General features: G+C 69.4%; 53 protein-coding genes (1 of these 53 cut by a window edge). 27 read left to right on the top strand and 26 right to left on the bottom strand.

All coding sequences use genetic code 11. From position 1 onward, the window contains the following. The 4 genes in view from folP to ABEA67_RS16675 are tightly spaced (at most 38 nt apart) and all read left to right on the top strand, a layout consistent with a single transcriptional unit that may run on beyond the window. Positions 1–25, top strand: the 3' end of a protein-coding gene (folP, locus tag ABEA67_RS16690; RefSeq protein ID WP_345467421.1) for a dihydropteroate synthase. 860 nt of this gene lie to the left of the window's left edge; 25 of the gene's 885 nt are visible here — the last part of the coding sequence; the start codon falls outside the window, past its left edge; it ends in the stop codon at positions 23–25. A gap of 10 nt (positions 26–35) precedes the next feature. Continuing rightward, positions 36–407 (top strand): dihydroneopterin aldolase, encoded by a 372-nt coding sequence (gene folB / locus ABEA67_RS16685; RefSeq protein ID WP_345467419.1) that lies wholly within the window; start codon positions 36–38, stop codon positions 405–407. Beyond that, positions 404–895 (top strand): 2-amino-4-hydroxy-6-hydroxymethyldihydropteridine diphosphokinase, encoded by a 492-nt coding sequence (gene folK / locus ABEA67_RS16680; protein ID WP_345467417.1) that lies wholly within the window; start codon positions 404–406, stop codon positions 893–895. The genes folB and folK overlap by 4 nt, the downstream gene beginning before the upstream one ends. A gap of 38 nt (positions 896–933) precedes the next feature. Beyond that, positions 934–1,401 (top strand): hypothetical protein, encoded by a 468-nt coding sequence (locus ABEA67_RS16675; protein WP_345467415.1) that lies wholly within the window; start codon positions 934–936, stop codon positions 1,399–1,401. 104 nt (positions 1,402–1,505) lie between these two features. Here ABEA67_RS16675 and ABEA67_RS16670 read toward each other — a convergent pair whose 3' ends face one another. Further along, positions 1,506–1,820 (bottom strand): hypothetical protein, encoded by a 315-nt coding sequence (locus ABEA67_RS16670; RefSeq protein WP_345467413.1) that lies wholly within the window; start codon positions 1,818–1,820, stop codon positions 1,506–1,508. Between the two features lie 53 nt (positions 1,821–1,873). On the opposite strand from ABEA67_RS16670, the gene ABEA67_RS16665 reads away from it, so the two are divergent. Next, complete coding sequence (locus tag ABEA67_RS16665) at positions 1,874–2,116, top strand: hypothetical protein (RefSeq protein ID WP_345467411.1); 243 nt, start codon at positions 1,874–1,876, stop codon at positions 2,114–2,116. Positions 2,117–2,124: 8 nt separating this feature from the next. Here ABEA67_RS16665 and ABEA67_RS16660 read toward each other — a convergent pair whose 3' ends face one another. Then, a complete protein-coding gene (locus ABEA67_RS16660) occupies positions 2,125–2,658 on the bottom strand; it encodes a hypothetical protein (protein ID WP_345467408.1) in 534 nt (177 codons plus the stop codon). Positions 2,659–2,742: 84 nt separating this feature from the next. Further along, positions 2,743–4,908 (bottom strand): polyribonucleotide nucleotidyltransferase, encoded by a 2,166-nt coding sequence (gene pnp / locus ABEA67_RS16655; protein WP_345467405.1) that lies wholly within the window; start codon positions 4,906–4,908, stop codon positions 2,743–2,745. A gap of 66 nt (positions 4,909–4,974) precedes the next feature. Between pnp and ABEA67_RS16650 the strand changes: the two genes are divergently transcribed. The 3 genes from ABEA67_RS16650 to ABEA67_RS16640 all read left to right on the top strand — a co-directional run bounded on the left by ABEA67_RS16650 (position 4,975) and on the right by ABEA67_RS16640 (position 9,263). Then, positions 4,975–6,045: a M36 family metallopeptidase gene (locus ABEA67_RS16650; RefSeq protein WP_345467402.1), complete on the top strand. Its 1,071-nt coding sequence runs from the start codon at positions 4,975–4,977 to the stop codon at positions 6,043–6,045. Positions 6,046–6,112: 67 nt separating this feature from the next. Then, positions 6,113–7,126 carry a phosphotransferase enzyme family protein gene (locus tag ABEA67_RS16645; RefSeq protein ID WP_345467399.1) on the top strand — a complete coding sequence of 338 codons (1,014 nt, stop codon included), beginning with the start codon at positions 6,113–6,115 and terminating at the stop codon, positions 7,124–7,126. A 100-nt stretch (positions 7,127–7,226) separates the two neighbouring features. Next, positions 7,227–9,263 carry a molybdopterin oxidoreductase family protein gene (locus ABEA67_RS16640; protein WP_345467396.1) on the top strand — a complete coding sequence of 679 codons (2,037 nt, stop codon included), beginning with the start codon at positions 7,227–7,229 and terminating at the stop codon, positions 9,261–9,263. Here ABEA67_RS16640 and ABEA67_RS16635 read toward each other — a convergent pair. The 3 genes from ABEA67_RS16635 to ruvB all read right to left on the bottom strand — a co-directional run bounded on the left by ABEA67_RS16635 (position 9,260) and on the right by ruvB (position 11,222). Next, entirely contained in the window at positions 9,260–9,766 is a 507-nt protein-coding gene (locus tag ABEA67_RS16635) for a hypothetical protein (protein WP_345467393.1), read from the bottom strand. The genes ABEA67_RS16640 and ABEA67_RS16635 overlap by 4 nt on opposite strands. Positions 9,767–9,770: 4 nt before the next feature. Next, a complete protein-coding gene (locus ABEA67_RS16630) occupies positions 9,771–10,127 on the bottom strand; it encodes an ArsC/Spx/MgsR family protein (RefSeq protein WP_345467389.1) in 357 nt (118 codons plus the stop codon). A 99-nt stretch (positions 10,128–10,226) separates the two neighbouring features. After that, positions 10,227–11,222 (bottom strand): Holliday junction branch migration DNA helicase RuvB, encoded by a 996-nt coding sequence (gene ruvB, locus ABEA67_RS16625; RefSeq protein ID WP_345467386.1) that lies wholly within the window; start codon positions 11,220–11,222, stop codon positions 10,227–10,229. Positions 11,223–11,384: 162 nt separating this feature from the next. Here ruvB and ABEA67_RS16620 point away from each other — a divergent pair, with 162 nt between their 5' ends. From ABEA67_RS16620 to ABEA67_RS16610, 3 genes are all read left to right on the top strand, one after another. Further along, positions 11,385–12,161, top strand: a complete 777-nt coding sequence (locus tag ABEA67_RS16620; protein ID WP_345467384.1) for a VOC family protein — start codon at positions 11,385–11,387, stop codon at positions 12,159–12,161. Positions 12,162–12,248: 87 nt separating this feature from the next. Next, positions 12,249–13,004 carry a VOC family protein gene (locus ABEA67_RS16615; protein WP_345467381.1) on the top strand — a complete coding sequence of 252 codons (756 nt, stop codon included), beginning with the start codon at positions 12,249–12,251 and terminating at the stop codon, positions 13,002–13,004. A 14-nt stretch (positions 13,005–13,018) separates the two neighbouring features. Then, positions 13,019–13,690, top strand: a complete 672-nt coding sequence (locus ABEA67_RS16610; RefSeq protein WP_345467378.1) for a Type 1 glutamine amidotransferase-like domain-containing protein — start codon at positions 13,019–13,021, stop codon at positions 13,688–13,690. A 120-nt stretch (positions 13,691–13,810) separates the two neighbouring features. On the opposite strand, the gene ABEA67_RS16605 is transcribed toward ABEA67_RS16610, so the two are convergent. The 5 genes from ABEA67_RS16605 to ABEA67_RS16585 form a co-directional block, all read right to left on the bottom strand. Beyond that, positions 13,811–14,509, bottom strand: coding sequence for an SCO family protein (locus ABEA67_RS16605; protein WP_345467375.1), 699 nt, complete (start codon positions 14,507–14,509; stop codon positions 13,811–13,813). 141 nt (positions 14,510–14,650) lie between these two features. Then, a complete protein-coding gene (locus ABEA67_RS16600) occupies positions 14,651–17,107 on the bottom strand; it encodes a cbb3-type cytochrome c oxidase subunit I (RefSeq protein ID WP_345467372.1) in 2,457 nt (818 codons plus the stop codon). Beyond that, positions 17,104–18,330, bottom strand: a complete 1,227-nt coding sequence (gene coxB / locus ABEA67_RS16595) for a cytochrome c oxidase subunit II (RefSeq protein ID WP_345467369.1) — start codon at positions 18,328–18,330, stop codon at positions 17,104–17,106. The genes ABEA67_RS16600 and coxB overlap by 4 nt, the downstream gene beginning before the upstream one ends. Positions 18,331–18,701: 371 nt before the next feature. Continuing rightward, a complete protein-coding gene (locus ABEA67_RS16590) occupies positions 18,702–19,640 on the bottom strand; it encodes a heme o synthase (RefSeq protein WP_345467366.1) in 939 nt (312 codons plus the stop codon). Further along, positions 19,637–20,620: a COX15/CtaA family protein gene (locus tag ABEA67_RS16585; protein WP_345467363.1), complete on the bottom strand. Its 984-nt coding sequence runs from the start codon at positions 20,618–20,620 to the stop codon at positions 19,637–19,639. The genes ABEA67_RS16590 and ABEA67_RS16585 overlap by 4 nt, the downstream gene beginning before the upstream one ends. A gap of 169 nt (positions 20,621–20,789) precedes the next feature. Between ABEA67_RS16585 and ABEA67_RS16580 the strand changes: the two genes are divergently transcribed. The 3 genes from ABEA67_RS16580 to ABEA67_RS16570 all read left to right on the top strand — a co-directional run bounded on the left by ABEA67_RS16580 (position 20,790) and on the right by ABEA67_RS16570 (position 23,394). After that, on the top strand, positions 20,790–21,269 hold the full coding sequence (locus tag ABEA67_RS16580) for a DUF420 domain-containing protein (RefSeq protein WP_345467360.1): 480 nt from the start codon (positions 20,790–20,792) through the stop codon (positions 21,267–21,269). A gap of 74 nt (positions 21,270–21,343) precedes the next feature. After that, the gene (gene panB / locus ABEA67_RS16575) at positions 21,344–22,165 is read left to right on the top strand and encodes a 3-methyl-2-oxobutanoate hydroxymethyltransferase (protein ID WP_345467357.1); all 822 of its coding nucleotides are present in this window, start codon (positions 21,344–21,346) and stop codon (positions 22,163–22,165) included. Positions 22,166–22,467: 302 nt separating this feature from the next. Further along, the gene (locus ABEA67_RS16570; RefSeq protein ID WP_345467354.1) at positions 22,468–23,394 is read left to right on the top strand and encodes a GGDEF domain-containing protein; all 927 of its coding nucleotides are present in this window, start codon (positions 22,468–22,470) and stop codon (positions 23,392–23,394) included. 109 nt (positions 23,395–23,503) lie between these two features. Here ABEA67_RS16570 and ABEA67_RS16565 read toward each other — a convergent pair whose 3' ends face one another. Beyond that, positions 23,504–24,964 (bottom strand): sigma 54-interacting transcriptional regulator, encoded by a 1,461-nt coding sequence (locus ABEA67_RS16565; protein WP_345467352.1) that lies wholly within the window; start codon positions 24,962–24,964, stop codon positions 23,504–23,506. A 215-nt stretch (positions 24,965–25,179) separates the two neighbouring features. Beyond that, complete coding sequence (locus tag ABEA67_RS16560; protein ID WP_345467350.1) at positions 25,180–25,677, bottom strand: hypothetical protein; 498 nt, start codon at positions 25,675–25,677, stop codon at positions 25,180–25,182. A gap of 39 nt (positions 25,678–25,716) precedes the next feature. Here ABEA67_RS16560 and ABEA67_RS16555 point away from each other — a divergent pair, with 39 nt between their 5' ends. After that, positions 25,717–26,157, top strand: coding sequence for a GNAT family N-acetyltransferase (locus tag ABEA67_RS16555; protein ID WP_345467426.1), 441 nt, complete (start codon positions 25,717–25,719; stop codon positions 26,155–26,157). 9 nt (positions 26,158–26,166) lie between these two features. Here ABEA67_RS16555 and ABEA67_RS16550 read toward each other — a convergent pair whose 3' ends face one another. Continuing rightward, the gene (locus ABEA67_RS16550) at positions 26,167–27,723 is read right to left on the bottom strand and encodes a hypothetical protein (RefSeq protein ID WP_345467347.1); all 1,557 of its coding nucleotides are present in this window, start codon (positions 27,721–27,723) and stop codon (positions 26,167–26,169) included. A gap of 173 nt (positions 27,724–27,896) precedes the next feature. Here ABEA67_RS16550 and ABEA67_RS16545 point away from each other — a divergent pair, with 173 nt between their 5' ends. From ABEA67_RS16545 to ABEA67_RS16515, 7 genes are all read left to right on the top strand, one after another. Then, positions 27,897–28,394, top strand: coding sequence for a hypothetical protein (locus ABEA67_RS16545; RefSeq protein ID WP_345467344.1), 498 nt, complete (start codon positions 27,897–27,899; stop codon positions 28,392–28,394). 113 nt (positions 28,395–28,507) lie between these two features. Next, entirely contained in the window at positions 28,508–29,938 is a 1,431-nt protein-coding gene (gatB, locus tag ABEA67_RS16540) for an Asp-tRNA(Asn)/Glu-tRNA(Gln) amidotransferase subunit GatB (protein ID WP_345467341.1), read from the top strand. An 85-nt stretch (positions 29,939–30,023) separates the two neighbouring features. Continuing rightward, positions 30,024–30,665, top strand: a complete 642-nt coding sequence (locus ABEA67_RS16535; RefSeq protein WP_345467338.1) for a hypothetical protein — start codon at positions 30,024–30,026, stop codon at positions 30,663–30,665. A gap of 70 nt (positions 30,666–30,735) precedes the next feature. Further along, positions 30,736–31,698, top strand: coding sequence for a carbohydrate kinase family protein (locus ABEA67_RS16530; RefSeq protein ID WP_345467335.1), 963 nt, complete (start codon positions 30,736–30,738; stop codon positions 31,696–31,698). After that, the gene (gene mltG / locus ABEA67_RS16525; protein ID WP_345467332.1) at positions 31,695–32,726 is read left to right on the top strand and encodes an endolytic transglycosylase MltG; all 1,032 of its coding nucleotides are present in this window, start codon (positions 31,695–31,697) and stop codon (positions 32,724–32,726) included. Before ABEA67_RS16530 ends, mltG begins: the two co-directional genes overlap by 4 nt. Before the next feature lie 113 nt (positions 32,727–32,839). Next, positions 32,840–33,046, top strand: coding sequence for a hypothetical protein (locus ABEA67_RS16520; RefSeq protein ID WP_345467329.1), 207 nt, complete (start codon positions 32,840–32,842; stop codon positions 33,044–33,046). Beyond that, positions 33,043–33,759 carry a YetF domain-containing protein gene (locus ABEA67_RS16515; protein WP_345467326.1) on the top strand — a complete coding sequence of 239 codons (717 nt, stop codon included), beginning with the start codon at positions 33,043–33,045 and terminating at the stop codon, positions 33,757–33,759. The genes ABEA67_RS16520 and ABEA67_RS16515 overlap by 4 nt, the downstream gene beginning before the upstream one ends. An 18-nt stretch (positions 33,760–33,777) precedes the next feature. On the opposite strand, the gene ABEA67_RS16510 is transcribed toward ABEA67_RS16515, so the two are convergent. The 9 genes from ABEA67_RS16510 to ruvX all read right to left on the bottom strand — a co-directional run bounded on the left by ABEA67_RS16510 (position 33,778) and on the right by ruvX (position 45,266). After that, positions 33,778–34,152, bottom strand: a complete 375-nt coding sequence (locus ABEA67_RS16510) for a 2Fe-2S iron-sulfur cluster-binding protein (protein WP_345467323.1) — start codon at positions 34,150–34,152, stop codon at positions 33,778–33,780. Continuing rightward, positions 34,133–35,008 (bottom strand): alpha/beta fold hydrolase, encoded by an 876-nt coding sequence (locus ABEA67_RS16505; protein ID WP_345467321.1) that lies wholly within the window; start codon positions 35,006–35,008, stop codon positions 34,133–34,135. The genes ABEA67_RS16510 and ABEA67_RS16505 overlap by 20 nt, the downstream gene beginning before the upstream one ends. A gap of 55 nt (positions 35,009–35,063) precedes the next feature. Continuing rightward, positions 35,064–36,764, bottom strand: coding sequence for an adenine deaminase (locus ABEA67_RS16500; protein ID WP_345467318.1), 1,701 nt, complete (start codon positions 36,762–36,764; stop codon positions 35,064–35,066). Positions 36,765–36,912: 148 nt separating this feature from the next. Then, the gene (locus ABEA67_RS16495) at positions 36,913–37,740 is read right to left on the bottom strand and encodes a TFIIB-type zinc ribbon-containing protein (RefSeq protein ID WP_345467316.1); all 828 of its coding nucleotides are present in this window, start codon (positions 37,738–37,740) and stop codon (positions 36,913–36,915) included. Between the two features lie 104 nt (positions 37,741–37,844). Continuing rightward, complete coding sequence (locus ABEA67_RS16490) at positions 37,845–38,921, bottom strand: peptidase C39 family protein (RefSeq protein ID WP_345467314.1); 1,077 nt, start codon at positions 38,919–38,921, stop codon at positions 37,845–37,847. Between the two features lie 106 nt (positions 38,922–39,027). Next, positions 39,028–40,038, bottom strand: coding sequence for an alpha/beta hydrolase (locus ABEA67_RS16485; protein ID WP_345467312.1), 1,011 nt, complete (start codon positions 40,036–40,038; stop codon positions 39,028–39,030). Positions 40,039–40,091: 53 nt separating this feature from the next. Further along, on the bottom strand, positions 40,092–41,768 hold the full coding sequence (locus ABEA67_RS16480; protein ID WP_345467310.1) for a long-chain fatty acid--CoA ligase: 1,677 nt from the start codon (positions 41,766–41,768) through the stop codon (positions 40,092–40,094). Positions 41,769–41,926: 158 nt separating this feature from the next. Beyond that, positions 41,927–44,362: a hypothetical protein gene (locus ABEA67_RS16475; RefSeq protein WP_345467308.1), complete on the bottom strand. Its 2,436-nt coding sequence runs from the start codon at positions 44,360–44,362 to the stop codon at positions 41,927–41,929. Positions 44,363–44,870: 508 nt separating this feature from the next. Continuing rightward, positions 44,871–45,266: a Holliday junction resolvase RuvX gene (gene ruvX, locus ABEA67_RS16470; protein ID WP_345467305.1), complete on the bottom strand. Its 396-nt coding sequence runs from the start codon at positions 45,264–45,266 to the stop codon at positions 44,871–44,873. A gap of 94 nt (positions 45,267–45,360) precedes the next feature. Between ruvX and ABEA67_RS16465 the strand changes: the two genes are divergently transcribed. Then, a complete protein-coding gene (locus tag ABEA67_RS16465; protein WP_345467303.1) occupies positions 45,361–46,146 on the top strand; it encodes an enoyl-CoA hydratase-related protein in 786 nt (261 codons plus the stop codon). A gap of 26 nt (positions 46,147–46,172) precedes the next feature. Here the strand turns inward: ABEA67_RS16465 and ilvA are convergent, their stop codons facing one another. Both ilvA and ABEA67_RS16455 read right to left on the bottom strand, forming a co-directional pair. Further along, entirely contained in the window at positions 46,173–47,723 is a 1,551-nt protein-coding gene (gene ilvA, locus ABEA67_RS16460) for a threonine ammonia-lyase, biosynthetic (RefSeq protein ID WP_345467300.1), read from the bottom strand. Positions 47,724–47,999: 276 nt separating this feature from the next. After that, on the bottom strand, positions 48,000–49,166 hold the full coding sequence (locus ABEA67_RS16455) for an FAD-dependent oxidoreductase (RefSeq protein WP_345467297.1): 1,167 nt from the start codon (positions 49,164–49,166) through the stop codon (positions 48,000–48,002). A 94-nt stretch (positions 49,167–49,260) separates the two neighbouring features. On the opposite strand from ABEA67_RS16455, the gene ABEA67_RS16450 reads away from it, so the two are divergent. From ABEA67_RS16450 to ABEA67_RS16440, 3 genes are read left to right on the top strand one after another with little or no spacing between them, the layout of a single operon-like run. Then, complete coding sequence (locus ABEA67_RS16450; protein WP_345467294.1) at positions 49,261–50,487, top strand: SpoIID/LytB domain-containing protein; 1,227 nt, start codon at positions 49,261–49,263, stop codon at positions 50,485–50,487. Continuing rightward, entirely contained in the window at positions 50,477–53,305 is a 2,829-nt protein-coding gene (locus ABEA67_RS16445) for an LPS-assembly protein LptD (RefSeq protein ID WP_345467292.1), read from the top strand. Before ABEA67_RS16450 ends, ABEA67_RS16445 begins: the two co-directional genes overlap by 11 nt. Before the next feature lie 33 nt (positions 53,306–53,338). After that, the gene (locus ABEA67_RS16440) at positions 53,339–54,481 is read left to right on the top strand and encodes a hypothetical protein (protein WP_345467290.1); all 1,143 of its coding nucleotides are present in this window, start codon (positions 53,339–53,341) and stop codon (positions 54,479–54,481) included. Positions 54,482–54,545: 64 nt separating this feature from the next. Here the strand turns inward: ABEA67_RS16440 and ABEA67_RS16435 are convergent, their stop codons facing one another. Continuing rightward, entirely contained in the window at positions 54,546–55,568 is a 1,023-nt protein-coding gene (locus ABEA67_RS16435) for a serine hydrolase domain-containing protein (RefSeq protein WP_345467288.1), read from the bottom strand. Positions 55,569–55,723: 155 nt separating this feature from the next. Here ABEA67_RS16435 and ABEA67_RS19485 point away from each other — a divergent pair. Beyond that, a partial coding sequence (locus tag ABEA67_RS19485; RefSeq protein ID WP_425557217.1) for an IS1/IS1595 family N-terminal zinc-binding domain-containing protein occupies positions 55,724–55,810 on the top strand: 87 nt, incomplete at its 3' end.

Here is a 55,810-nt window from a genome sequence, read left to right as displayed (position 1 = left end):
CCCGGCCTTCCGCCCCGCCCGCTAGAATCCCCGTCATGAGTCGTGTCGTTCTGAATGGGCTGGAGTTTCACGCGCGGCACGGCGTGTATGAGACGGAGGCGGCCCTGGGTGCGCGCTTTGTGATCGATGCCGAGCTGCACTGGGCCTTTGCGGGAATCCCCGACGAGCTGGGGGCCGCCGTGAACTACGCTGCCGCCTATGAAGCCATCCACGAGGAGGTGACGGGCGAACGTCACCAGCTGATCGAGGTGCTGGCCGACCGCATCGCCCGCCGCCTGCTGCGCGACCACCCGCGCCTGGAGGCCGTGACCGTGCGGGTTCACAAGCCTTTTGCGCCCCTGCCGGGCGTGTTCCGGGACGTGTTCGCGGAGCTGACCCTGGAGCAGGCGGGAAGGCAGGAGCGGTGAGCGGGACGGCCCTGATCGCGCTGGGGGCGAATCTGGGGGAGCCGCTGGCGGCGCTGCGCCAGGCCCGCGAGGAACTCGCCGCGCTGGGCACGTTGACCGGAGTGAGCGCCCTGTACCGCACCTCCCCCGTGGGCGGCCCCCCCGGCCAGCCCGACTACCTGAATGCCGCCGTGCGCTTGCAAACGGCCTTGGCCCCCGCCGACCTGCTGGCCGCCCTGCACGGCATCGAGGCTCGCGCCGGACGCTTGCGCCGCGAACGCTGGGAGGCCCGCACGCTGGACCTCGACCTGCTGCTGTACGGGGAGCTGGTGCAGGACTTACCTGGCCTGACCCTCCCGCACCCCCGCGCCTGGGAGCGGGCCTTTGTGCTGGCCCCCCTCGCGGACCTCGAACCGGAGCGGGCGCACCCGGTGACGGGGGAAACGGTGCGGGAGGCGCTGGCCCGCGTGGGCCTGGGCGGGGTCAAGCAGGCCGCGCCGGCCTGGTAGAACACCCGCCGCCCCCCGTCCGCTATGCTGGGGCCGACATGAGCGAGTTGACCTCTCCCCGACGTCACGGCAACCTGGGCCGCACCCTGCTGTGGGTCGCCATCCTGCTCAGCCTGCTGCTGCTGGGCTTCGTGACGGCCCTGACCGTGCGCCACAACCCCTACTACAGCGACCGGAACGCCAACGGCATCAGCAAGTTCCGCTTTCTGGAAGAGTGCAAGGAAGGCCTGCACCGCTCGCCTGAACTGGACCAGCTCAGGGGCGTCCTCCAGCAGGGCGGGCAGCTTCAGCAGGGCCAGAACCTGCACGCCGAACTCGCCCCCGCGCCCCGCGACCTGGTGAACAGCATCCAGACCATCCCCGGCGGCGGCTGGGCGCTCACCGCCCCGGCCAACATCAGCGTCCAGGGCCAGACGGCCGTGCTGGGCCAGCTCGGTGCCCAGTGTGCCTACGACAAGGCGCAGGGCCGCACCGTCGCCCAGCTTCAGTTGCCCGGCGGGCAGTAAGCAGCGACCAGCTTTCAGCGACCAGCCGCCAGCCCAACAAAGCCCCTGCCTGACGCGGGGGCTTTTCTCTTGCTGGTCGCTGGAAGCTGGCTGCTGGCCGCTCCCTACAACACCGCGTCCAGCCCGCTGAGACATTCCTCGGCAATCGCGCGGGCCAGGGGGTCGCGGGTCGAGCGGGCGTAGCTGACGCCCAGGTGCAGATGCTCCTGCCCCTCGGCGGCCTCCATCAAGGCGAGCGTCTGGTAAAAGGCGAGGTGGGTGTGGGCCAGCAGCACGTCGCGGGTCCGCTCGGGCGGCAGGGCGCGCAGGATGGACAGCGCCTCCTCGTAGGCATCGAGCGCCCGTTCCTGGTCGCCCTCCACGGCCCACTCGCGGCCCAGTTGCAGGTTGCGGGCAGCGGTCAGGTAGGCGGGACGCATGGGCGGATTCTAGCGTCAGGGGAAGTTCGGGCGTCAGCCGGTATGCTGCACGTATGGGCTGGCTAGGAGCGGGGCTGCTGATCGCGTCGGGCTATGGCTGGGGCCTGCGCGTCTCCAGCCGGGCGGCCTCCGCCGTGCCGCTTCCGGCCATGCTGTTGCTGACCCTGGGCGCGAGCGTGCTGGGCCTGGGCCTGGTCATTCGCGCCTTTCTGGCGGGGCAGGACGGACCACTCGTGACGGGTACGGTGGGGGCGCTGGGGGCGGCGGCGCTCGCCGTGTTCACGACGGGGGAGTAGGCGTCTGCTCAACCGACGGTCGTTCCGGGAACCTCGCTTAGGATGATGCCTTCCGGGGCCAACTGCCCGGCGATAGCCTGGCGCACGCCGAACAGGTCGTCGATGGTGCGCTCGGGTGCCGGTGCTGCCGTCGCACCCGCCGCCACGGCGGCTTGCCAGCAGGGTTCACCCATTCGGGAGGCGTGGACGCGCCACAACGGCCCCACGAAGGGCAATGCGCGCTGAAACCACCACTGTTCCCGACCCTCGATCAAGCCGATCTGTGCCAGGCCCACGACTTCCTTGTCCGGAGCAGCCAACATTTTTTCGACAAAGACGAAGCTCTTATGCAGGGCCGCGTCCCGCAAGGGACTTTCCGGCAGGGCGAGCAGGACCTCGATGTAGACCGCGAACAACTGCTCTATCAGAGCGTACTGGCTGGGTTGTCCGTCGTGGCTGAAGACGGCATCCGCCGCCAGAAGCCCGTACGCTGCCCGCAATTCAGGAAAGGCGCTGCGGAACTGCTCCTGAATGTTATTGAAGGTCGGCTCGGTGGGATTCAATGGACTCCAGGAACTGTCTAGTGAGGGGAAGGGCAGAGCGAAAAAGGACCGCCCCCTAGAGAAGCGGCCCCTTTCAGTTACACCTCAGTCCCGACGCGGCGGGCGCGGTCCCCGGTCGCCACCCGTGCGGGCGGGGCGGGGTTCGCGGGGGGCAATCTTGCCTTCCAGCTCGGGGCGGATCAGGTCGATCTTGCCGCGGTCGTCGATGTTGGCGATCTTGACCCGCAGCTTGTCACCCACGTTCAGCACGTCCTCAACGGCATTCACGCGCTCCTCGCTCATCTGTGAGATGTGCAGCATGCCGTCCTGGCCGGGGAACAGGTTGACAAAGGCCCCGAAGGGCGCGGTCTTGACCACGGTGCCCTCGTACTCCTCGCCCACCTTGGCCGTCTTGGTCAGGCCCTCGATCTTCTGGCGCACCGCCTCGGCAGCCTGGCCGTCTGCGCTGAAGATGCGGATGGTGCCGTCCTCCTCGATGGTGACCTGCGCGCCCATCGCCTCCAGCTCGCGCACCTGCTTGCCGCCGGGACCGATCACCTTGCCGATCAGCTCGGGGTTGATTTTCAGGCTGACGATCCGCGGCGCGGTGGGGGAGAGTTCGGCGCGTGGGGCGGGCAGCACCTCGGCCATCTTGCCCAGGATGTGCAGCCGCGCCTCGCGAGCCTGGGTCAGCGCCTCGCGCATGATCGCGGGCGTGATGCCACCTACCTTGATGTCCATTTGCAGAGCCGTGACGCCCTCGGCGGTGCCGCAGACCTTGAAGTCCATGTCGCCCAGCGCGTCCTCCAGACCCAGGATGTCGGTCAGGATGCGGTAGCGCCCGCCCTCCATCACCAGGCCCATCGCCACGCCCGCGACCGGAGCCTGGAGGGGCACGCCCGCGTCCATCAGCGAGAGGGTGCCCGCGCAGACCGTCGCCATGCTCGACGACCCGTTCGATTCCAGCACCTCGCCTACCACGCGAATCACGTAGGGGAAGTCCTCGAAGGAAGGCAGCACCGCGCGGATGGCCCGCTTGGCGAGGTGGCCGTGCCCGACCTCGCGGCGCGACTGGCCGCCCATGCGCTTGACCTCGCCCGTCGAGTAGGGCGGGAAGTTGTAGTGCAGCAGGAAGCGGTCGTTCGTCTCGCTGGTCAGGTTGTCCACCAGCAGCTCGTCGCGCTCGGTGCCCAGCGTGGTGATGCCCAGCACCTGCGTCTCGCCGCGCGTGAAGATGGCGCTGCCGTGCGCGCGGGGCAGAGGCCGCGCCTCGATCCAGATGGGGCGCACCGTCTTGGAGTTGCGGCCGTCGGCGCGCAGGTCGTCCTCGATGATCAGGCGGCGCAGCTCCTGCTTCTCGACCTTGGCGAAGGCGGCCTTGAGCGCGGCGATGCGTTCCGGGGCGTCCTCGCCCTCGCCTTCCGGCACGCGCTCCTCGATCAGGCGGTCGCGCAGGGCCTTGAGGTTCGCGCTGCGTTCCTTTTTCTTGATGGTCAGCAGGGCGTCACGCAGGCCCGCCGTCCGCGCCGCCTCGGCCAGTTCGGGCACCAGGTCGGTGCTGAGGTCGCCCTCGGCCAGGAAGTTGAACTTCTCGCGGCCCACCTCGGCGCGCATCTGCTCGATCAGGTCCAGCACGCCCTGCATCTCGCGGTGCGCGAACTCGATGGCCCCCACGAGCGCCTCCTCGCTTGCCCCCTGCGCGCCCGCCTCGACCATCATCACGGCGTCGCGCGTGCCGGCGACCACCAGGTCCATGCCCGAGCGCGTGAGCTGGTCGGCGGTGGGGTTAATGACGTACTCGCCGTCAAGCTGCCCGACGCGCACGCAGGCGGTCGGCCCGTTCCAGGGAATGTCGCTGACGCTCAGGGCCGCCGACGCACCGATGGCCCCCAGCACGTCTGGCGCGTTCTGCTGGTCCGCCGACAGCACGGTGATGATCACCTGCGTCTCCTGGCGGTAGCCCTTGGGGAAGAGGGGGCGAATCTGGCGGTCGGTGATGCGGGCGCTGAGAATGGCCTGCTCGCCGGGCCGCCCCTCGCGGCGGTGGAAGGAGCCGGGAATGCGGCCCACCGCGTAGTGCCGTTCCTCGAATTCGACGGTCAGCGGGAGAAAGTCCAGCGTGCTGCGTTCCTCGCGTGCCTGTGCGGTCACGAGCAGCACCGTGTCGCCGTAGCGCAGCGTGACGCTGCCGCTGACGAGTTTCGCCAGCTTGCCGGTCTCGATGCTCAGTTCACGGCCGCCGAGCATCGTGGTGTAGGTCTTTCCAATCATCGAAAGATTCTATCCCGCCGCACCACCAAGAATAGGGAGTATGCTGCGGCCCACGAGGTGCAATCCATGAAGACGCGCTCAGGCCTGATCCTCCTGCTGTCCGCCACCTTGCTCGCCGCCTGCGGCACCCAGAACAGCGCCGCGCCCGACGCCAGCGCGCCGCCGCTCCTCACGGCGCAGGGCGGCAGCGGCAAGCCGCCGACCGGGCAGCGCCAGGTGGCCGCCCGCGTGTTCCTGCCCAACCCGGTGCAGACGACCGGCGACCAGAAGGACAGCGCCGCCGCCGTGCCCCCCAGTGCGTATTTCCCCGTGGTCCTCACGAATCTGGACGGCAGCGGATACCTGAGTGGCGACTACGCGAAGGTGATCAGCGAGACAGGAACGCCCGTGTACGGCAGCGGTCCCTTCAACTTCACCCGCGATCAGGACGGGTTCGAGCAGGTGATGGCCTACTTCTGGGTGACGGAGGCGCAGAAGTACCTGCAAAGCCTGGGCTTCGGCAGCGACCTGCCCCCCGTCAACCGGCGGCAGCAGGCCATCCGGGTGAGCCAGTGGGGGCAGGACAATTCCTTCCAGACCGACAAGCAGGACCTGCTGCGCTTCGGCAAGGGCGGCGTGGACGACGCGGAAGACGGCGAGGTGATCGTCCACGAGTACGGCCACGCGGTTCATGCCGCGCAGGTGCCCGGCTTCGGGGGCAGCCTGGAAGCGGGCAGCATCGGGGAGGCCTTCGGGGACTACCTGGCCCTGAGCGTGGGTGAGGCGGTGGCCCGTGCCCACAACGCGCCCATCCGCACGCCGCTCCCCTGCATTGCCGACTGGGACAGCACGAGCTACACGTCGGCCACGCCCCACTGCCTGCGCCGCACCGACACGGACAAGCACTACCCGGAGGACGTGGTGGGCGAGGTCCACGCCGACGGCGAGATCTGGTCCCGCGCCCTGTGGGACATCCGGCAGGCGCTGGGCGCGCGGACCGCCGACCGCATCATCGTCGATGCTCAGTTCCGCTTTGCGCCCGACACCAGCTTTGCCGCCGCCGCCCAGGCCACAGTGGACACGGCCAGGCAGATGTCTGGCTCTGCCGCCGCCGCGGCCGTCCGTCAGGCGTTCGTGGCGCGGGGCATCCTGAAGTGACCTGACGCCGGGAGGCTGAGCCATTCGCGCTATGGGCACTGTCCCGTCCCCGCGTCACGCTGGAGCGGTGTCCTCCCTCCCGTTCCCCTTTCCGGCGGTCCATTCTGTGCCCTGTGCCGGGGCACTGGCCGAACTGCTGCGCCGCGAGTATGCAGATTCGCCCACACTGAGCGTCCGGTTGCTCCGCCGCAACATCAACGATACCTCCCTGGTGCGGGGCCTGCCGGGCCACCAGAACGCCGTGCTGCGCGTGTACCGCTCGGGCTGGCGTTCGGAGGCGGAGGTAGCGTGGGAACTGGAGTTCATCGAGGGGGTCGCAGCGGCGGGTGTCCCTGTGTCTCGTCCGCTCGCCCGCCAGCATGGGGAGCTGTTCGGCGTCCTGCCTGCCGTGGAGGGGCCGCGTGTCTATGCGGTGTTCGAGCATGTGAGCGGCCGACTGCTGGAACCCTCCGAAGCGGACGCGGCAGCCTACGGAACGGCAGCGGCGCGGCTGCATACTGCGGCGGACGGCCTGGACCTGAACAGCAGGGGCGGGCAGAACCGCTTTCCCCTCGACCTCGACCACCTCATCACCGGGCCTCTGGAAGCCCTGCGCCCGCTGCTGGAAGGCAGCCCCGACCTTCTGCGCGAGCTGGAGGCCATCGCGGCCAGGACGCATACCAGGCTCGCGGCCCTCGCTCCCGCCCTGGAGTGGGGCCTGTGCCACGGCGACCTGCATGAGGGCAACGCCCGGCTGGGGGAGGACGGGGCCGTCCGGCTGTTCGATTTCGATTGCGGCGGCCCCGGCTGGCGCGCCTACGACCTGGCCGTGTACGGGTGGAGCCTGGCGTCCAACAGCGGCAATGACCCGGAGGTGGCCGAGCGGGCATGGCAGGCCTTTCTGGCGGCTTACCAGCAGGGCCGTTCCCTGGGCCAGGCCGACCTAGAGGCCATCCCACTGTTCGTGACCGCCCGTTCGCTGTGGTTCATGGGGTTAATGGCGGGCCGCGTCCACGAGTTCGGGACCGAGACGCTGGACGGCGGGTTTTTCGAGTACGTGCTGAACTTCCTGCGCGAGTGGGACGCGCGGCGGGACGGCTGACGCGCTGGCCCTGCCCGGTGGTGTGGCCCGGTCGTGTGGCTCGGCCTCTTATGTGCAAGTGGCCCTCCCCACCCTCCCCGGTGGCGCGTAGACTCCCCCCATGACCGCGCCCGCCCTCCGCCGTGATGTCCTCCTCACTTGCCCGCTCGACTGCCCGGACGCCTGCCGCCTCCGCATCACGCTCGCGCGCGGCGAGGACGGCGCAGAGCGCGCGGTGAAGCTGACGGGAGACGCGAACCACCCCTACACCAAGGGGTTCGCCTGTGCCAAGACGGTGCATTACCCCGCGCGGCAGAACCACCCTGGCCGCCCGCTGTACCCGCTGCGGCGCGTGGGCAAGAAAACGGACCCCGAACCCCGCTTCGAGCGCGTGACCTGGGACGAGGCGCTGGACGACATCGCCGGGCAGCTGCGGACGCTGCTGGACACCCGCGGTCCCCAGAGCATCCTGCGCTACAACTACGCGGGCACGATGGGCCTGATGGAAGGCGCGCACGTCCATGCCCTGTGGCGCGCGCTGGGCACGCCGGAACTCGACGAGACCATCTGCGCCACGGCAGGCACGGCGGCCTGGAGCATGGGCTACGGCGCGCGCTACGGCGTGGACCCGCTCGACGTGCCGCACGCCCGGCTGATCATCCTGTGGGGCATCAACTCCCTCAGCACCAACGTCCACCTCACCCCGCAGATGACGGCGGCGCGCAAGGCCGGCGCGCGCGTTATCCACATCGACCCCTACCGCAACCGCACGGGCCAGTACGCCGACACGCACCTCAAGCTCAGGCCCGGCACCGACGCGGCCCTCGCCCTGGGCGTGATGCACGAACTCTTCGCGCACGGCTGGACCGACGAGGCGTATATCGCGGAGGCGACGCAGGGCGTGGAGGAATTGCGGGAAGCTGCTGCTCCCTGGACCCCCGAACGCACCGCCTCAGTGACCGGCCTGACCGTGGAGGAAGTCCGCGACCTCGCCCACGCCATCGGCACCACGCGGCCTACCTACATCCGTGTCGGGTACGGCATGACCCGGCACGAGAACGGCGGGACGAACCTGCGCGCCGTCACGCTGCTTCCCGCCCTGACCGGCGACTGGCGGCACCGGGGTGGGGGGGTGGTCCTGAGCACCAGCGGGGCCTTCCAGCTCAACCGCTCCCGGCTGGGTGGGGCACACCTGATTCGGCCCGGCGTGCCCCACATCAACATGAACGAACTGGCGAACGCCCTCGCGCCCGAAGCTGGGTTAGGCGCACTCGTCGTCTACAACACCAACCCCGCCGTCGTCGCGCCCGATTCGGCCCGCGTGCGTGCCGGGATGGAGCGGGACGACCTGATGATGGTCGTGCTGGAACAGGCGATGACCGAAACCGCGCGGCTGGCGGACTACGTGCTGCCCGCGACCACCTTCATGGAGCACCCGGACCTCTACACCAGCTACGGTCACCACTGGCTCGGGTACAACCCCGCCGCCCTGGAGGCCCCCGGCGAGGCCCGCCCGAACACCTGGGTCTTCCAGCAGCTCGCCCGCCGCCTGGGCGTGACCGAGCCGTCGGTGTACTGGAGCATGGACGACCTGCTGGCCGAACTGCTGAACACGGAACACCCGCACCTGGCCGGAATCACGCCCGAGCGCCTGAAGGCCGAGGGCAGCGTCCACCTGAACCTTCCCGAGGCCTTTTTGCCCTACGCCCACGGGGCCGACACGCCCAGCGGCCGGGTGCAGCTCTCGCCCGCGCCGCAGCACCGGGAGGTTCAGGCCGCGCTCAACGCCGACTATCCCCTGCGCCTGCTCACGCCGCCCGCCCACCACTTCCTGAACAGCACCTACGGCAACCTGCCCCAGCTCACCCGCGCCGAGGGCAGCGAGCCGCACGTGATGATTCACCCCGCCGATGCGGAAGCCTATGCCCTGGCGGACGGCGAATACGCGGTGATTGCCAGCGAGGTCGGGCAGGCCACCCGCCGCGTGAAGGTGACGGAGGCGGTCCAGCCCGGCGTCGCCGTGTTGGAGGGGACGTGGTGGGGCCTTTCTGCTCCGGACGGCACCAGCATCAACGCCGTCACCGCGCAGACGCTCACCGACCTGGGCGGGGGGAGTACCTTCCACAACACGCGGGTGAGGGTGATGCCCCAGGGCTAGAAATCGAAGTAGACCCGGATGCCCTGGAACTTCTGCCCCCCCACCGCCTTGACGAAACACTCCACCCCATAGTGGTCGTCGGTCAGCAGTTTGAAGGCTGTTTTATGGGCGGGGATGCGCCGGTAGCACCCCTCAAGTTCCGCCGCCGTGTACTGCTTGCCGAAAGAGCGCCTGATCAGACGGACCAGAAAGGCAGTCGCGTCCGCGTTGTCTGCTGGGGTCACGGCCTGAATGCCCAGGATGGAACGGGACGGCGAGAGCGAGAGGCCCAGCTTCGCGTCCAGCCTGAGAAGCTGCAAGGACTGGAAGGCTCCTTCCCCTGCCTGGGTCGTGGCGAGGGCTTTGCAACCGTACATCCGGCAGAGTTCAAAGGTCCGGAGGTCAAACTTCGCGCCCAGGTAATCGCCTGAGGAGTACATCTGCGCCGGGGCAAGGCCACCTGACAGGATGGCGCTAGCAATGGTGGCCCTGAGCCAGGAATTCAGCTTGGAGCTGCGGCTCATCCCCTCACCCCTCCAGCATCCGCGCCCAGCCCTCCGGGTCCTCGCCCACCGTCAGCACCTTGCCGCCGCGCACCAGCGGCAGCCGCAGCAGCTCCGGCGTCTCCATGACGCGGGCGATGATGCCTTCCTCAGTGGTCCGCAGGTAGGCGAGGTTGCTGCGCTCGTAGGCCTTGCCTTCCAGGTCCAGCAGGGCGTTCAGGCCGAACTTCTGCACGAAGCGGGCCAGTTCGCCTTTGGCTATCGGGCGTTCCTTCAGGTCCACGAAATGAATCTTGACCTTGCGCTCCTTGAAAAACCGCTCGGCGGCACGGGTGGCGGCACTTTTTTTCAGGCCGAACATCTGGACTTGGGGGGCGGTCATGGGGGAAGTGTAGCGGCCAGCGACCAGCAACCAGCTTCCAGCAAAAAGCCCCGGCGTTGGCCGAGGCAAAAGCTGCTCTGGCGGCTGGAAGCTGGCCGCTTAGTTCGTATACAGCCCCAGCCCCTCGTCCACCCCGCCCACCGGCAGCCCCAGGTGGTCGTAGGCGTGGGCGGTGGCGACGCGCCCTCGGGGGGTGCGCTTGATGAAGCCGAGCTGGATCAGGTACGGCTCGTACACGTCCTCCAGCGTCAGGGCGTCCTCGCTGATGGCGGTGGCGAGGGTGTCCACGCCGACGGGGCCGCCCGCGAAGCGGTGAATCAGGGTTTCGAGGTACTTCTTGTCGCGGTCGTCGAGTCCGGCGGCGTCCAGCCCCTGCTTGTCCAGCGCGTCGTGCGCCCGCTCCAGCCCGATGACGCTCTCGCCCGCCACGTCGGCGTAGTCGCGCACGCGCCGTAGGAGCCGCTTAGCGATTCGCATGGTGCCGCGCGAACGTGCGCCGATTTCCAGGGCCGCGTCGTCCTCCAGCCCGAAGCCCAGCAGGCGGGCGTCACGCAGCAGGTTGGTGCCGATCTCCTCGGCGGTGTAGTACTCCAGGTGTTCGATGATCCCGAAACGGCTCCGCATCGGCGCGGTGATCAGGCCGGGCCGGGTGGTCGCGCCCACCAGCGTGAAGCGCGGGAGGGGCAGCTCGATGGTGCGCGCCGCCGGTCCCTGCCCCAGCACGATGTCCAGCTTGAAATCCTCCATCGCCGGGTAGAGGTGTTCCTCGGCCACCCTGCCCAGCCGGTGAATCTCGTCGATAAACAGCACGTCGCCTTCCTCCAGGCTGTTCGTGAGGATGGCGGCCAGATCGCCGGGTTTCTCGATGGCGGGGCCGGAGGTGACCCGGATATTCACGCCGAGTTCGTGCGCAATGATGTGCGCCAGCGTGGTCTTGCCCAGGCCGGGCGGCCCGAACAGCAGCGTATGGTCGAGGGCTTCCTTGCGGCCCTTGGCGGCCTGGAGGTACACCCCCAGCTTTTCCTTGAGCCGCGCCTGGCCCACGTACTCCGTCAGGCTCTTGGGGCGCAGGGCGGCGTCGAGCGGTTCGGTCATGCGGCTATATTACGCTATTTCCGAAATATAGATGTAGGGTACGCGGTTCAGTGATTCTACCTGAAATGAATCCCTACCTAATATTCTGCCCTTGACATAACCAGAAATGTGACTTAAGCTAAGTTGTCGAGCCAAACCGCTTCACTGCCCAGGAGGGAACGCATGACCGTACAGACCCAGCACGCCCCCGGAACCGCCGCCTGGTACGACCTCACCACCGCGAAGCCGGAGGAAACCCGGCGGTTTTACGGCGACCTCTTCGGCTGGACCTTCGAGGATCAGGGGCCGGAGTTCGGGCATTACCACATGGTCCGCCAGAACGGTCACGCTGTCGCCGGATTCATGCTCAAAGCCCCGGAAATGGCCCAGATGCCCAGCGCCTGGACGGTCTATTACAGCAGCGCCGACGCCCAGGCTGATGCCGCCCGCATCCGGGAACTGGGGGGCCAGGTCATGGTGGACCCCATGCAGGTGCAGGAGCTGGGGCACATGCTGGTCGCCGCCGACCCCACCGGCGCGGTGTTCGGCCTGTGGCAGCCCCTGGCGTTCGGGGGGTCCGAACTGGAGAACGAACACGGCAGCATGGCCTGGCAGGAGGTGAACACCCGTGACGCGGCAGGGGCACGGACCTTCTACACGCAGCTTCTCGGCGTGACCAGCGAAGCCATGCCGGGCGGCGTGACCTACCACATCCTCAAGCAGGGGGAGGGCAACGTCGGTGGAATCATGCAGATGGAAGGGGAACACTGGCCCGTCTCCGTTCCTCCGCACTGGATGCCCTACTTCGCCGTGAACGACATCGGGCAGGCTGTCCGGGTCGCTGGCGAGAGCGGCGGCAGCGTCCGCGTGCCCCCCTTCGACACGCCTTACGGCCGGGTGGCTGTCCTGGCCGACCCCGACGGCGCGGTCTTCAGCGTGGTGGAGCTGGGCAGGAGCTGACCTTTTGTCGGGGTGGGGCAGGCGGTCTGCCCATTTGCCGCCGCCCACCTCCCCCCTGTTCCCGTCCCCACTCTCAGGAGGTTGCGTGTGCCCACCAAGACTCCCACCACTGCCGGAATGCCCGTCTGGCTCGACCTGATGACCCCCCATTCGGAAGCCATTCGCCCCTTTTACGAGGCCCTGCTGGGCTGGACCTTCGAGCAGCGGGGGTCCGAGAAGGGTGACTACGGCGTCGCTCTGTCCGGTTCCCGGCCCGTCGCGGCCGTCGTTCCTCCCTTCAGGGGCCAGAGCCTCTGGTTCCTTTACTTTGCCAGCACCGACGTGCAGGCAGACGCGGAGCGCCTGCGCGAGCTGGGCGGGCAGGTCAGCCTGGGGCCGCTGCGGGTAGGCGACCACGGCCACCTGCTGATGGCGACCGACCCGACCGGTGCGCCGTTCGGTCTGTGGCAGTCGGGCCAGCCGCAGGGCCTGGGCCGGACCGGCGCTCCCGGAACCTTCGCCTGGGCCGAGTTGCAGACCCGTGACGCCGACCGCGCCCGCGACTTTTACACCGCCCTGTTGAATAACACCAGCCGGAAGGTCCCCGGCATGGAGTACCACACCCTTTACCGGGGCCAGGACCAGAACGTTGGGGTGATGCAAATGGACGAGATTCACTGGCCGCCGGACCTGCCCTCGCGCTGGATGCTCTACTTCTCCGTCACGAACACCGACGAGGCGGTGCGGACGGCCCAGGCGAGCGGCGGACGCCCGCTGTCCGCCCCCCACGATTCCCCCTATGGGCGGCTGGCCGTGCTGCAAGACCCCGCCGGCGCGACCTTCTCGGTCATTCAACTGCCGTAGCAAGGAGAGGAACCTTGAAACTTCTGCTCACGTCCGCCGGGATCACCAACCCCAGTATTCAGGGCGCGCTGATAGACCTCCTGGGTCAGCCGATCGCCGACGCCAACGCCCTCTGTATTCCCACGGCGGGATACGGGCACCCGCAGGGCAGTCCTGGTGGGGCCTGGCGGTTCATCAGCGGGCGAGAACCCAGAACCCCCATGTGTGAGCTGGGGTGGAAATCCCTGGGCGTGCTGGAACTCACGGCGCTGCCCAGCATCGGCGAAGAGCGCTGGGTTCCCTGGGTGCGGGAGGCAGATGTCGTGCTGGTGAATGGCGGCGACGCCCTGTACCTGCATCACTGGATGCGGGCGTCCGGGCTGGCGGACCTCCTGCCGTCGCTGCACGAAACCGTCTGGGTAGGGCTGAGCGCCGGGAGCATGGTGATGACCCCCCGGATCGGGGAGGACTTCGTGGGCTGGACGCCGCCCACCGGGGGAGATGAAACGCTGGGCATGGTTGATTTTTCGATCTTTCCGCATCTGGACCACAAGGATCTGCCGGAAAACACCCTGGCCGACGCGGAAAGGTGGGCGGCTGGCATCCAGGGCCCAGCCTACGCGATTGACGATCAAACCGCGATCAAAGTGCAGGGCGGCAGCAGCGAGGTTATCTCCGAGGGGCACTGGAGGCTCTTTACGCCGTAGCCCCGAGAGCCTCGGCGAACTTGCCTGCGATCTTTGGCCTTTGCGGGAGCCTCGCCGGGTCACGCAGAGATTTTGCTGTCGCCAGCGCGGGTGGCCCTCACTTCAACGGGGACACTCGCTTCAGCGTCCGTACACCCGGATCAGCCCTGGCAGGTCGCGCGCCAGTTCGCCGTCCAGCACTGCCGCGTTGTTGTAGACGCGCACAAAGCGGCCCTGCGGGTCCACCACCCGCACCTCGTCGCCGTGAATCCGGGCCGCCTCGGTCGCGCCGCCGGGCACCTCGTCCTCAGGGTCGGTGTCCTCGTGGGTTGCCCCGGCCTGAGCGTTGCCTTGAACCTGGTGGGCGCTGTGGTCGGCAGGTCGATTCTGCACCTGCATGTTGGCCACGTACATCACGCGGGCGGCCTCGTCGATGGTGGCGGCCTCGCCCGTCAGGCCGGTAAAGGCCGGGTCGAAGCGGTTCAGGTAGTCGCGCAGCACGTTCGGGCGGTCATGTTGCGGGTCCACCGTGATCAGCTGCACCTGCACCCGCTCCCGCTGCCCCGGCGTCAGGCCCGCGTAGGTGTTTTTCAGGTTCGCCAGCGTGGCCGGGCACACGTCCGGGCAGCGCACGAACCCGAAGAACACCAGCCGCAACTTACCGCCCGAATCGCTCAGCGTGGTCGCCTGTCCCCGGTCGTTCACCAGGCGCAGGGCGGGCAGGGAAACGGGCGTATCCAGCGCCGTCCCCCCGGTCGGCTGCGGGAAAACCTGGCGGGAAACCAGCACCCCTGCCAGAACCGCCGCCAGAGCCAGGAGCGCCGCCGTGAGCCATTTCATACGGTGCAGGCTAGGGGAGGGGAGGGGGGCGGGGTGTCCCAGGGCAGGGGTTAGGCGTGAGGAAAAGAGATGGGCGGGAACGCTTCTGCACGTTCCCGCCCATCCCTGAAATCCTAAAACCTAATTCCTAACCCCTAGCGCCTACCACGCGTAGAAGATCGCCACGATAAACAGCCACACCACGTCCACCAGGTGCCAGTACAGGCTGGCGGGGGTGAGGGAACCGTGGTTGTACTTGTCCATCTTGCCGGTCAGGGCCTGGTAGTACGGCAGGGCGATGCCGGTGCCGCCGATCAGGATGTGCAGACCGTGCAGGCCGACGATGATGAAGAAGCACGACTGCCAGAGGTTCTGCTTCCAGTCGTTCTCGTGGCCGAACAGCGAGAACTCGTACACCTGGAAGATCATGAACAGCGCGCCCAGGATCAGGGTGATGAAGAGGCCCAGCCGGAACCAGGTGTAGCGCCCGTGGTGGTGATCCTGCTCGGCCTTGTGAATCACGAACGAGGAGGACACCAGGATCAGGGTGTTCAGCGCGGCCAGCCAGATGTTCGGGCGCAGTGCGGGCGGCTCGGCGTGGCCGCTGATGCGTAGGTACACGTACCCGGCGATCAGCACGCCGAAGAGGCCCACTTCCGAGATGATGAACCACGCCATGCCCATGAAGCCGTTGTCGTACTTCGTGAGGTGGTGGTGTTCGACCGGCACGGCGTACTCGCGCGTTCCCGCCCACTTGAACAGCGCCCACAGGAAGAAGGGAATGCTGAGGTACAGCACGATACTGGCGAACACGTGGCTGGGGCTGGCGCTGAAGAAGGGTTGCAGCCCGCCCGCCGGGGTGTAGTTGGTGAACCAGCCGAAGCTCAGGCCGTAGCCCATGAAGAACAGGGCCAGCGCCGTCAGGAAGGGCCAGATGGAGTCCACCGGCAGGTGGATGGTCTTGGGGTCCACCGGAATGAGCTTCTCACCGCTCTTTTCCCAGTCGTAGAGGGGACGCTCGGTGGGGAAGGTGGTGGGGAAATCGTGCGCGAAGTTGTAGGCGGCGGGCGGGGAAGCGGCCGTCCATTCCAGGGTGAAGCCGCCCCAGGGGTTCGGGCCGGCGGTGATGGGCCGACGCATGCTCTGGAGCATGTTGTAGACCCACACGATGCCGCCCGCCAGCAGCGTCAGCGCCCCCAGCGTGGAGATGAAGTTCAGCTCGGTCCAGGCGAAGTTGCCTTCCGGGTAGGTGTAGTAGCGCCGCGGCATACCCAGCAGCCCCAGGATGTACTGCGGCAGGAAGGTCATCCACGAGCCGACCATGATCAGCCAGAAGTGAATCAGGCCCAGCTTCTCGTCCAGGAAGCGCCCGGTCATCTTGGGCCACCAGTAGGCGATGCCGCCGAAGACCAGGAAGGCCGTGCCGAACATCATCACGTTGTGGAAGTGCGCCACCACGTAGTAGGACATCGTGACCTGGTAGTCGAAGGGAATCATGCCCAGGCTGACGCCGGTGATTCCGCCTACCAGGAAGTTGAAGATGAAGCCCACCAGCCAGTAGGTCGGCGTCTTCATCAGGATGCGTCCGCCCCACAGGGTGCCGATCAGGTTGAAGATCTTGACGCCGGTGGGCACGGCCACGATCAGCGTGGCGACGGCAAAGGCGATCTGCCAGGCTTCGGGCAGACCCACCGCGAACATGTGGTGCGCCCACACCAGCAGCGACACCAGCACGATGCCCAGCAGCGAGTACACCATCACGCGGTAGCCGAACAGCGGCTTGCGCGCCATGGTGGAGGCGATCTCGGCGGCGATGCCCAGGTAGGGCAGCAGCATCACGTACACCGCCGGGTGCGAGTAGAACCAGAAGAACTGCTGCATCAGGATCGGGGTGCCGCCGATGCCGGGGTTGAACATCGAGAGGCCCAGCTTGAGTTCCAGGTAGGTGACCAGCGCGGCGGCGGTCAGGCCACCCAGGCTGACCAGCTGAAGCAGGCTGGTCGCAAAGATGCTCCAGGCAAAGATCGGCATCTTCCACAGGCTCATGCCGGGCGTGCGTAGGTTGATGACCGTGGCCGCGAAGTTCGCGCTGCCCAGCAGCGACCCGATGCCGTTGAGGATCACGGCCACCATGAACACGCTGGTGCCGGTCTGGTTGCCGTCCACCGAGAGGGGATAGTAGAAGGTCCAGCCCACGCCCGGCGCGCCGCCGTTCCACAGGCCGGTGATCACCAGGATCAGGCTGAAGATAAAGAGCCACACCGCGAAGGTGTTCACGCGGGGCAGCGCCACGTCACGCACCCCGAGCTGGAGCGGCAGGAAGAAATTCCCGAACCCGAACAGCCCGATCGGGATCAGGAAGAAGAAGATCATGACGGCGGCGTGCAGCGTCAGCACCTGGTTGTAGGTGTGGCCCACCAGGAACGTCAGGTCGGGAAGCGCCAGTTGCAGGCGGATCGCCACCGCGAGGAGGCCCCCGATCCCGAAGGCGACGATGGACGTGATGATGTACAGCAGCCCGATCTTCTTGTGATCGGTGGTCATCATGTAGTCCTTGATAACCTCCCAGGCCCCCCGGCGTGGGGCGGCGGTGGTCTGCGGTGCGTGCTGAACCGTCACGGGTTCCCTCCTTCGGCGCTGTTGCCGATGACCGGCACACCACGCCAGTAGTCCGCCTCTTCCGGCAGGCGCAGGCTGCGCAGGTAGGCGACCACGTCGTCGATCTGCGCGTCGGTCAGCAGCCCGGCCTTCTGCGTCTTGCCGTTGAGGGTGTAGGTGCCGCCGTCATAGGCGGGCATCAGGCTGCCGGGCTTGAGGGCCGGGCTGTGCTTGATCCAGGGGTGCAACAGCTCCCTTGCCCGCTCGCCTTCCCACATGCCCGCGCCCAGGGTGCGGCGCGTGCCGAAAAAGCTCAGGTCTGGTCCCGCCGCGCCCGCCGCGGGGGTGCCCTGCACGCGGTGGCAGGCCGCACACGCCAGCGCGCCGGTCGCGGGGTTGCCCTGCATGAACAGCGTGTAGCCGCGTGCCTCGGCACTGCCGGGGGTGGGCGTGGGGGCGCGGTAAGCCTGCGCCGCCGTCAGGAAGGTGTTGTAACGGGCCGGGTCGAGCGCGATCACCTTGAAGCGCATGTTCGCGTGGCTGGCCCCGCACAGCACGTTGCAGTTGCCCTGGTAGACGCCCGGACGGTCCGTCTGGATCTGCCAGGTCTTCTGAGTGCCGGGCGTCGCGTCACGCTGGCCGCCCAGGTTGGGTGCCCAGAAGGCGTGAATCACGTCGCCGCTGGTGGCCGTCACCGATATCCAGTCGCGGGTCGGAATCACCAGTTCGTTGCCGTTGGTGACGTTGCCGCCTGCCGCCGCGGGTGCGGCCGGATACCCGAAGTTCCACCAGAACTGCTTACCCAGCACGTCCACCTTCACGGCGTTTTGCGGGACGGGGTTCAGGCGGGCCAGCGAGCGCACCGCCAGCAGGCTGAGCAGCATCACGATAATCACCGGCACGACCACCAGGATGGTTTCCAGCCGGTTGTTGCCGTGAAACTGCTGCGGCGGCGCGTCGTTGTTTTCCTCGCGGAACTTGCGGACCGTGTAGAACAGCGCGTACGACACCCCGATGAAAATGATGATCGAGAGGACGATGGCCGGGATGCTCATCCACAAGATCTCGCGGTTGTAGGCGGACGCCATGTCCCCGAAGGTCAGCAGTTGCTGCGACTGGCACCCGGTCAGCAGCGCCGCGCCCGCACCCACGAGCACGGTCCGCGCGAGCGGGCGCGTCAGGCTCCGGGGCTGCCCATGCGGGGGTGGTCCGCGCCTGTGGCGGCTATGGTTGGTGTTCAACATCACTCCTTTCCTCGCCTCCTAGTCTAAAGCGTTGCCCGGGCTTTTGTGCCCCGGTAAACAGCCGCATTGCGCGCGGTTTCCACGCGCGTTCGACCGAGCGGTCAGGCTCTCCCCATGAGAGCAGCTTGAGGGGTGGGCAAGTGTCCTGACAGGTTGTGGGGGGTGGGCAGTGGGCAGTGGGGAAAGAAGAAAGGCAGCCCGTTTGGACCGCCTGCTTCCATGTTCCATGCGCCGCCTTATACGGATTCCGTCTGTTCCGTTTACAAATCGGCTCTCTTCCGATTTGTAAACTCCACGCCCGGAACCCGTTTTTCTCCCACTCGCTCTGCTCGGATTGAATCACTGCGTCAACGATTCCATCGGAGTCCGCCTTAGCCCAGCAGCACCCGGTCCACCGCGCCCATCAGGAACAGCAGCGCGAGGTAGAGCATCGAGTACAGGTAAAGGGGCACCGCGACCTTGCGCTCGACCGCGTTGCCGGCCATCACGTGCCGGTAAAGCCGCCAGGAATCGCGCAGCAGCAGCGCGCCCAGGGCCAGCGCCGACAGGAAGTAGATCCAGCCGACCTCCTGGAAAAACACCGGCATTACCGACAGCACGACCGTGTAGATGGCGTACAGGCCGATCTGTGCGACCGTCAGCCGATCGCCGTGGACCACCGGCAGCATGGGGATGCCGACCTCGCGGTATTCCTCCTTGATCATCAGGGCCAGTGCCCAGAAGTGCACCGGCGTCCAGAAAAAGATGATGGCGAAGAGGAACCACGCGAAGAGGTTGAGGTCGCCCGTCACGGCGGCCCAGCCCACCAGCGGCGGGAAGCACCCGGCGGCCCCGCCCAGCACGATGTTGTGCCAGGTGTTGCGCTTAAGCCACAGCGTATACACGACCACATAGGTGAGGAACCCCGCCAGACTCATCCAGGCGGCCAGCGGCGTGGCCCAGACCCACAGCATCACGAAGGACAGGACTTGCAGGGCGCTGCCGAAGATCGCCGCGTCGCGGGTGGAGATCAGGCCGCTGGTGGTGGGCCGGGTCGCGGTGCGCTTCATCTTGAGGTCGATGTCGCGGTCGATGATCATGTTGAACACGCCCGCCGACCCCGCCGACATGTATCCGGCGAGGCTCACCACGACGAGGAGCCACAGCCCCGGCCAGCCGCGCGCCGCCATGAACATCGCCGTGAGGGTGGTCCACAGCAGCAGGCTGATCACCTTGGGCTTGGTCAGCGCCAGGTAGTCACGCCAGGTCGCGCGGACCGGCCGGGGCGGGCTGCCCACACCGGAAGCGGGCGTCACGTGGTCGGTGGTCATGCCGCCACCGACTTCCGCGCCGCAGGGTGGACCCGGCGCAGGGCCGTCAGGGCCTCATAGCCCAGCAGCACCATGCCCAGCCACATCAGGCACGCCAGCAGCAGGTGCGTGAGCTGCATCCAGGCCGGTGCGTGCAGCGCCACGTTCACGAAGCCCGCCAGCACCTGCGCGCCGATCAGGCCCAGCAGCACTCCGCCCCAGCGGGTCACGCCCGGCGAGGGCCGCAGGCGGCGTAGCGCCCCCACCAGCCAGACCAGATACACGCTGGTCAGGATGGCGAGCATGGGGTGAATCACGCGCAGGTTCTCGATCAGGGTCGCCGTGCTCCCGTAGTCGCGCCACACCGTGTCGAGGGGCGTGCCGGGGGCCGGGGCGAACAGCAGGTCGCCCAGCGCCGTCACCGCGCCCGCCATGCCCAGCAGCAGCGTCAGCCCCAGGCCCAGCGCGAGCAGGCCCAGCGTGCGCCCTTGCCCGCGCAGCCGCAGCACCGGGCGGCCCGAGGCCCACAGCGCCGTGAGCAGCAGCGCCCCCAGCAGCAGGAAGGTGTTCGCCAGATGCACGCCCTGCACAAAGCCGCGCGCGGGGTCGGTCGAGTCGGCGGTCAGGCCCAGCAGCACCTGTGCGCCGCCCACCAGCCCCTCGGCCAGGATCAGCACGAAGGTGAGGACCGCGCCCAGCCGCGCGGGGTGGCCCCGCGGCGCGGTGCGAAAGGCCAGCGCGATCAGGCCCAGCGCCAGCAGGCCGCTCGCGCCGCTGGTCAGGCGGTGGCTGAACTCGATGACCGTGTGGAGCTGAGGACTCTGCGGCACCACCACGCCGTTACACAGCGGCCAGTGGTCGCCGCAGCCTGCCCCCGCCCCGGTGAGGCGCACGACCGCACCCCACAGGATCACCAGCACGTTGTAGACCAGTGCCGCCCAGGCCAGTCGGGGAAGCCACGCCCCCGCCCGTGACCGGGGCACCGTCAATGCGCTGCTCACTTCACTTCACCTTCCTTCCGACCGCCCACCTGGGTGGGTCCGGTTCATCCCCGCATTCTAGGCAGGTCGGGAGGCTGAAGATTGTCCCCTGCCTTTCCTCATCCGCCTGGTTACGTGGCCGCGACTCGCCCCGGACACCTGCCCCCTGCCGGCCCCCTAGACTGCGCGGGTGGCGTCGATCATCAACCAGTGGGCAGTTATCACCATCGTCCTGAGCGGCATCACGCTCGTGGTCGGCGTGTTTTTCATCCGGCGCGGCAACCGCGAGGCGCACATGCGGGCCATGCTGCTGGCCAGCGCCCTGGCGACCATTTTTCTGGTGCTGTACCTCACCCGCCTGGGCCTGGGCTACGAGAAGAAGTACGCCGGACCCGCCGAGTGGCGCGGCGCGTACTACTTTCTCCTGATCAGCCACATCATTCTGGCGGCGGCGAACCTTCCGCTGGCTCTCCTGGCCCTCTGGAATGCCGGGAAGGGGCTGCGGGCCGCGGGCAACCTGCAAAATATCGACGCTCCCGCCGCCCGCCCCTGGTTTGGCCGCCACCGCGCCTGGGTACGCTGGACGGTGCCGGTGTGGCTGTACGTGGCCGTGACGGGCTGGATCATCTACCTCGTGCTGGGGCGCTGGGGCGAGGTGATGCAGGGGTAGCGATCAGCCCTCAGCTTGCAGCCAGAGCCACTGACGGCTGATTGCTGACGGCTCAAAGCTGATACCTTCCCCCCATGAAACGCAGTGTCCCCGACCTCATGACCGCGCAGGAACCGCTGGTGATGGTCACGGCCTACGACTACCCCGGCGCGCGGCACGCCGAGGCGGCGGGTGTGGACCTGATTCTGGTCGGGGACAGCCTGGGGAACGTGGTGCTGGGCTACGACTCGACCGCGCCCGTCACGCTGGACGACATGATTCACCACGCGCGGGCCGTGCGCCGGGGCGCGCCGGACACCTTCCTGGTCGTGGACCTGCCCTTCGGCACCTACCACACCGGGGTCACGGACGCGATGCGCCACGCCGTGCGCGTGATTCAGCAGACGGGCGCGGACGCCGTGAAGCTGGAAGGGGCCACGCCCGAGGTGCTGGAGGTCGTGCGGGTGCTGGCCCGCAACGGCATTCCGGTGATGGGCCACGTGGGGCTGATGCCGCAGACTGCCACCGCCCAGGGTGGCCTGAAGGTGCAGGGCAAGGACGAGGAGAGCGCCCGCCGCACCCTGGAAGGCGCGCTGGCGCTGGAGGCGGCGGGAGCCTTCAGCGTGGTGCTGGAGGCGATTCCGGCCCGGCTGGCGAGGCTGATTACCGAGCGGCTGCACGTGCCCACCATCGGCATCGGGGCGGGGGTGCATTGCCGGGGCCAGGTGCTGGTGTACCACGACCTGCTGGGCCTCTACGAGGGCGAGGAGAAGAAGCTCGCCAAGCGCTACGCCGAACTGGGCCGCGAGGCGCGCGAGGCCATCGCCGCCTATGCCCGCGAGGTCCGCGCCCGCGAGTTCCCGACCAAGGATCAGAGCTTCGTGATGAAGGACGACGTGCTGGGCAAGCTGTACTGAGAGGCCGGGCTGGACCGCAAACGGCCCTGACCTTTCAAGCGGCCTGACAGAAGCGGACAGAAGAGACGGTGCTTTTCCACAACGGCCGGAATCTGCCCGGCCGGATCTGACGGGGGGGAAGGGTGACCCCCACTCACCCCCGCCGCGCCCCGCCAGGTGCCTGCGCAAATCGTTTGATGTGATGCTATGACTGTCTGGAGATGACGTCCGGCTCCCTTCATCCCCAGGATCTGCCTGTGCGCATCACCCGGCTGTATTTCAGGGTGCTGGTGCCTGTGGTGGCTATGGCTATTCTCTGGACCATGCTGGTGCCCACGCCCAGCCTGAATGTGCCGGTTCTGGTGTTCACGGGCCTGCTGCTGCTCGCCGCCGCCGTCTATTCCTGCCTGCCGCCGCGCTGGGAATGGGGGCTGCGGCTGAGCTTTGCGCTGGGGCATCTGCTGTTCCTCCTGGCCCTGGCGCTGTTCAGTGACCAGCTCGGCATTCCGCATGCGGCCCTCCTGACTGCGCGCAGCATCGTGCTGCTGCTCACGCCGGTCACGGTGCTGGCCTGGAGCATGCTGTTTTTTGATCGGCCCCGCATCGGGCGGCTGCTGAGTTTCAGTCTGGCGCTGCTGGCCACGCTGCTCACCGTACGCTGGAATGCAGAGTTGCCGGAGGCCAGTTCCGCGACCAGCGTTCTCCTCCTGATCATCTGCCTGGTGACCCACGTGTTCGGCTGGGCGGTCACGGGGCTGCAACGGCGGCTGACGCTGGGAGAGAGGCACGCCCGCCTGGATGCCCTGACCGGGCTGCTCAACCGCCGCGCCTTTGAGGAGGCGTGCGAGGGGGCCGCGCCGCCCGGGGTCCTGGCCGTGCTCGACATCGACCACTTCAAGCAGGTGAACGACCGGCACGGGCACGAGGCCGGGGACCGGGTGCTGCGCTCGGTGGCCGACGTGCTGCTCGACACCGTGGGCGGGTGTGGCCGGGTCTACCGCTGGGGAGGGGAGGAGTTCGCGGTCTGCCTGCCCGACGCCTGTGCCGCGAGTGCCCATGACCTGCTGGAACAGGTCCGCCACGAGGTGGCCCGGCGGTCCTTCATCGGCGGTCAGCATGTCACCCTCAGCATCGGCCTCAGCGCCTATGGCCCCGGCCTGCCCCTGCGCCGCGCCTTTACCCTGGCCGACGCGGCCCTGCGGAGTGCCAAGGCCACGGGGCGCGACCGCATCGTGGTGGCGGCGGTGTAAAGCAGGTGGTGTGGGGCAGGCGGTTGGGGTGGCCCACCCAAGACCAAGAGCGTTCGCCCTGGCCCAGGCGAACGCTCTTTTCTGCATTCCTACAACCGGACGCCTGTCCTCAGTTCCAGCGGCCCCCGCGCTGCTGGCGCACTTCCGGCTCGGGGGCGGCGTAGGTTTCCTCGGCCCGGCTGAGCTTCTTGCGCCCGTAGAGGCCCTCCAGGATGAACTCGGCGGCGCTGGCCCGCACGGCGTCCTCGCCGCTGTTCGCCACCTGTGCGGCCAGGTCGGTCAGGCCCGGCACGGTGCGCGTCGCCTTCATCGCGGCCCCGGCGTCCCCGGCCTGCGGGAAACGGAAGACGTTGCCGTCCTCGAACCACTTTTCCAGGTCGCGGGTGTCGGCGGAGGCATAGCGGCGGGCGTACACGGCCCCGGCGGCCTTGCGGATCACGTCGCGGGCCACCACGTCCGCGCCCTTGAGTTCGCCCTCGTACTCGAGTTCCAGCTTGCCGGTGATGGCGGGCAGGCCCGCGTACACGTCGCTGACGCGCACCACCGGCAGGTCGCCCGACACCAGCGCGCGGCGCTCGGCATTGGCGGAGGCGAGTTCCATCAGGCTGATGGGGAGGCGCTGCGACACGCCGCTGAGCTTGTCCACCCGCCCGTCCTCGCGGGCCTGGAAGGCGATCTCCTCGATCAGCTCCGCGATAAAGTCAGGCACCACGACGCCCTCGGCCCTCACGGCCTCCTGCGCGGTGATGTCCATGCCCAGCCGCACGTCGCTGGGGTAGTGGGTGCGAATTTCACTGCCGATGCGGTCCTTGAGCGGCGTGACGATCTTGCCGCGCGCGGTGTAGTCCTCGGGGTTGGCCGAGAAGACCAGCATCACGTCCAGCTCCAGCCGGATGGGGTAGCCCTTGATCTGCACGTCCCCCTCCTGAAGGATGTTGAAGAGGGCCACCTGCACCTTGGGCGCGAGGTCGGCCAGCTCGTTCACCGCGAAGATGCCCCGGTTGGCACGCGGCAGCAGCCCGAAGTGCATCGAGCGGGTGTCGCCCAAGCTGGTGCCCAGGCGGGCGGCCTTGATGGGGTCCACGTCCCCGATCAGGTCGGCCACCGTCACGTCGGGGGTGGCGAGCTTTTCCACGTAGCGGTCGTCGCGCGGCAGCCAGCGGATCGGGAGGTCCAGACCGTGCGCCTCCAGCAGGTGACGGCCCTCCGACCCGATGGGGTTGAGGGGGTCGTCGGGCATGTCCACGCCGTCGATCACGGGCACGACCTCATCGAGCAGACCGGTAATCGCGCGCAGGATGCGGCTCTTGGCCTGGCCGCGCAGGCCCAGCAGGATGAAGTTCTGGCGGGCCAGCAGCGCGTTCGTGAGCTGCGGAATTACGGTCTCGTCGTAGCCGACCACACCGGGGAACAGGTCCTCGCCGCTCCGCAGCTTGCGCGTCAGGTTGTCCCGCACCTCGTCCTGCACGGTCCGCACCTGGCCGTCGAAGGGCGTGCGGCCCGCGTACTCCGGCGTCTGAAGCAGTTCTCCCAGCGTCCTGGCCTTCACCTGTCCCAATGCGGCTGTCATGATGCGCGGAAGCTAGCACGCGCACCAGCGCGGGAATGTGCCGATGGCAGCGGTGGTAAGGCGCGGAGGGACGCCCTTCCGGCTCTTTGCGGCCTCCAGGCGGCGCGGCGATTCACCGCCACCTGCCGGATTTCGCCCCTGGCCGGGGGAGGCCTCTGGCTGGCCTTTTGCCCGAGTCGGCCTGCCGCGTGCTCTGACCAGCAGACCCGAATGCCTCAGGAGGACGCTGCGGAGCTGCTCGCTGTCGCCGCTTGGTCGTCTTCCAGCACCTTGTAGGCGCAGACGGCGGCCAGCGCGGCGAGTTCGGGCGGCATGTCCCCGAAGTCCAGGTGAACGTCCTTGCCCTCGACCACGCCGCCAATCCGGCCTTCCAGCCACTTGCCGTTCACATGCAGGTCCACGTCCTTGCCGCTGAGCCGTCCGGAGAACCGCCCGGTGACCCGCCCTCCGCCGAGGTTCAGGTGAACGTCGTCCCCGTCCACCCGCCCGCCCAGGCGCACGTCCACGCCGCGCGGCGTCACGTCCCCGTCCACGTCGAACCCGGCGAAGGTTCCCCCGACGCGGCCGTCCACGTCCCCCGCCCTCAGCGTGAGGTCCAGGTCCTTGCCCTGGAAGCGGCCACCGATGCGCCCACGCAGCCCCTCGCCGTCCCACTCGGCGTGCAGGTCGTAGCCCTGGGTTACTCCACCGATGCGTCCATTCAGCTTGCTCATGTGTTCCGGTACGTGGTCTGGCGGACGGAAGTTGCCACAATGCCCGGCGTGATTCGCCCCGCCCTCCCCGCTGACGCCCTGACCCTCGCCCGGCACCGTTACCCCGCCGAAACCGATGCCCCCGAGCGGCCCGTCTACGCCGCCTGGGTCGCGGACGCGCTGGAACGCGGTCGGTACGTCGGATTTCTGGCCGCCCCGGACGGGGGAGAGGTGGTGGCCGGTGCGGGCCTGACCCTGCTGGAATGGGGACCTTCGCGCGGCGACCCGCAGCCGTACCGGGCGCGGGTGGTGAACGTCTGGACGCACCCCGGCTGGCGGCGTCAGGGCCTCGCCCGCGAACTGGTCATGCGCTGCCTGCAAGCCGCCCGCGAGCGAGGCATCACCCGCGTCAGCTTGGGCACCAGCGAGATGGGGCGGGGGCTGTACGAGGGGCTGGGCTTCCGGGCACGGGGGACGGAGATGGAGTTGGTCCTGAAGTAGAGTTTGGGGCTACTGCACGTAGTCCGAGTCGCCGATGTGCAGGACATCATTGGACATCCGGTAGAAGAACAGCCGCTTTTGCCCCCCGTCGGCGTAGTTCAGCGTGATGCCGTAGCGGCTGACACTGTACTTGCCCGAGGTGCTGCTCTGGCTGGCGGCGGTCACGTTGGAAGTCGTGGCCCCCGCCGAACGGCCCCCCTTGAAGGTGCCCTGGGGCGTGAAGGTGTAATCGCTGCTGACGGCGACCGTCACGTCCCCGCCGAGCGCCGAGTTACCGCCGCCCCCGATGGTCCTGAAGTTGCCGCTCAGCTTCGTGCCCGCCGGGGCGGGCGGCATGGTCAGGTCGCGGGTGACCTTGACGGTCTGGGTCTCGCCGTCGCCCCACTTGACCACGAAGTTCTGGCCCTGCCGCGTCCATTTGCCCCACTTCTGCGGCTCAAGCTGGCGCGAGAGAACGACGTTGAAGCTGTCGGGTGCCCAGTAGGGGTCGTCGTAGACCGTGCCGTCTTTCAGGAACAGCAGGGGAGGATAGGTGGGATAGGCCATGCCCCCCACGCCCACCATCGTGGACGGGTAGAGGTAGACCCCCAGAATCTGGCTGTCTTGCAGGCCCTTTCCGGCGGCGACCAGGAACTTCTCGGCGGGCTGGTTCTTGAAGCGCCAGCCGACGTCGGCCACAGGCAGGGACGACTTTTTCAGCCCGGCGGCGGCCGGAGCGCTCAGCACGCGGCAGTTCCGCAGGGTGAAGCCGGTGTCGCGGTCGAACTCGCTCACGCTGCCCACCACGGTCGCCGCCTTGCCCCGCAGCGGGTCCAGCGCGTCATCCTCGGTGAGTTCGTAGCAGTAGATGCCCCAGCGCGCGGTGCGGCGGTCGTCTTCCTGGTCCAGCGCGTTGAACCTGGGGGCGACCGTTCCAGTCACGGCCACCTGCGCGCCCAGCGAACGCAGTTTTTTCAGGACGGCTTCCTCGGCGGCGCTGCCGGAGGTGCCTTTGGGCAGCGCCGCCAGCGTCTGTCCGGCCAGGGTCGAGAGTTGCGCCACGCTGTAGACCGTAGTGACCCCAGCGGCGGCCTGCGTCTGACCGGACGTCTTCCCCGTGGCTGTTCCGGTACTCGTCGTGGCCTGCCCCACCAGCAGCGCGCCCAGGTTCGGCACCCTGGCCTTGATGTCAAAGGCGGAGGTGCCCAGTTGCTCCGCGTACACCCCGCAGACCTGGGAGGCTGGCCCCAGCTTTTGCAGCGCGGCCATCAGGTCGCCCTGGCTGTCCCGGACCTGCGCCTTGAACTGCGCTAGGACGTCTGCCCCCAGCAGGCGACTGAGCTGGGGTTCGAACTGCGTCAGGCCCTGCCGCTGCGTCCAAGTCGTGAACGCCTGTCGGCTGCGCCCCGCGCTGGCCGGGTCTTTCTGAATGCAGTAATCACGGTACGTCTGGGCCGTGAAGTAGACGGCATAGGCCGAGGCGAGGGCCAGCGCCTGTTGCTGTCCGGTCTGTTCCTGGCTCGCCTGCCCCTGAGCCGCCGGAAGCAGCAGACTGCCCAGAGCCAGCGCATGACGTGGCGTCAACATGCTCCACTTTACGCAGGAATCGGGCCTTCCCCGGAGTATCTCTCTCCTTCGTGAAGGCGCGCCAGTGTGACCGAACTGGAGGTGCTGTGGCGGGCCAGGTAAAGGTTCCTGCATCTTTCTTGCGGGTGCGGGGCCGGGGCAGTCTTTACGCTCGGGAGAAAGGAGGTCCCGCCATGAAATCTGTTCTGCTGTCCGCCCTGCTTCTGGCCCCCCTGCTGACGCTGACGCCCCCCGCCCAGGCTGCCGACGTGTCCTGCACGGGCACCCTGAATGGCCGCACCCTCAACAGCGACGTGAAGGTGCGGAACGGGGCCACCTGCACACTGGTGAACAGCCGCGTGAACGGCGACGTGAAGGTCGAGCGCGGCGGGCAGATCGTCATCCGCAACAGCAATATCGACGGTGACATCGAGGGGGACGACGGCTTCCGGGCCGTCACCGTGACGGGCAGTGTGGTCAACGGTGACATCGAACTCAAGGAGGGCGGCAGCGCCCACATCGAGAACGTCCGCGTGAACGGCGACCTGGAACTCAAGCGCAACTCCGGCACCCTGCGCGTGACCCGCGTCAGTGTCAACGGCGACCTGGAGTGCGAGGACAACCGCGCCGCGCCCACCGGAAGCCAGAACCGCGTGACAGGGAACCGGGAAGGGCAGTGCCGGGCGTTGTAGGGGCAGACGTGTAAAGCTCTGGAAAGGAGGGTTGGGGAAGGCTTGAGCAGAAGCGGGTGCTCCCCCAGCCATCTGCCTTCTGCCTCCCGGCCATCTGCTCTAGACTCCCCCGCATGTACCGTGCCGTCATCGGGCTGGAAGTCCACCTGCAACTGCGGACGCGCTCCAAGCTCTTCAGCGCCTGCCCCGCCGACTACCACGGCGCGGAGCCGAACACCTACACCGACCCCCTCACCCTGGGGCTGCCCGGCACCCTGCCCACCCTCAACCGCGAGGCGGTGGACCTCGCGCTGATGTTTGGCCTGGCGCTGAACTGCGACGTGGCAGGCTTTACCCAGTTTCACCGCAAGAACTACTTCTACCCCGACGCGCCCAAGAACTTTCAGCTCTCGCAGTACGACCGCCCGGTCGCGCGGGACGGCTTTCTGGAAATCGGCGGCGAGCGCGTGCGCATCAAGCGCGCCCATCTGGAGGACGACGCGGGCAAGCTGATTCACCCCGCCTATGCCCCCTACAGCCTGCTGGACCTCAACCGCGCCGGGTCGCCGCTGATCGAGATGGTGACGGAGGCCGACATCACCGGGGCGGAGCAGGCCCGCGCGTTTCTGGAAGCGGTGCAGGCCATCGCGCAGTCGCTGGGCGTGTCGGACGCCACACCCGAGGAAGGCAAGATGCGCTGCGACGTGAACCTCAGCCTTCACAAACCCGGCGAGCCGTGGGGCACCAAGGTCGAGGTGAAGAACCTCAACTCCTTCCGCTCGGTGGCCCGCGCCATCGAGTACGAGACGGCGCGGCAGACGCGGGTGCTGGACGCGGGCGGCGTGATTACCCAGGACACGCTGGGCTGGGACGAGGGCGGCCAGAAGACCTTCGTGATGCGGACGAAGGAGGGCGAGGCCGACTACCGTTACTTCCCCGAACCGGACCTGCCGCCCCTGAACATCACCCCCGAGTGGATCGAGCGCGTGCGGGCGCGGATGCCCGAACTGCCCGCGCAGAAGCGGGCGCGCTACGTGGCGGCGGGCGTGCGCGAGAGCGACGCCGAGACGCTGAGCCTGAACGTGCCCCTGGGCCGCTTCTACGATGAGGCGCTGTCCTCGCAGCCCGCCCCCGACGCCCCGAAAGTGGATGCACAGAAGCTCGCCAACTGGCTGCTGACCGACGTGACCGGGTTGCTGGCCGCCCGTGAAATCGGCATCGCACAGGCGGAGTTGAAGCCGGGGCACCTCGCCGCCCTGGTCCGGCTGATTGACGCGGGGACCATCAGCGGCAAGATTGCGAAAGACCTCCTCCCCGATGTGATGGACGGGCAGGACCCCGAGGCCCTGGTGCGCGAGCGTGGCTTGAGCGTCGTGACGGATACCGCCGCCATCGACGCCGCCATCGACGTTGCGATGCAGGCCGACCCCGCCACGGTGGAAAAGGTCCGCGCCGGAAACGCCAAGGCGATGAACGCCCTCTTCGGCCCGGTGATGAAGGCCACCGGGGGCAAGGCCAGGCCGGAAGTCGTGCGCGAGCGGCTTCAGGCGAAGCTGGGGCTGTGAGGGGAGGCGGCCAGCTTCCAGCGGCCAGCCCCCAGCTTTGGCCCTCTCCTGCTGGCGGCTGGCTGCCGGTTGCTGGAGGCCCCACGTGACTCCTGCCCGCTGGCGTTCCGCCGCCCTCGTCGCCCTGTCGGTGCAGGTCGCGGCCTCGTTCGGGGTGGCGGCCTACGCGCTGTGGCGGGGAAACCCCTCGGTGGATGCGTGGTTCACGGGGCTGGAGGCGTTTCTGACCGGCCTGGTGCTGGCATGGTGGACCGTGCTGCTGGGACGCTTCACGCTGGGGGAGGCGGTCCCGCTGACGGACGGCACGCTGCGGGCGCTGCGGCTGGTCTTTCCGTGGCTCACGTCGCTGCGGGGCACGCTGTGGCTCCTGACGCTGCTGGGCGTGCTGAGCGGGATGGCCCCGGAGGCGAACACGGTGGCCCTCACGGCGCTGTTCACGGTCTGGCTGGCCGCGATTGTGGCGAGCAACGCCGTCTACGGCACCCTGGCCCGCCTCGCGCCCAACCCCGCCGATCAGGTGGGCCGCGGCAGGCTGACCGAGTGGCTGAACCTCTCCGCCGCCCTCAGCCTGGCGATGACCGTCTTCAACCTGGTGCCTATCGCCGGGTTCAGTTCCTCGCCCACGCTGACCGACCGGCTGGTGTACGGCATCGGCGGCGGGCTGGACATTCTGGCGACGCTGCTGGCGCTGGGCGCGGTGAGAAGCGCCATGCGCGCAGAAGGCTGAGGGCTGAAGGCATCCGACCCGGCCATCTGCCTTCAGCCCTGCGCCATCTGCCTTATGCTGTGCCTCACGCATGACGGAACATAAACCTCTCGTGTCGCTGGGCGACCTGGCCTGGGACGTGCTGGCCAAACCTGACACCATGCTGTTGCCGGGCGGGGACACCACCGGGCGGCTGGAACTCTCCGGGGGTGGGTCGGCGGCGAACGTGGCCGTGTGGGCACGCCGGGCAGGCTGCCGCGCGACCTTTGTCGGCAAGATTGGCCGCGACCGCTTCGGGGAACTGGCGACCCTGGGCCTGCACGGCGAGGACGTGGGCACCGCCCTGATCCTCAGTGACGCGCACCCGACCGGCGTGATTCTGGCGCTGATTGACCGCCGGGGCCAGCGCGCCATGCTGACCGGCCAGGGGGCCGACTGGGAGCTGCTGCCCCAGGAACTGCCCCAGGAGGTGCTGCGGGGGGCACGGCACCTGCACCTCACGGCCTGGAGCCTCTTCCGCGACCCACCCCGCGCCGCCGCGCTGGAGGCCGCGCGCCTCGCCAAGGCGGCCGGGGCCACCCTCAGCCTCGATCCCGGGAGCTTTCAGATGATTCAGCAGATGGGCCGCGAGACCTTTCTGGGCATTGTGGACGACGTGCCCTTCGACGTGATCTTTCCCAACGACGACGAGGCCCGCGCCATGAGCGGCGAGGCCGAGCCGGGCCGGGCGCTGGACTGGCTGCGCGACCGCTACCCGCACGCGCTGGTCGTGCTGAAGCTCGACGAACACGGCGCGCTGCTCGAAGGCCCCACGCAGCCCCGCACCCACATCCCCGCCACCCGTGACCCGCTGATCGACGCGACCGGGGCCGGGGACGCATTCGGCGGGGCCTTTCTGGCGGGCTGGCTGGAGCATGGGGACGCCGCGCACGCGGGCCGCCTGGCGGTGCAGGTGGGCGGCTGGGTCGTGTCGCGCTTCGGGGCCAGGCCGCCCGCCGACGCCGACCTGCACGCGCGGCTCGCGCCGTTTCAGGTGGGCGAGGTGAGCGCATGACCCGCCTGGAAGGCCGCCGGACACCCCTGTGGGTGTGGCTGCTGCTGGCGCTGGTGGTGGTGTTGCTGCTCGCTGCGCTGGCCGCCTTCCTGTACCTGCGCGGCCTCACGCAGCCCGCCGGGGGCAGCGCCTACACGCTGGAGGTCAAGCCGGGCGACACCCTGCCGCGCGTGGCCCGCACCCTCGAAGAACACCGCATCGTGAAGAATGCCGACGCCCTGCGCTTCGTGATGCGCCGCAACGGCACGGCGGGCAGCCTCAAGGAAGGGCTGTACGACCTGACCGGACAGATGAACGTCTACCAGGTGGCCGACAAGCTGGCCGGTCCCGCCCGCATTCCCACTGTGAGCGTGACCATCCCCGAGGGCTGGCGCATCAAGGACATGCCGCCCGTGTTCGGGAAGGCCGGGTTCGACGCGGCGGCGGTGCGGGCCGCCCTCAACGACGCCAGCCTCAGCCCCTACGCGGCGGGCAAGCAGAAGAACCTCGAAGGCTTCGTCTTTCCCGCGACCTACGAGTTCCGGGTGGGCGAGACGCCCCGCGACGCGGTGAAGGAGATGGTGGACCGCATGGGCCAGGAGTTCACCCCGGAGAACGTGGCGAAGGCCAAGGCGCTGGGCCTGGGCGTGCGCGACTGGGTGACGCTCGCCAGCATGGTGCAGGCGGAGGCCGCCAACGACGGGGAGATGCCGGTGATTGCCGGGGTGTTCCTCAACCGCCTGCGCGACGGCATCGCGCTGGGCAGCGACCCCACCGTCGCCTACGGCCTGGGCAAGGATCTGCCGGACCTCGACCGCAGCGCCGGGGACTTTACGAAGGACACGCCCTACAGCACCTACACCCGCATGGGCCTCCCCGCCGGTCCCATCAACAACCCCGGCCAGGCCGCCCTCCTGAGCGTCGTGAACGCCAAGCGCCAGATGGCCGACGGCCGCGACGCCCTGTACTTCCTGCACGGCCTCGACGGCAAGATTTACGTGAACCACGACTACGCGGCGCACCTGCAGGACGTGGCGCGGCATCGGTAGGGCGGCGTGCCTGGCGGCGGGGTCTGAAGGTCTAACCGTCTGACCGTCGAAAAGCCTTGAGCCACGCTTTCGACGGTCGGACGGTCAGACCTTTCTACGGCTAGACTCCCCCCATGCCCTCCCGTGACTTTCTGGAAAGGCGCAATGCGCTGTGGGCGCGGCTGCGTGCCCTGTCGCCCGGCACCCCCAATTTCGAGGCCGCGCTGGCGGAACTCGGGGCGTTGATCGACTGGCCCCGCGAACGGGTGTTGGCGGGGCTGGGCCTGAGCGAGCAGGACGCGCCGCCCGCACCAGGGCAGCCCCACCCGGAGCAGCCTTGAGCAGCCCGGAGGTCGTGCCCTTCGAGCTTCAGCGGATGTTTCTGGGGGACACGTCACCGCTGTTTCTGCTGGAGATCGTGTTTCGCACGGCCGTGATCTTCCTGTGGCTGGTCTTTCTGCTGCGGCTGACGGGCAAGCGGGGGCTGGCGCAGCTCAGCCCGCTGGAACTCGCCATCGTGATCGCGCTGGGGTCGGCGGCGGGGGACCCGCTGTTCTACCCGGAGGTGCCGCTGGTCCACGCCATGCTGGTGCTGGCGCTGGTGGTGGGCTTTCAGCGCCTGCTGGCCTCCCTGGTGATCCGCAGCGAGACCGTGGAGACCTTTATCGACGGCAAGCCGGTCGAACTGGTGCGCGGCGGCGTGATTGCCCGGAATCGGCTGGACAGCGTGAGCCTCAGCCTGGAGGACCTGTTCGAGCGCCTGCGCACCCAGGGCGTGCGCCAGCTCGGGGAGGTCCAGCGCGCCTACCTGGAGCAGGACGGCAACCTCAGCGTCTTCACGTACCCGCAGAATGCGCCTGCCGGGCTGCCCATCGTGCCCCCCTGGGACCTGGAGCCGCCCCCACGGTGCCGCGCCGGAACCCTCCAGGCGGGCGAGGTCGCCTGCCTGAACTGCGGCTTCCGGCTGAGCGCCCCCGGCCCGCTGCCCACCTGCCCGAACTGCGGCTGTGCCGACTGGACCCCCACGCTCACCGACCCGCTGGAAACCGCATAGGCCTGAGCAGCCAGCCGGCTAACCCTCGGTGGAGGCCCCCGGCCGCGTCGTCCACACCGGCTCGGGTTCAATCTGCTCGGTGGGGGCCTTGCCGGGTTCCAGGCCGGTGTTCTGGACGGTCTGGAGGGGCGTCAGGGCCATGTCCTCCCGGCACTCGATCTGGCAGGAGAGGCGGGCCTGGCCCAGCAGCCCCTTGTCCTGAAGCTTGTCGTACTCGGCGACGGTCATGGCGTCCGGCTCGCCCTGGGTAAAGCTCACGCGGCAGGTGGTGCAGCGGGCCACCCCGCCGCAGCGGTGCAGGATGTCCACGCCGCCGCGCTCCAGCGCCAGCACCAGCCGCTCGCCCTCCCGCGCTTCCAGGACTCCGTAACCGTCAACTGTGATCTGTGGCATGCCCTGAGAATGCCACGGCCGGCCCGCCCCCGGAAAGAAAGTCCACCAGCAGATTGTTCACCCGCACCGGCTCGTCACGCATCACCCAGTGGCTGGCACGCGGAAGCCGCACCACCCGCAAGTTCGGCACCCAGCGTTCCAGGCCGTCGGCCAGCTCGGGCAGCAGGGCCACGTCGCGCTGGCCCCACAGCACCAGGGTGGGGACCCGCACCCGGGTTTCTTTGACGTTGCCGAAGCGCCGCAGGGCGCGGTAGTAGTTGATCATGCCCGTCGCCGCGCCGGGCTGTGCCCAAGCCTGGCGGTACAGGTCGCGGTCCTGCTCGGTGTACGCCCGCGGGTTCGTCCCGTGCAGCGCCCACGCCCCGAAGCGTGGCAGGACCCGTTCGGGCAGCCAGGGAAGCTGGAAAAAGAGGATGTACCAGGACTTCAGCCATTGCCGGGGCGTGCGGAGCATCCGCCGGGCGGCCGCGGGGTGCGGCGCGTTCAGAATCACCAGCCGCTCCACCACCTCCGGCTGCCGGATGGCGAGCGCCCAGGCGATGATGCCGCCCCAGTCGTGCCCGACCACGTGCGCCCGCTCGTGTCCCAGGGCGTGAATCAGGGCCGCCACGTCCTCCCGCAGGGTTTTCAGGCGGTAGGCGGTCACGCCCGGCGGCTTCTCGCTGAGGTTGTAACCGCGCAGGTCCGGCGCGACCACCCGGAACCCCGCGCGCGCCAGCGGCTCTATCTGCCGCTCCCAGGCCCGCCAGAATTCCGGGAAGCCGTGCAGCAGCAGCACCAGCGGCCCGCCCGCAGGCCCCGCCTCCACCAGATGCAGGCGGACCCCATTCACGACCAACTCTCTTTCCGTCGGCATGGGTCAGTGTGGCTGGCCCGCCCCCGCCTTCGGTGCGAGGAAACCCAAGCTGCCTTCAGGACGTGGGAAGCGCGTTCTCCTGGGGCACAGGCGGCAGGAGCTGCCAGGCATTCACATCCAGCAGCCCGCGCGGCGTGAGCTTGAGGGCCGGAATCACGCTCAGGCCCAGGAAGCTGAGGGTCGTGACCGGGTAGGGCAACGTGCAGCCCAGCGCCCGCGCCGCCGCCGTCACCTCCGTGAGGCGGGCGGCGGCTTCCTGTGGGGGCAGGTCGCTCATCAGGCCCGCGTAGGGGAGGGGCAGGCTGGCGCGGACCTCGCCGTCCGCGACCACGACCACGCCGCCGCCCAGCTCTTCCAACGCCCGGCCCGCCGCCCGCACGTCGGCGTCGGTGCCCCCCAGCACCGCGACATTGTGCGCGTCGTGCAGCACGCTGACCGCCAGCGCGCCCCCGGTCAGGCCCGTGCCGGAGGTCCAGCAGGTCGCGTGCTCGTTGCGGCCGTAGCGGTCGGCCACCACCAGCCGCGCGTCACCGGTTCCTGGCGCACCCACGCCGGTCGTGATCTGGTCGGGGCGGACCTGCATCACCGGCCAGCCCGCGGGCACGTCGAAGCGGGCCGCGTCCCATCCCGGTCCCAGGTCCACGCCGCCGCCCGGCAGCGGGGGAGTCACCTCTCCGGCCCGCGCCTCTGTCCCCCCCACGAACGTCTCCAGCACCTCGAAGCCCGCCAGGTCTTGCAGCAGCACGAAGTCGGCGTGGTAGCCGGGTGCGACCAGCCCCAGGTCGTGCAGGCCCCAGTACTCGGCCGGGTTGCAGGTGACGAGCGCGACGGCGTCGGCGGGGTGCAGGCCGCCCGCCACACAGGCCCGCAGCAGGCGGTCGAGGTGTCCCAGCGCCAGCAGCTCGTCCACGCTCACGTCGTCGCTGACCAGCATGGCGCGGCGGGGCCGCTCCCGCAGCACGGGCAGCAGCGCCTCCAGGTTCCTGGCCGCCGACCCCTCGCGCACCATCAGCCACAGGCCCGCCCGCAGCCGCTCGCGGGCTTCCTCCGGGGTGGTGGCCTCGTGGTCGGAGTGGGGGCCGGCCGCCGCGTAGGCTTGCAGGTCGCGGCCCCCCAGGCCCGCCGCGTGCCCGTCGATTCGCCCGCCCTGCCCGGCCTCCAGCACAGCCCAGGTGTCCGCGTCCCCGTTCAGTACGCCGGGGTAGTTCATCAGCTCCGCCAAGCCCAGCACGCCGGGCAGGCGCAGGGCCTGGGCCACTTCCGCCGCGTCCAGCCTCGCGCCCCCCCGCTCGAAGGGGCTGGCGGGCACGCAGGACGGCACCGACCCGAAGACCCGCAGCCCTGAGGTCCGGCCAGCCTCCAGCATCCACCTCAGGCCGCGCAGCCCCAGCACGTTGACTACCTCGTGCGGCTCCGCGACCACCGCCGTCGTGCCCCGGGGCAACACCGCCGCCGCGAAGCGCGCGGGAGTCAGCAGGCTCGACTCGATGTGGACATGCGCGTCCATGAACCCCGGCGCGAGAAAGGCCCCGCGCGCCTCGACCACCCGCGCCGCCCGCGCGCCCGACCCCGTGCCGACCAGCGCCGCCACCCGGCCTCCCGCGACCAGCACGTCGGCCCCGAACACCTCGCGGGTGGCGGGCTGCACCACCTGCGCGCCGCGCACCAGCAGGTCGCCTTCCTCCAGCCCCCGCGCGACCCGCACCAGGCGCTGCCGCGCCGCCCGGCCTGCCTCTGCTCCATCTCCTGCCGTCATGGCGCAGTCTAGGGCATGGCGGCTAGGGCGGCGCTCCGTTGCGTTGCCGCATGTTTCAGGCTTCCACTCCACTGCGCGCCGCCCTTTTTGCGTGACTCGCTTCGCTCGGAAAGGTTGCCAAAAGGCGGCAACCTTTCTGCGCCCCACCCTAGGGCTGCGGGGGCGTCGGGGCTGACCGCAGGCCACGCCGGAACACGTCCAGCCCCGGCCCCCGCTCGGCCAGGGCGCGCGCGAAGGTCTGGGCGTCGTTGAGCGTCCGCCCGTCGGCCGGCAGGTCTGTGCTGGAGGCGGCCAGCGTCTTTTCCGGCCGGACCGTGCCGAAGCGGCGGGCGCGGAACATGCCCGGATGCTCCTCGAACACCGCCGTCACGCCGTCCGGCAGGGCCGCCAGCCGGGCCGCGAAGGTCTGCTCCTGCGCGAGTTCGGCGTGCGCGGCCCCCTCGCCCAGTTCGGTCAGCAGGCGGTCCATCAGGGCGAAGACGCGCGCGGCGTAGGCCTCCACCTCCTCGCGGCGCGGCAGGTAGCCCCGGTGAATCACGCGGTTGCGAAAGTCCGCCCCCAGCGCCTGTGGGGCCAGGAAGTCCGGGGCGCGGCCCTCGCGCAGCAGGTAGGCCAGCGCCAGCATCCCGAGCTGCCGTTCGGACTGGCTCGCCACGTGCCGCCAGGTGCCCTCCAGCCCGGCCAGCGCCGCCTCGAAGTCCCCCTCGCTGTCTGCGGCCCGCTCCAGCGCATACGCCCGCACATAGAACTCGAAAAAGCGTTCCAGCGCCGCCGCGAAACTGGCGACCGCCTCGCGCGCGTAGCCGTCCAGCAGCGCCCGGGTCCCCAGGTCGAACAGCACCTCGAACTTGTGCTTGCGCACGAACACCACGAACCGCGCCCCGCACGCCGGACACGTCACTTCATGCACCGCGCTGTCGTCGAACTCCACCCGCACCTCGCGGCGGCAGGCGGGGCAGGAGGTGGGGAAGTCCATGCGGGCAGTGTAGGGTGCTGCGCGCCTGTCTCACCGTCTGAAGGTCTAACCGCCGGGCTTTCCTGCCGTGAGACAGTTAGACGGTCAGACCCTCAGACCGCCCCTCAGGGCAACTTTGCCCCCTGCGGCGCAATCACGTAGCTCAGGCCCCCACTGTGCGTGAGCCATTGCCGCTCGAAGGCAGCGCGCGGGTAGGTGCGGCGCACGCCCGCGTCGCTGGGGGCGGCGGGGTCGTTCAGGACCGGATTCCCCTGCGCGTCGAAGCCCACCAGGACCATCAGATGGCCCTCGCTGTAGGTGAGGGGTGCGCCGGGCAGCTCGCCCTTCTTCCAGCCCAGGCTGACGGCCAGCGGCAGACCCGCCGCCGTGTACCGCTCGGCTTCGGCCAGGCTGGGCAGCCGGGTCACGAAGGCGCGCAGGCCCAGCGCCCCTGCGTAGGCCGCGTTGAAGGGCCAGTTGCCGGTGCCGTCGTAGGCGCGGTCGAAGGTGCCCTGGGCCGCCTGCGGCACCGTCACGTTCACGCCGTGGTGGGCCAGAATCATCGAGACGCTGGTGGGGCTGCACCACACCTCGCCACCGTCCGGGTAGAGCATCTGCGAACGCCGGGGCACGTCCACGACCCGGCCCCAGGCCGCACGGTTGCCCGCCTGCCCCAGCCCCGCCGTGCGCCGCGCCCGGTCGGAGGTGTTGAAGGCCAGCAGGCGGACATTCGTGCCCGCGCCGCGCAGCGTGACCCGGTACTGGTAGGCCGTGGCCTTCGCGTTCAGGCGCAGGGTGTCGGTCAGGACCTGCCCGGCGGCGTCGCGCTGGCCGTTCAGGCTGGTGCGCCCCTCGCCGCTGCGCCCCTCACCACTGCGCCAGGTGCCGAAGGAGAACCAGCGGCTCCAGCCGGTGCCGCTCTGGGTACGGACCTCCACCGTGACGCTGCCCGCGCCGGGCGTCACCGCGTTCCAGGACGGCACCAGCTCGTCAAAGGCCGCGACCCGGAGGGGCGCACTCGTCAGGGTGCCGGTGCCCTCGGTGAGGGTCAGCGCCTCCGCGCGCACCTGCACGCCCTTCAGCTCGGCCCCGGCCCAGTCGCCCGCGCGTTCGTGAAGCACCGTCGTGGAGTTCGGATAGGTCATCGTCAGGGCCTCCGCGCCGCCCGTCAGGAGCAGCGCCGTCAGCAGAGGGGCACGCATGGGGGAGATTGTGCCGCGTGGGTGGGGGCGAGCGGGTGAGACGGGGGAGGGAGGCGATGCGCGGAAACATCTTTCACTGCGTACCGCGCACCGCGTCCTGCGCCCCCTATCCCCCCTGCATGTACAGGAACGCTTCCGGCAACGCCTCGCGCCACGTCACCCAGTTGTGGCCGCTGGGGTATTCGCGGTACTGGTGCGGGAGGCCCAGGTCGGCAAAAGCCCCGGCCATCCGCCGGTTCGGGCCGGTGAGCCACTCCAGCGTGCCGGTGTCCAGGCTGACCCGCAGGTGCCGGGGCGGTTCGGCGGTCAGGCGCTCGCGCAGCCACTCGCCCGCCGTGGTGGTGTCGATGACGCCGCCCTCGTCCGTCGCCCCCGGCCGGGCGATGAAAGCCCCGGAGTGGCTGACCACCCGCGAGAACAGCTCCGGGTGCGCGCTGCCCAGGTACAGCGAAATCAGCCCGCCCAGCGAAGCGCCCCACAGCCCCCGCTCGCTGGCCGTTACGTACTCGCCCTCCACCCGTGGGAAGACCTCCTCCCGCAGGAAGTCCAGATAACGGTCGTTCAGGTAATACTCGGCGCTGCGGTCGCCCGGCTCCACGAAGACCAGCACTGCGCCCGTCGCCAGCCCCGCCTCCACCGCCCGGTCCATCACCTCGCCCAGCTTGCCGGTGCGGTAAAAGGCCACCCCGTCCTGCACGTAATAGACGGGGGTGGGGCGGCTGGGGTCGTGGCCGTGCGGCGTGTACACGATGGCGCGGCGGGTGCCGGGAAACACCGTGCCCTCCCAGGTCAGGCGGTGGGCGGTGCCCTTCTGCTTGGCGTCGGGCCGCTGCCACAGGGGATGGCGGGCGTACTGGCCGACCTCCACCGCGCGGGGGTAGGGCCACCAGGGATTCAGCGACTTCTGCGGGTTGTCGGGGTCCGCGAAGGGCTGGCCCGCCTCGTCCAGCCAGGCGTATTCCACCCAGGCCCCGCGCGGCAGCGTCAGCGTGATCGGCTGGCTGCCCTGCACGGGAAGGCGCGGCTTCTTCTTCCAGTCGGTCATGTCGCCCACCAGCGCCGCCGCGCCCGCCGGGGGAGAGAAGGTGACCTGTTGCCCACGTACCGAAACGGCCATGAGGGGGATTCTACGGGCCAGCGGTTAGGGGGGCAGCGGTCAGGGGGCGGGGGTCAAGACTGGCCCGTCTCCCCGCGGCTGCCGTAGTCGCGGTACTGCTCGCGCAGTTCGCGTTTCAGGAACTTGCCGGTCGCGCCGATCGGCAGACTCTCCACAACCACGGTCGCGTCGGGCAGCCACCACTTGGCAAACCTGGGGGCCAGGAAGTCGCGCAGTTCCTCGTGCGTGACCTGCCCACCAGGTTTGAGCGTCACCACGGCGAGGGGTCGCTCGTCCCATTTGGGGTCGTCCATCGCGATGACGGCGGCCTGGGCCACGGCAGGGTGGGCCATCAGCGCGTTTTCGAGGTCCACGGAGCTGATCCACTCGCCGCCCGACTTGATCAGGTCCTTGGCGCGGTCCTGGATGTGCATGAAACCGCGCTCGTCCAGCGTGGCGATGTCCCCGGTGTCGAACCATTCCTCGCCGTCCAGCGTCAGGAAGTTGCCGGTGCCCTCGCCCTTGAAGTAGCTGCTGGCGATCCAGGGGCCACGCGCGATCAGGCGGCCCATCGTCTTGCCGTCGTGCGGAAGGCGCTCGCCCTCCTCGGAGAGGATGTCGAGCTGGACCAGCGGCACCGCCCGACCCTGCTTGGCCCGCAGCCGGTAGCCCTCGTCGCTGGTCTCGGCCACGCCCACCGGCACGATGCTGGCCGTGCCCAGCGGGTGCGTCTCGGTCATGCCCCAGGCATGGGCCAGGCTCAGACCGTGGCGGTCCTGGAAGGCGCGAATCAGGCTCTCGGGGGCCGCGCTGCCGCCCACCACCAGACGTTCCAGGCAGTGCAGGTCGTAGGGGTGCCCCGCTGCCTTCGCCCGGTCGAGTTCGGCCAGCAGGCCCATCCAGATGGTGGGCACGCCCGCCGTGATGGTCACCTGCTCGTCCTGCATCAGCCGGGCGAGGGTGGGGCCGTCGCTGAAGGGACCGGCGAAAACCTGCTTCGCGCCGTACATCGCGCAGGTGTAGGGCAGGCCCCAGGCATTCACGTGGAACATCGGCACGATGGGCAGCACCGTGTCGCGTTCGCCCACGTTCAGCGCGTCCTTGGGGGCACTGGCGAGCGAGTGCAGGATGGTCGAGCGGTGGGTGTACAGCACGCCCTTGGGGTTGCCGGTGGTCCCGCTGGTGTAGCACATGCCCGCCGCAGCGTTCTCGTCGATGGCTGGGTAGTGACGCAGGGGTTCCTGGGCCATCACCCAGGTGTCGTAGTCCCGCGCGCCCTCGACCGGCTCCGGCGTCGGCCCCAGCACGAGGATGTGTTCAATCCGGGGGCAGGCGGCGCGGATGGCCGGAACCAGCCCCGCGAAGAGGTTCTCCACCAGCAGCACCCGGTCCTCGGCGTGGTTCAGAATCCAGGCGAGCTGCTCGGGGTGCAACCGGATATTGACCGTATGCACCACGAAGCCCGCGCTGGGAATGCCCAGATACGCCTCCAGGTGCCGGAAGGAGTTCACTGCCAGCGTCGCTACCCGGTCACCCGGCTTCAGGCCCAGGGCTTGCAGGCCCGCGCCCAGCCGCAGTGCCCGGTCGGCCACCTCGCCATAGGTCGTGTGGTGCCTGTCGGGCACCGGTTGCCCCGCCGCGTCACGCCCACCGGGAAGCAGACTCACGATCTCGCGCCCGGCAAACTGCGTGCGGGCGCGCTCCAGGATGAAGGGGAGGGTGAGCGGAACGTCCATCATGTTGCCTTGCATCGGTTGACCTCCGGGGGAAGTGGGGTGCAGCCCGCCCTGCCCGTGTTCGGCAGGCGGCGAGAGCGGGAGCCTGGGTGTGGCGGCATTCTAAGGCCTCAGGGCAGAAGAACAAAAACAAAAAAAGGCCCCCCGGAGGGAGCCTTTTGGAGAAAGAGGGCTTAGTACTGGATGTTGCGAGCGACTTCGCTGACGCGGCCGTTCTTGTCGATGATGGAGGCGTGGTAGGCAAACAGCCCGGCGTCAAGGTTCTTGACGGAGGTGTAGGGAGCCGATTCCGTGGCCGCCACCAGGAAGAGGGGCGCGTGGGCCTGATCGAACTGCACGTTCAGGTTGTCGCTGTCGAGGTCGTTGGTGCCGCGTCCGATGCGGTTGAGCGGGTTGCTGACCAGAACTTCCTGGTGGAAGGCACCCTGGAGCACATTGCTGGGGTTGAACTGGTTGGCGGCACGCCCGAAGTTGATGATGTCGAGCGAGTGGACCGAGCCGACCGGGCCGCGCACGGGGTTCTCGTCGGTCGCGTTGCCGAAATTCAGGAACTGCCCATTGGCCTGCTGGCGACGAACGAAGAAGTTGTCGTTGTTCAGCGTTTCGAGCTGCGGGCCGACCGTCGTCACATTCACGCTGGAGCGGGTGCTGCTCACGTTGCCGGCGTAGTCACGGACCACGGCGAGCAGGTCGAGCTTGCCATTGCTGTTCGTGGGCTGGAAGAAGCGGAAGTTGGTCTGGTCCGCCGAGGCGAGCTGCACCGCGCGGCCACCGAAGGCCGTCCCGTTCGTGTCGCGGGCGAAGAACTGCGCGCTGCCGAACTGGCCGGAGATGGAGTCGTCGGCGCGGGCTTCCAGCGTGGCTTGACCGTTGGCCGCCACGGTTTCGGGCTTCTTAGAGAAGCGCAGGTTGCTGGGGCGCTGGTTATCGACGTAGATGGTGACGTCGTTGAGGGCACCGCCGGTCGAGGGGTTGCCCAGCAGGTCGGTGGTGGCGTTCGCATTGTTGAAGCGGACAGTCACCTTACCGGCATCCAGGCCGTTGACGTCGAGGTACACGCACTCGGGTTCCGTCACGTCACGCAGGGCACCACGGTTCACGAGCCTGCCGGCCGAGTTCAGGACGTAGAGACGCTCAGCCAGGGGCTGACCGTCAATAGTCGCAAATGCGCCGCCGGGAGTACCGGACAGGCCCACGCCCGCGTCCGTGACACCGTTGCTGAAGTTCAGCGTGCGCACGCGCGCCAGACCGGAGATGTACTGTACGCCGCTGGGCAGCGCCACGGAGTCATACAGGTCAATGTCACCGGCATCGGCACCCAGGGCGTCAATCATGCAGGTGTTGTCGTTGCGGGAGGTGTAGGTGGCATCAGTACCGCCCTGGCCCGCTTCGTCACGCACCGCACCCGTACCGGCGTCCATCACGGTGATGCCACTGGCACCGCTCACCACGGGGCCGGTGTTGTCGATGTTCAGGACAAACAGGTTCTGGGCGCGCACGATGCTGCGGTTGCCGAGCTGATCGTAGGCCACGGCGAACACGTCGTAGTCACCGTCGGCCAGCTTGGTGGTGTCTACGTTGACTTCGTAAGGCGAGTTGTAGGCGGTGCCGACCAGCGTCGCGCCGTCGAAGCTCGCCACGCCGTCCTTGGCGTTGGGGTCGGCGTACCACTCGACGCGCTCCACGCCGGCGGGCAGAACCGTGGTACCGGTGGGGTTGTCACGCAGCGTGTCCAGGTTCTGGAACGCCAGCTTGATCGAACCGTTGACCCAGTTGCCCTTCTGCTGGGTGAGTTGGGGGCTGAGCTTGCTCACCGGGATCACGTCGGGCACCTGAGGCCCGAGGTTGTCGGGGACGATGATGGTGGACTTGGTAGTGTTGCTCGTGCCCGTCCAGTAGCGGACGATCACGTACTGCATCTCGCCCTGACGCAGGTTGGCCGAGTTAATGGTCAGGCTGCCGCCGTTGGGGTCACGGCTGTCGTAGATGCGGTTCTGGGCGTTCAGGTCAGCGGTCGTGCTGCTCAGGAACACTTCGATGCGGTCCGCGCCCGAGTTGGGGTTAGGGACAACCGTCACGTTGCCGCGCACATAGGTGATCACCTGCGTGTTGCCGTTGATGTTCTGCTCCAGCGTCAGGATGCGGTTGCCCTCACCCGCGGGGCTGGTCAGCGTCACGTCGGTGGCGATGGCACGTGTGTAGTTCAGGGTTACGCTGGTGGCGCTGCTGCCGACCACAACGGTCTGAGTAGCAGGTGCGTTGAAGCCGCTCACTGCACCGCCCGTCACGGTGTAGGTCCCCGCGGGGAGGGCCACGGTCGTGCCGCTGGTCGTGGTCTTGCTGTCGTAGCCGCTGACCACAGCGCCGTTGGCGTCCTTGATGGTCACAGGAGCGGAGGTCACACCACCGCCGAGGTTAATCGTCAGTTGCTGGGTGACAGGAGTCGGGTTGGGGTTCGGATTCGGGTTGGGGTTAGGGTTCGGGGGCGTGACGCAGACCCCGTTCTCCAGCACCTGGCCATTCGAGCAGGTCACGGTCGGGTTGTTGCCCCCGCAGGACGCGAGCGTCAGGACGCCCGTGAGAGCCAGCAAAGCGATGTTCTTATTCATACTTCCTCCGTGGGGACGAATCCCCAACCTGCTTCACGTGTGCCGCCGCTTGGGGCTTGTCTGGAGCGAACTGGAGTCCAGTTGCCGAGTTTCCTGCTCCCGCCCGTTCCCGCCGCCCTGTCCTTAGGTCCCACGTTAAGCCAGGATGTGAATCCTTAGGCGAGTATATGGACGCCCCTGGGGGGTGTCAACACGAAATGGGACGCACATCGGCTGCTATGAACTCATGAAGAGTAAGAAACGGGTCAGGTGTCTCCAGGTCAGTTCGATGTCGATATTCAGCTGCCCGAAATCTATGGCTACAACGCTAAAAAGAGGACATCACCACCCCCTTTTCTTCCGCCTTGAGCTGCATTCGGTCCTTTACTTATGAAGGTATTGTGAAGGTCTCATGACCCCTGCACGGCTCAGTTTTTCTTTATGGCACTCTCATTGAATGGCACTGCCTCGGACGCTCACCTTTACCCTGGCAAACTCATTCTCGAGGCCTTGATGGGTGCCTGCTACGTCACTCCCGCCCCAGCAGGTACAGTTCCAGAATCTGCACCGCCGCCGCCTCGTCCTCGTCCACGGCCCCGAGGTCGCGGGCACGGCGGGTGGTGAACCGCTCGTCCTGATAGGCGACCTTGTACCCTTTCTCGGCCAGGACCCGCCCAAAAGCGCGCACGCGGTCGGCGCTGGGACTGGGGGCACCGTCGGTCCGCAGGGGCAGGCCCAGCAGCAGCAGCCTGGCCCCCGTTTCCTCGACTTTGAGGCGCACGGCCTTGAGGTCGAGCGGCAGCCGTTTTCTGTCCACACTGCCCCGCCCGAAGGCCAGCCGGCCCTGGTTGACCGCAAAGCCGATCCGCGATTTGCTCACGTCCAGCGCCAGGACGACGGGGAGGGGGGAGGCCGGTTGGGTCATCGGGGCGAGTGTAGCGGGTAGAAACAGAGAAGGCCCTCCTCTGCAGGCTTTATCAGCGGCAGGCGACCCGCCGGAACGCGCTACGCTGCTTCGCATGACCAGCGAACCTGTGATCCTGGGAGACACCCGCGCGGGCGTCCGGACCCTGACGCTCAACCGTCCCGACCGGCTGAACGCCGCGAACGACGCGCTGCTGCTGGCCCTGACCGAGGAGCTGAGGGCCGCCGAGGCCGACCCCGCCGTGCGCGTAGTGGTGGTGACGGGGGCAGGCCGGGGCTTTTGCGCGGGGCAGGACCTGGGCGACGTGTCCGGGCGGGACATGACCTTTACCGAGCACCTGAACCACACCTACAACCCCCTGATTCGTACCCTGCGGGGGCTGGGCAAGCCGGTGGTCACCGCCGTCAACGGCGTGGCGGCGGGGGCGGGGGCCAGCCTGGCCCTCTCGGGCGACATCCGGCTGTGGGCACAGTCGGCCAGCCTGATCGAGGTTTTTTCCAACATTGCCCTGGTGCCGGACTCGGGCAGCACCTGGTTTCTGCCCCGGCTGGTCGGCTACCACCGCGCTTTTGAACTGATGGCGCTGGCGGAGCGCGTGAACGCCGAGGAGGCGCTGCGCCTAGGCCTGTGCGAGCGCGTCTACCCCGACGACACCTTCCGCGAGGAGGTGCAGGCCTACGCCGAGCGCCTCGCCGCCCGCCCCGCCCACGCCCTGAAGCTGACCAAGCAGGCGCTGAACGCCGCCATGACGGGCACGCTGGACGAGGCCCTGGACCACGAGGCCCGGCTCCAGCAGCTCGCCGGGGACCACTGGGAACACGAGGAGGGCGTGACCGCCTTCAAGGCCCGCCGGGCACCCGAGTTCGTGCGGGAGGAGTGACGTGAGGGGTCATTCCTGGCCCCCCTTCACGTCAGAAACAGCCGGTACGCCGCGTTTTCCGTCATGTCGCGGGCCGGATAGCCCAGCTCGGCCAGGAAGGCGGCGAAGTCGGCCAGGTCGGCCTCCGGGACCTGAAGCCCGGCCAGCACGCGGCCATGCGCGCTGCCGTGGTTGCGGTAGTGAAAGAGGCTGATGTTCCAGCGGGCGTGGAGGTGCGTCAGGAACTCCAGCAGCGCGCCGGGCCGCTCGGGAAAGGTGAAGGAATAGACGCGCTCGCCGGTGGCCTCGGGGGCACGTCCGCCTACCATGTGGCGCACGTGGACCTTCGCCAGCTCGTCGTCGGTGAGGTCAGTGACGGCGTAGCCCTGCGTGCCCAGGGCGTCCACCAGTTCGGCCCGCTCGGCCGGATGCCCGAGCTGCACGCCCACGAAGACGCGGGCCTCGTCGCGCGGCGCGTAGCGGTAGTTGAACTCGGTGATGGCGCGGGGGCCGAGCGCCTCGGTGAACTGTCGGAAGGTGCCGGGCTGCTCGGGAATGGTCACGGCCAGGATCGCCTCGCGCCGCTCGCCGATCTCGGCGCGTTCGGCCACGTGGCGCAGGCGGTCGAAGTTCACGTTCGCGCCGCCGGTGAGGGCCACCAGCGTTTCCTCCTTCAGCCCCCGCGCCTGCGCGTACTGCTTGAGGCCCGCCACCGCCAGCGCCCCGGCGGGTTCCAGTACGGCACGGGTGTCGTCGAACACGTCCTTGATGGCGGCGCACACCTCGTCGGTGGTCACGCGCACCCAGTCGTCCACGTAGCGGCGGGTGAGGTCGAAGGTGTAGGCCCCCACCTGCTTCACCGCCACGCCGTCCACGAAGATGCCCACCGTGTCCAGCCGCACCCGCTCCCCCGCCTGAAGGCTCTGATACATCGCGTCGGAGTCGTCCGGCTCCACCCCCACGATGCGCACGTCGGGCCGCAGGGCCTTGAGGACGCCCGCCATGCCCGCGATCAGGCCGCCGCCCCCCACCGGGACGAACAGCGTGTAGCCCCCCGCGGCCTCCACCTGCCGCAGCAGTTCCAGCGCCACCGTACCCTGCCCGGCCAGCACCAGCGGATCGTCGTAGGGATGCACGAAGGTCAGGCCGCGCCCCTGCTGAAGGGCGTAGGCGTGCGCTTCCGCATCGCTGAAGGAGTCGCCGTGCAGCACCACCTCCGCGCCCCGGTCGCGGCACGCCCGCACCTTGATGTCGGGGGTGGTCACGGGCATCACGATCACCGCCCGGAGGCCGAGGTGCTGCGCGGCGTAGGCCACCCCCTGCGCGTGGTTGCCCGCCGAGGCGCAGATCACCCCGCGCGCGGCTTCCTCTGCCGTGAGCTGGCTCATCTTGTTGTAGGCCCCGCGCAGCTTGAAGGAAAAGATGGGCTGCTGGTCTTCCCGTTTGAGCCACACCGCGTTCCCGGTGCGGGCGCTGAGGCCTGGCGCGGCGTTGAGTGGCGTTTCCACCGCCGCGCCGTACACCTTGCTGGTCAGGGCCAGGCGCAACACGTCCTGCGCGTCCAGCGTTCCCGGCTCGAAATCCTGTGTTCGCGTCATCCTGCCCCCCAAATCTCAAAGAACCGTTCCCAAAGAAAAATCCCCCGCCGTGGTCGCGGGGGAAACGTGCAGCGCGGAGGCCGGAAGCGTTACTCCCCGAACCCCGGAATAATTCGCGCTGCTTTCATGGGAAGCAGCATAGGCGCGCGGCGGGGCCGGGGAGCGGGGAGGGGTAGACAAGGGGGGGAGGAGCGAAACGCTGTCTCACGCCCTCTTCTTCCGAAGCGCGTCACCCCTCCGCCAGCCGCTTCTTGCTGACCGCTGACTGCTCCCCCCTCACTCCCACGGCCGCCCCTCCACCCCCGCCACTGCCCCCGCCAGGTCATAGGCCACGGCCAGGCCGAGCGTGTCCGCCAGCGGGCCGCCCAGCAGGAGGTGAACGCCGCTGGTGAGGGGCTGGTGGAGGGGCGGGGCGTCGGCGCGGCCCCCGGGGAGGGCGAGCCACGCGCCCGGCACGTCCGCGAGGCTGTGGCCGACCTCCAGCGCCTCCGTCGCCAGGGGGGGTAGGGCGTCCATCAGGCGAATCAGGTCTTCCAGCGTCTCGCGGCGCAGGCCGACGGGCACGCCGGTCACGCGGCCCCCGCTGGGCTGGTAGCCGTGCGGGTCGCGGTGGTGGATGGGGGGGACCACGGTAAAGCCGCCGTGCTGCGGGCGCAGGGTCAGGCCGCCCGCGCGGAGGGTGGGGGTCTGGTCGGTGCTGGGCGCATTCAGGCGGGGCAGTTGGCGGTAGGCCCGCCCATGCGTGGTATGCAGGCCGAGTTCGTGTTCGGCGGCGTGCGGCCCGTCCGCGCCCAGCGCCACCACGACCACGCCCGCGCGCACCTCGTGCGTCTCGTGGGTGACGATCTGATGCGTGTTGGTCACGGTCAGGCGGTCCAGCCGCACCCCACCGGGAATGAGGTGCGCGTGGGTGTTCAGCAGCAGGTCGGCTCCCGCGCCCACGGCCCCCTGCCCGCAGGCGAGGGCGACCGCGCCGGGGCGGAAGGTGGCCGCCCCCTCGTCCACCCGCACGAAGGGAAGGGCGGCGGGGTCGAACAGCCCGGCGGCCCCCGGAAAGCGGGCGAGGATGCTCCCGCTAGAAACACTCCCTTCCCGCTCCTCCCGCCCGAGGTCCAGCAGGGGGCGCGGCTGAAAGGTCACGTCCCCGAAGTCGTGTGCGAGTGCCCGCCGCACCCACACGGCTTCCCGCTCGCGGCCCGCGGGCACGTCCAGCGCCGTCCAGAGGCCCGGCGCGAGAATCGTCGCGCCCTCCTCGTTGGGGAGGCCGCCGCGCTCGACGAGCAGGAGGCGCAGCCCCGGTGCGAGCTGGCGCAGGAACAGCGCGCAGGCGGTGCCCATGCGGCCCGCACCGACCACCACCACGTCGTAGGCTGTCTCCTGAAAAGGTTGCCCCACGTGTGCCCAGACCCGTCCCGGTTTGCCCTGCCTGCCCCCACCTGTCATGCGGGACATGATGCCGCAGGCCGCGCCCCTGCCCGCGCCTCTCACCTTCCTGTCAGGCCGCGCACAGGTGCGGCCCTTTATACTTCCTGAACAGATGCGCTCCCTCATGCTTACGCTGGCGCTTGGCGCAGGTGCTCTTCCCGCGGCCCAGGCGCTCAATATCCGGGTCCTGGTGGCGAGTGGCCCGCAGCTCACCGTGCGGCTGCCCACCACGTCTCCCGCGGCCCCGTCGCCCCTGGTCGCGGCCCCGGCGGCTGCGCCCGCGCCCGTCAGCATGGGGGCGTGGAACGTGGGGGTGCGCGGGCCAGCCCTCACCCTGAACGGGCAGGACGCGGGCAGCGCCACGCTGTACCTGCCGCCCAGTCCCGGCAGCGTGGTCACGATCGCGGGCAAGGATTACCGGGGCGGTGTGCTGCTGCGGGCTGTGTCCGGCGGGGTGCAGGCGATCAACGTGGTGGACGTGGAGGACTACCTGCGCGGTGTGGTGCCCGCCGAGATGCCCGCGAGCTGGCCCTCAGCGGCGCTGGCCGCCCAGGCCGTGATCGCCCGCACCTATGTCGCCGCGCGTATCAACCCGGCCCTGCCCTACGACACCTGCGCCACCGAGAGCTGCCAGGTGTACCGGGGCATCACGGCCGAGAAGACCAGCACCGACGCGGCCATTCAGGCGACCGCCGGGCAGGTCGTGGCGTTCGGGAGTAAGCCCGCCAGCACCTACTTTTCCAGCGACTCCGGGGGCTTTACCGCCTCCAGCGCGGAGGTGTGGGGCAAGGCGCTGCCCTACCTGCCCGCCAAGGCCGACCCGTATTCCTCGGCCAGCCCGCGCGCCCGCTGGCAGGTGGAGGCCAGCGCCGCGAAGGTGGCGCAGGCGGCGGCGGCCTACCGCGTCCGCGTGGGCACCCTGCGCGACGTGCGGGTGACCCGCGCCAGCGAATCGGGCCGCGCGCAGGAGGTGACGCTGAGCGGCACGGGGGGCGTGGCCCGCCTGAGCGGGGCCGACGCGGGCGGCTTCGTGCGCGCGCTGGGGGCCACCAGCAGCCGCGTGACCCTCAGCGGGTCGGTCAGCGCCCAGACCCCCCTCGTCGTGGAGGGGTCGGGGTTCGGGCACGGCGTGGGTCTCTCGCAGTACGGGGCGCTGGGGCTGGCGCGCCAGGGGCAGGATCACCTGCGCATCCTGGGCTTCTACTACCCCGGCACGGTCCTGAGCCAGCTCGCCGCCGCGCCGGACACGGGCCGGGCCAGGCTGGCGCTGGGGCAGCCGCTGCCGGACCCCAGCGCCCCGCAGGCCCCGCTGGCCCTGGCCGGGTGTGATGCCGAGTAAGGCCGGGAGGAGAGGAGCCAGTCTGGGGAGGCTCCTGCGCCGCCGGGGCACGCTTCTTTCGCTGACGGCCCTGCTGTCGCTCGCCGCGCTGGGGGAGGCGGGGGCGCGCACCGTGCGCATCGTGCAGGCGCAGACGCTGGAACTGCGCCGCCTGGACGACCAGGAAATCGTGATCATCAGCGGCGGCGAGGGCGGCCCGGTCGAGCTGCGCGTGGACGACGACGTGGTGCGCGCCGGGCGCGTCGAGTACAACCGCACGCGGCGGACCCTGACCCTGCTCGGGGCCGCCACCTACCACACCGCGCGCGACAACCAGGACCTCCGGGGCGAGAACCTGGTCGTGGACCTGGCGGGCGAGCAGCTCACCGGCGAGGACGTGCTGATCAGCGACGGCGACATCGAGATTCGCGGCCAGGAGGTCGAGCGCATTCCGGGCCAGCTGCGCGCGACGGGCGGGTACTTCACGCCCTGCGCCAAGTGCGGGCGCACCCCCAACGACTACGCCTTCCGCGCCGAGCGCCTGATCGTGTATCCCGGCGACCGCCTGGTGGCCTACCGCGCGCAACTGCTGCTGGCCGACTACCCGGTGCTGTACCTGCCGGTGGTGGTCCTGCCGCTGAACGACGCCGAGCGCCAGCCCCGCCTCGCGGTGGGCCGCGGCAGCCCCGACGGCCTGACCGTGGAGGCCGACCTGCCCTTCAGCATCGGCACGGGGACGCTGGGCACCACCCTGATCCGCTACTACGAGAACCGCACGCCCAGCATCGGGCTGGGGGTGGCGCTGCGGTCCTACATGCCGCTGCCCTTCGTGGACCGGGTGAACCTCTACACCCTGGCGAACCCCAAACCCTTCGCCGCCGACGGCTCGCGGCAGGTGGGCTACGACGTGGACCTGGACTTCAGCGCGCGCGGCCGCATTCCGCTGACGCTGGCGGTGCGCGACCTCGACTACAGCCTGAACGTGCTGCGGCGCGACATCGGGCGCACGGCCACCGACCCCGACCGGGGCGTGACGGCCGTCAACTTCACGGCCAATGTCGAGTACCCCAGCTTTGCCGCCCAGTTCAACTACGTGGACCGCTACGGTCCCGAAGCCACCACGGCCCTGACCACGCCGCTGAAGCAGCCCGAGGTCATCGTGGACCCCAAGCCCTACACGGCGGGCAACTTCAGCGCCGACTTCCGCTTCTCGGCGGGCCGCTACACCGGGCAGGTCAACCCCCTGTCGCGCCGGGCGGCCGAGGAGGCGGACGGGAAGCCCAACATCACCACCACGCGGCTGGAGGAACAGCACAACCTCAGCTACAGCGTGCAGCCCTGGCGGGACGCCGACCTGTCGCTGAAAAACGTCTTCGTGGGGCGCTACTACGGCAACGGGGCCAGGACCGTGCAGCTCGACGCGGGCGCGCAGCTCACCCAGCGCTTCAACGTGACGAACACCGTCACCGCCCGCTACAACTACATCCGCATCGAGGGCACCAGCCCCTTTGCCTTCGACGCGCTGACGGGCCGCCGCCTGAGCGCGCCGCTGAGCGTGGACCTGTACACGGTGCCGGTGCCCGACACGACCTTCCGCGTGAGCTACACCCGCGACCTGTTCCTGCCCTGGAACCAGCAGCCCGCCACCACTTTCGGCGTGACCGTGAACCGCGCGCCCGTCAACCTCACCTACGACCTGGCGTACAACTTCGCCACCAAGGAACTGGAAAGCACCAGCTTCAACGTGACGCTGGGGGGCAGCAGCTTCTACCGGCAGCCCACCCCGGTCAAGCCCGGCGAGCCGGTGCCCTTCCGCGCCGTGTGGCCCGCGCCCAACCTCACCCTCACGGCCAGCGGCAGCTACACCCGCACGGGCGGGTACCAGCCCTTCACCGTGCGCGCGACCGTCACCGGCGACAACCGGGCCAACTCGTTCAGCGCCTTTGTCACGCACGACATCAAGACGCCCTTTCTCAGCGCGGTGGGGGCCGAGTTCAGCGGCGTGACCCGCACCGACACCGTGGTGAACCCGGTCAGCTTCAGCGGGCGCGAGACGCTGAACCTGCCGACCCCCCTCGGCGGCGGAAGCTTTACCCGCACTCGCCTCAGCGGGAGCTACAGCCTGACGTGGCGCGGGGCCTACACCCTCGCCACCACGCACGACCTGACGCTCGACCAGGACCCCAGCGCCAAGGAAAGCGGCACCGTGAACTACAGCGTGGGGACCGTCAGTGGCCGCGCCACCAACTGGCAGCTCGCCTACGGCGGCCCCTACGACCTGCGCCGCGGGGGCTTTACCCGCCCCGCGGTGACCGGCAGCCTGAACGCCACCCGGCCGGGGCAGCGGCTGGGCCTGTCGGCGGTCGTGAATACGCCCGGCCTGGACCAGCCCCGCACCGAACTCACCCGCGCCGACGTGAGCGCCGACTGGCAGTTCGGCACGCGGGTGGCGCTGGCAGGGCGTGCGGTGTACACCCGCACCCGCAGCGGCACCTACCCCGACGACGTGCCCACCGACACGCTGATTTTCGACCCGCTTCAGGTGGGCATCGCCATCGGGAACGGCCCGAAGCCGGGGGCCTACCTGACCGGGAGCCTGCGCCAGACCTTCACCTGGAAGGATGGCGAGCGGGTCAACGCCCTGCCCCTCGCCCCGGTGATCGGCCTGACCATCGACCGCTGCTGCTGGGCCTTGCAGGCCGAGATCGACCTGAGCCTGCGGCGCTACCGCCTGGGCATCAGCCTGCCCGGCAGCGCGGGCTATCCGCTGTTCGAGTACGGCACGGGTGGCCTGAACGTGCCGCTGCTGCCCGGCGTGCTGAATCCCGGCACCCGCTGACCCCCCCTCACCGCTGACCCCCGGAGGTCCCCTGTGAACCGTTGCCTGCCCGCCCGCCCCCGGCTTTCCTCCCGCCCCCTTCGCCTGGGAGGGGCCGCGGCCCTGAGCGCCCTGCTGCTGGCCGCCTGTACCGGCACCGAGGAGGGCAACTCGGTGCTGCGCCTCGCCGTGCTGACCGATGGGGGCGCGGCCGTGCGGACCGTGACCACCGGGGGCAGCAGCGTGACCCCCGCCCCCGCCGACCCCAGCGTGATCGTGAGTGGCGGCGTGACCCTGGACACCCTGCCGGGCGGCAGGCGGCTGGCCCTGACCCTGACGGGCGGCATCGAGAGCCGGGACGTGAATCTGGCCGGCTCCCAGCCCTTCGCGCCGCCCTTCGACGCGCCCGGCTTCACGTCGCCGCCCTGTCTCAAGGCCACGGTGCTGAATGCCCAGCGCGACCGCCTGCTCACCCTCAGCCAGTGCGAGGTGGGGGGTGTGGCGAACACCACCCAGCAGCTCGCCCTGTACCGCACTGACGGCACCCTGGTTTGGCGCGCGGCGGCGGGCGGGGCCTTCTCGCCGGTGGGAACCGACGTGCCCCCCGTGCGGCTGGCCCTGGTGCGCGAGAACGGGGTGGATATCGGTGTGGTGTCGCGCCCCGCGCTGGGCGGCGGCAGCGAGGTGCTGCGGGTGGCCGCCACCACGACTGGGGCCGACCGCGCCGAGGTGAGTGCCCCGGTGCCTGCCCCCGCCATCCGCGACCTGGCTCCCGCCCCCAACGGCACGACCGTCTATGCCGCCACCGACACCGGGGTGCAGCCGCTGTCCGCCACCGGCGTCCCCGACGCGACCGCCACGCTGGCCGCCTTCGGCAGCACCCGCATCGACCGGCTGTGGACCGAGGCGGGCAGCGGCGTCCGGGGCAGCCTGATAGCCGCCTGGCGCGACCCCGGCGACCGCAGCGCGACGCCCCTGCGCCTGTGGGACGGTGCCCGCAGCAACGCCGTGGACGTGACCCTGGTGGCCGAGTTGCGCGACGTGACCTTTGCCCTCGACGGCAACCTCTACGCCCTGACCCGCACCTCGCTGACGAGCTATGACGTGCTGTACGGCCTGAGCCAGAACAACTGGCGCGCGACCACGCTGCTGTCCGGCCTGAACGACGCGCGGGCGGTGACGTGGCTGGTGCCGTAGGAGGGGTCAGGGGTTAGGGGTTGGGGGTGAGGAAAGACCAGGGGCATCAGCCGGGGTCGTTTCCTCACCCCTCATCCCAAGTGCCCAGCATCCCCAGCAGGGCCGCTGGAACAGCCCCCCGCAGCCCCAGCAGGGGCAGCCCGCCGCGCACCAGCAGGGTCACCACCACGCCGTCGGCCGGGCGCAGGCCCAGAGCGGTGCGGGTGCCGCGGGCCACGCCGTCGTGCCAGTACACGCCGCGTGACTCGAACCAGCCTGGCGCGACGCCGGTCAGGTGCCGGGGCAGACCGGGGGGCCGGGAGGTGGCCTGCCAAGCCTCGCCCGCCCGGCCGTCCAGGTGGGCCGCGCCAAAGGCCAGCAGGTCGGCCGCCGTGCCGAACAGCCCGCCCGCGCCCGCCAGTGGCCCGAAGCCCGTGACGCCCTGCCCCAGCAGCGTGGCGGCTGGCGTGACCAGCCGGGCCGCCGGGGGCGTGAGCGTCACGTCGCCCAGCCCCAGGGGTCCCGTGACCCAGCCGCGCAGCGCCCGCCCGTAGCCCGCCGCACTGGCCTCCTCGCCCGCCGCGTGTGCGAGGGCCAGCGCCAGTACGCCCATCCCGAGGTTGGAATAGACGAAGCGCCCGGCGGCCCGTGGGTTGGCCCAGCGCCGCGCACTCGCCAGCACGTCGCGGGCCGTCATGCTCCCGTAGGGGTCCTGAAACCGGGTCAGGGTCGTGACCATCGCCCGTGCCGGGTGGGGCGGCAGGCCCGCCGTGTGGGTCGCCAGTGCCCGCGCGGTCAGGAAGACCGGCAGCCCCCGCAGCGGCCCCCCCAGCCGGGAGAGCGGCGCGTCCCAGGTCAGCGGCCCCCCGCGCACCAGCGCCTCCGCCAGCGCCGCCGTGAAGGGCTTGGTCACGCTGGCGAGTTCAAAAATCCCCTCGCGGGACACGCCCCCCAGCCCGAACAGGACCACCTGTCCACCGCGCGCCGCGCCCAGCACCCCGCCCTGCCGGAGCGCCAGCCGCAGCAGGGGCGCAGCTCCGCGCAGGTCATGGCCCAGTACCGCCTCCATTTGGGGGAGAGCGGCGCGCAGCGGGTCGCGGCGAAACATGCGGCCAGGGTAGCGCCCCGAGGAGGCGGCAGGGAGCAACAAAAAAACCGCCTCTTGGGCGGTGATGTTGAAACTATAGCGTCCTATTCAGGCGAAGTCAACTTATGCAGCCGGCTAGTAGTGGCGTTCAGGGCATGACGGGAGTTCAATGAAGCATGAACGGTCCTGACTGCCCAGCGTGCGGTGGCGTCTACACCGTCAAAAACGGTCACGCCCACACCGGCAAGCAACGCTACTTGTGC

The organism is Deinococcus carri (assembly GCF_039545055.1).
Classification (GTDB): Bacteria; Deinococcota; Deinococci; order Deinococcales; family Deinococcaceae; genus Deinococcus; species Deinococcus carri.
This window is presented reverse-complemented; position numbering and strand designations above follow the sequence as displayed.

Coding starts and splice junctions, on each gene's coding strand:
- folB (WP_345467419.1), top strand. CDS start 36: ATGAGTCGTGTCGTTCTGAATGGGCTGGAGTTTCACGCGCGGCACGGC.
- ABEA67_RS16675 (WP_345467415.1), top strand. CDS start 934: ATGAGCGAGTTGACCTCTCCCCGACGTCACGGCAACCTGGGCCGCACC.
- ABEA67_RS16670 (WP_345467413.1), bottom strand. CDS start 1,820: ATGCGTCCCGCCTACCTGACCGCTGCCCGCAACCTGCAACTGGGCCGC.
- ABEA67_RS16665 (WP_345467411.1), top strand. CDS start 1,874: ATGGGCTGGCTAGGAGCGGGGCTGCTGATCGCGTCGGGCTATGGCTGG.
- pnp (WP_345467405.1), bottom strand. CDS start 4,908: ATGATTGGAAAGACCTACACCACGATGCTCGGCGGCCGTGAACTGAGC.
- ABEA67_RS16650 (WP_345467402.1), top strand. CDS start 4,975: ATGAAGACGCGCTCAGGCCTGATCCTCCTGCTGTCCGCCACCTTGCTC.
- ABEA67_RS16640 (WP_345467396.1), top strand. CDS start 7,227: ATGACCGCGCCCGCCCTCCGCCGTGATGTCCTCCTCACTTGCCCGCTC.
- ABEA67_RS16635 (WP_345467393.1), bottom strand. CDS start 9,766: ATGAGCCGCAGCTCCAAGCTGAATTCCTGGCTCAGGGCCACCATTGCT.
- ABEA67_RS16630 (WP_345467389.1), bottom strand. CDS start 10,127: ATGACCGCCCCCCAAGTCCAGATGTTCGGCCTGAAAAAAAGTGCCGCC.
- ruvB (WP_345467386.1), bottom strand. CDS start 11,222: ATGACCGAACCGCTCGACGCCGCCCTGCGCCCCAAGAGCCTGACGGAG.
- ABEA67_RS16620 (WP_345467384.1), top strand. CDS start 11,385: ATGACCGTACAGACCCAGCACGCCCCCGGAACCGCCGCCTGGTACGAC.
- ABEA67_RS16605 (WP_345467375.1), bottom strand. CDS start 14,509: ATGAAATGGCTCACGGCGGCGCTCCTGGCTCTGGCGGCGGTTCTGGCA.
- coxB (WP_345467369.1), bottom strand. CDS start 18,330: ATGTTGAACACCAACCATAGCCGCCACAGGCGCGGACCACCCCCGCAT.
- ABEA67_RS16590 (WP_345467366.1), bottom strand. CDS start 19,640: ATGACCACCGACCACGTGACGCCCGCTTCCGGTGTGGGCAGCCCGCCC.
- panB (WP_345467357.1), top strand. CDS start 21,344: ATGAAACGCAGTGTCCCCGACCTCATGACCGCGCAGGAACCGCTGGTG.
- ABEA67_RS16570 (WP_345467354.1), top strand. CDS start 22,468: ATGCTGGTGCCCACGCCCAGCCTGAATGTGCCGGTTCTGGTGTTCACG.
- ABEA67_RS16565 (WP_345467352.1), bottom strand. CDS start 24,964: ATGACAGCCGCATTGGGACAGGTGAAGGCCAGGACGCTGGGAGAACTG.
- ABEA67_RS16560 (WP_345467350.1), bottom strand. CDS start 25,677: ATGAGCAAGCTGAATGGACGCATCGGTGGAGTAACCCAGGGCTACGAC.
- ABEA67_RS16555 (WP_345467426.1), top strand. CDS start 25,717: ATGCCCGGCGTGATTCGCCCCGCCCTCCCCGCTGACGCCCTGACCCTC.
- ABEA67_RS16550 (WP_345467347.1), bottom strand. CDS start 27,723: ATGTTGACGCCACGTCATGCGCTGGCTCTGGGCAGTCTGCTGCTTCCG.
- ABEA67_RS16545 (WP_345467344.1), top strand. CDS start 27,897: ATGAAATCTGTTCTGCTGTCCGCCCTGCTTCTGGCCCCCCTGCTGACG.
- gatB (WP_345467341.1), top strand. CDS start 28,508: ATGTACCGTGCCGTCATCGGGCTGGAAGTCCACCTGCAACTGCGGACG.
- ABEA67_RS16530 (WP_345467335.1), top strand. CDS start 30,736: ATGACGGAACATAAACCTCTCGTGTCGCTGGGCGACCTGGCCTGGGAC.
- mltG (WP_345467332.1), top strand. CDS start 31,695: ATGACCCGCCTGGAAGGCCGCCGGACACCCCTGTGGGTGTGGCTGCTG.
- ABEA67_RS16520 (WP_345467329.1), top strand. CDS start 32,840: ATGCCCTCCCGTGACTTTCTGGAAAGGCGCAATGCGCTGTGGGCGCGG.
- ABEA67_RS16510 (WP_345467323.1), bottom strand. CDS start 34,152: ATGCCACAGATCACAGTTGACGGTTACGGAGTCCTGGAAGCGCGGGAG.
- ABEA67_RS16505 (WP_345467321.1), bottom strand. CDS start 35,008: ATGCCGACGGAAAGAGAGTTGGTCGTGAATGGGGTCCGCCTGCATCTG.
- ABEA67_RS16500 (WP_345467318.1), bottom strand. CDS start 36,764: ATGACGGCAGGAGATGGAGCAGAGGCAGGCCGGGCGGCGCGGCAGCGC.
- ABEA67_RS16495 (WP_345467316.1), bottom strand. CDS start 37,740: ATGGACTTCCCCACCTCCTGCCCCGCCTGCCGCCGCGAGGTGCGGGTG.
- ABEA67_RS16490 (WP_345467314.1), bottom strand. CDS start 38,921: ATGCGTGCCCCTCTGCTGACGGCGCTGCTCCTGACGGGCGGCGCGGAG.
- ABEA67_RS16485 (WP_345467312.1), bottom strand. CDS start 40,038: ATGGCCGTTTCGGTACGTGGGCAACAGGTCACCTTCTCTCCCCCGGCG.
- ABEA67_RS16480 (WP_345467310.1), bottom strand. CDS start 41,768: ATGCAAGGCAACATGATGGACGTTCCGCTCACCCTCCCCTTCATCCTG.
- ABEA67_RS16475 (WP_345467308.1), bottom strand. CDS start 44,362: ATGAATAAGAACATCGCTTTGCTGGCTCTCACGGGCGTCCTGACGCTC.
- ruvX (WP_345467305.1), bottom strand. CDS start 45,266: ATGACCCAACCGGCCTCCCCCCTCCCCGTCGTCCTGGCGCTGGACGTG.
- ABEA67_RS16465 (WP_345467303.1), top strand. CDS start 45,361: ATGACCAGCGAACCTGTGATCCTGGGAGACACCCGCGCGGGCGTCCGG.
- ilvA (WP_345467300.1), bottom strand. CDS start 47,723: ATGACGCGAACACAGGATTTCGAGCCGGGAACGCTGGACGCGCAGGAC.
- ABEA67_RS16455 (WP_345467297.1), bottom strand. CDS start 49,166: ATGACAGGTGGGGGCAGGCAGGGCAAACCGGGACGGGTCTGGGCACAC.
- ABEA67_RS16450 (WP_345467294.1), top strand. CDS start 49,261: ATGCGCTCCCTCATGCTTACGCTGGCGCTTGGCGCAGGTGCTCTTCCC.
- ABEA67_RS16445 (WP_345467292.1), top strand. CDS start 50,477: ATGCCGAGTAAGGCCGGGAGGAGAGGAGCCAGTCTGGGGAGGCTCCTG.
- ABEA67_RS16435 (WP_345467288.1), bottom strand. CDS start 55,568: ATGTTTCGCCGCGACCCGCTGCGCGCCGCTCTCCCCCAAATGGAGGCG.